This window comes from Paracoccus salsus (genome assembly GCF_021556615.1).
GTDB classification, from domain to species: Bacteria; Pseudomonadota; Alphaproteobacteria; order Rhodobacterales; family Rhodobacteraceae; genus Paracoccus; species Paracoccus salsus.
Genome location: NZ_JAKGGD010000002.1, coordinates 227683 through 284364 on the forward strand (window position 1 = coordinate 227683; position 56682 = coordinate 284364).

Annotated in this window: 53 protein-coding genes (2 of these 53 cut by a window edge); 34 read left to right on the plus strand and 19 right to left on the minus strand. The window is 64.9% G+C overall.

The window, feature by feature from the left end; all coding sequences use genetic code 11:
- The 11 genes from L1965_RS04410 to L1965_RS04460 form a co-directional block, all read left to right on the plus strand.
- On the plus strand, positions 1 to 307 hold the final stretch of the coding sequence (locus tag L1965_RS04410; RefSeq protein WP_235755197.1) for a 3-deoxy-D-manno-octulosonic acid transferase. The gene continues 929 nt to the left of window position 1, outside the view; 307 of the gene's 1236 nt are visible here — the last part of the coding sequence; its start codon lies off the left edge, out of view; the stop codon is at positions 305 to 307.
- Positions 304 to 738: a DUF1178 family protein gene (locus L1965_RS04415; protein ID WP_235755198.1), complete on the plus strand. Its 435-nt coding sequence runs from the start codon at positions 304 to 306 to the stop codon at positions 736 to 738. Before L1965_RS04410 ends, L1965_RS04415 begins: the two co-directional genes overlap by 4 nt.
- Before the next feature lie 148 nt (positions 739 to 886).
- A complete protein-coding gene (locus L1965_RS04420) occupies positions 887 to 2143 on the plus strand; it encodes an aspartate kinase (RefSeq protein WP_235755199.1) in 1257 nt (418 codons plus the stop codon).
- Positions 2144 to 2209: 66 nt separating this feature from the next.
- A complete protein-coding gene (gene ptsP, locus L1965_RS04425) occupies positions 2210 to 4456 on the plus strand; it encodes a phosphoenolpyruvate--protein phosphotransferase (protein WP_235755200.1) in 2247 nt (748 codons plus the stop codon).
- A gap of 143 nt (positions 4457 to 4599) precedes the next feature.
- Entirely contained in the window at positions 4600 to 6168 is a 1569-nt protein-coding gene (locus tag L1965_RS04430) for an OpgD/OpgG family glucan biosynthesis protein (protein ID WP_235755201.1), read from the plus strand.
- Entirely contained in the window at positions 6165 to 8264 is a 2100-nt protein-coding gene (mdoH, locus tag L1965_RS04435; RefSeq protein WP_277882938.1) for a glucans biosynthesis glucosyltransferase MdoH, read from the plus strand. Before L1965_RS04430 ends, mdoH begins: the two co-directional genes overlap by 4 nt.
- A 30-nt stretch (positions 8265 to 8294) precedes the next feature.
- Positions 8295 to 9428 (plus strand): OpgC domain-containing protein, encoded by a 1134-nt coding sequence (gene opgC, locus L1965_RS04440; RefSeq protein ID WP_235755203.1) that lies wholly within the window; start codon positions 8295 to 8297, stop codon positions 9426 to 9428.
- 173 nt (positions 9429 to 9601) lie between these two features.
- A complete protein-coding gene (gene nadA / locus L1965_RS04445; RefSeq protein ID WP_235755204.1) occupies positions 9602 to 10654 on the plus strand; it encodes a quinolinate synthase NadA in 1053 nt (350 codons plus the stop codon).
- 13 nt (positions 10655 to 10667) lie between these two features.
- Positions 10668 to 12230, plus strand: a complete 1563-nt coding sequence (locus tag L1965_RS04450; protein WP_235755205.1) for an L-aspartate oxidase — start codon at positions 10668 to 10670, stop codon at positions 12228 to 12230.
- Positions 12227 to 13078 carry a carboxylating nicotinate-nucleotide diphosphorylase gene (nadC, locus tag L1965_RS04455; protein WP_235755206.1) on the plus strand — a complete coding sequence of 284 codons (852 nt, stop codon included), beginning with the start codon at positions 12227 to 12229 and terminating at the stop codon, positions 13076 to 13078. The genes L1965_RS04450 and nadC overlap by 4 nt, the downstream gene beginning before the upstream one ends.
- Positions 13079 to 13199: 121 nt before the next feature.
- Positions 13200 to 13760 carry a GNAT family N-acetyltransferase gene (locus tag L1965_RS04460; RefSeq protein WP_235755207.1) on the plus strand — a complete coding sequence of 187 codons (561 nt, stop codon included), beginning with the start codon at positions 13200 to 13202 and terminating at the stop codon, positions 13758 to 13760.
- A gap of 15 nt (positions 13761 to 13775) precedes the next feature.
- Here L1965_RS04460 and L1965_RS04465 read toward each other — a convergent pair whose 3' ends face one another.
- From L1965_RS04465 to L1965_RS04475, 3 genes are read right to left on the minus strand one after another with little or no spacing between them, the layout of a single operon-like run.
- A complete protein-coding gene (locus tag L1965_RS04465) occupies positions 13776 to 15098 on the minus strand; it encodes an MATE family efflux transporter (protein ID WP_235755208.1) in 1323 nt (440 codons plus the stop codon).
- A gap of 3 nt (positions 15099 to 15101) precedes the next feature.
- Complete coding sequence (locus tag L1965_RS04470) at positions 15102 to 15602, minus strand: PaaI family thioesterase (protein ID WP_235755209.1); 501 nt, start codon at positions 15600 to 15602, stop codon at positions 15102 to 15104.
- 4 nt (positions 15603 to 15606) lie between these two features.
- Positions 15607 to 16050: a PaaI family thioesterase gene (locus tag L1965_RS04475; protein ID WP_235755210.1), complete on the minus strand. Its 444-nt coding sequence runs from the start codon at positions 16048 to 16050 to the stop codon at positions 15607 to 15609.
- Positions 16051 to 16208: 158 nt separating this feature from the next.
- Between L1965_RS04475 and L1965_RS04480 the strand changes: the two genes are divergently transcribed.
- The 8 genes from L1965_RS04480 to L1965_RS04515 all read left to right on the plus strand — a co-directional run bounded on the left by L1965_RS04480 (position 16209) and on the right by L1965_RS04515 (position 25481).
- Entirely contained in the window at positions 16209 to 16589 is a 381-nt protein-coding gene (locus tag L1965_RS04480) for a MerR family transcriptional regulator (protein WP_235755211.1), read from the plus strand.
- Between the two features lie 118 nt (positions 16590 to 16707).
- On the plus strand, positions 16708 to 17106 hold the full coding sequence (locus L1965_RS04485; RefSeq protein WP_235755212.1) for a MerR family transcriptional regulator: 399 nt from the start codon (positions 16708 to 16710) through the stop codon (positions 17104 to 17106).
- A 6-nt stretch (positions 17107 to 17112) separates the two neighbouring features.
- On the plus strand, positions 17113 to 18888 hold the full coding sequence (locus L1965_RS04490) for an acyl-CoA dehydrogenase C-terminal domain-containing protein (protein WP_235755213.1): 1776 nt from the start codon (positions 17113 to 17115) through the stop codon (positions 18886 to 18888).
- A gap of 175 nt (positions 18889 to 19063) precedes the next feature.
- Entirely contained in the window at positions 19064 to 19705 is a 642-nt protein-coding gene (locus tag L1965_RS04495) for a glutathione S-transferase family protein (RefSeq protein WP_235755214.1), read from the plus strand.
- Positions 19702 to 20913 carry an acetyl-CoA C-acetyltransferase gene (locus L1965_RS04500; RefSeq protein ID WP_235755215.1) on the plus strand — a complete coding sequence of 404 codons (1212 nt, stop codon included), beginning with the start codon at positions 19702 to 19704 and terminating at the stop codon, positions 20911 to 20913. Before L1965_RS04495 ends, L1965_RS04500 begins: the two co-directional genes overlap by 4 nt.
- A gap of 10 nt (positions 20914 to 20923) precedes the next feature.
- Positions 20924 to 23110 (plus strand): 3-hydroxyacyl-CoA dehydrogenase NAD-binding domain-containing protein, encoded by a 2187-nt coding sequence (locus tag L1965_RS04505; protein ID WP_235755216.1) that lies wholly within the window; start codon positions 20924 to 20926, stop codon positions 23108 to 23110.
- Between the two features lie 173 nt (positions 23111 to 23283).
- Positions 23284 to 24468, plus strand: coding sequence for a toxic anion resistance protein (locus tag L1965_RS04510; protein WP_235755217.1), 1185 nt, complete (start codon positions 23284 to 23286; stop codon positions 24466 to 24468).
- Positions 24465 to 25481, plus strand: coding sequence for a DUF2927 domain-containing protein (locus L1965_RS04515; protein ID WP_235755218.1), 1017 nt, complete (start codon positions 24465 to 24467; stop codon positions 25479 to 25481). Before L1965_RS04510 ends, L1965_RS04515 begins: the two co-directional genes overlap by 4 nt.
- A gap of 30 nt (positions 25482 to 25511) precedes the next feature.
- On the opposite strand, the gene L1965_RS04520 is transcribed toward L1965_RS04515, so the two are convergent.
- Positions 25512 to 26183: a CatB-related O-acetyltransferase gene (locus L1965_RS04520; RefSeq protein ID WP_235755219.1), complete on the minus strand. Its 672-nt coding sequence runs from the start codon at positions 26181 to 26183 to the stop codon at positions 25512 to 25514.
- Between the two features lie 140 nt (positions 26184 to 26323).
- Between L1965_RS04520 and L1965_RS04525 the strand changes: the two genes are divergently transcribed.
- A complete protein-coding gene (locus L1965_RS04525) occupies positions 26324 to 26752 on the plus strand; it encodes a VOC family protein (protein ID WP_235755220.1) in 429 nt (142 codons plus the stop codon).
- 153 nt (positions 26753 to 26905) lie between these two features.
- Here L1965_RS04525 and L1965_RS04530 read toward each other — a convergent pair whose 3' ends face one another.
- The 3 genes from L1965_RS04530 to L1965_RS04540 form a co-directional block, all read right to left on the minus strand.
- Positions 26906 to 27418, minus strand: coding sequence for a MarR family winged helix-turn-helix transcriptional regulator (locus L1965_RS04530; RefSeq protein WP_439332046.1), 513 nt, complete (start codon positions 27416 to 27418; stop codon positions 26906 to 26908).
- Positions 27419 to 27590: 172 nt separating this feature from the next.
- Positions 27591 to 27887, minus strand: a complete 297-nt coding sequence (locus L1965_RS04535; protein WP_235755600.1) for an FAD assembly factor SdhE — start codon at positions 27885 to 27887, stop codon at positions 27591 to 27593.
- A 1-nt stretch (position 27888) separates the two neighbouring features.
- Complete coding sequence (locus tag L1965_RS04540; RefSeq protein ID WP_235755221.1) at positions 27889 to 28284, minus strand: helix-turn-helix domain-containing protein; 396 nt, start codon at positions 28282 to 28284, stop codon at positions 27889 to 27891.
- A 32-nt stretch (positions 28285 to 28316) separates the two neighbouring features.
- Between L1965_RS04540 and L1965_RS04545 the strand changes: the two genes are divergently transcribed.
- Together L1965_RS04545 and L1965_RS04550 are read left to right on the plus strand one after the other, a co-directional pair.
- Positions 28317 to 29519, plus strand: a complete 1203-nt coding sequence (locus tag L1965_RS04545; protein ID WP_235755222.1) for a pyridoxal phosphate-dependent aminotransferase — start codon at positions 28317 to 28319, stop codon at positions 29517 to 29519.
- 49 nt (positions 29520 to 29568) lie between these two features.
- A complete protein-coding gene (locus L1965_RS04550) occupies positions 29569 to 29940 on the plus strand; it encodes a baeRF12 domain-containing protein (protein ID WP_235755223.1) in 372 nt (123 codons plus the stop codon).
- 71 nt (positions 29941 to 30011) lie between these two features.
- On the opposite strand, the gene L1965_RS04555 is transcribed toward L1965_RS04550, so the two are convergent.
- Entirely contained in the window at positions 30012 to 30794 is a 783-nt protein-coding gene (locus L1965_RS04555) for a 3-hydroxybutyrate dehydrogenase (RefSeq protein ID WP_235755224.1), read from the minus strand.
- Between the two features lie 351 nt (positions 30795 to 31145).
- Here L1965_RS04555 and L1965_RS04560 point away from each other — a divergent pair, with 351 nt between their 5' ends.
- The 4 genes from L1965_RS04560 (at position 31146) to L1965_RS04575 (ending at position 34530) form a co-directional block, all read left to right on the plus strand.
- A complete protein-coding gene (locus tag L1965_RS04560; RefSeq protein ID WP_235755225.1) occupies positions 31146 to 33005 on the plus strand; it encodes an extracellular solute-binding protein in 1860 nt (619 codons plus the stop codon).
- Positions 33002 to 33130 carry an entericidin gene (locus L1965_RS04565; RefSeq protein WP_235755226.1) on the plus strand — a complete coding sequence of 43 codons (129 nt, stop codon included), beginning with the start codon at positions 33002 to 33004 and terminating at the stop codon, positions 33128 to 33130. Before L1965_RS04560 ends, L1965_RS04565 begins: the two co-directional genes overlap by 4 nt.
- Complete coding sequence (locus L1965_RS04570) at positions 33131 to 33466, plus strand: hypothetical protein (RefSeq protein WP_235755227.1); 336 nt, start codon at positions 33131 to 33133, stop codon at positions 33464 to 33466.
- A gap of 176 nt (positions 33467 to 33642) precedes the next feature.
- Positions 33643 to 34530 (plus strand): cation diffusion facilitator family transporter, encoded by an 888-nt coding sequence (locus L1965_RS04575; protein WP_235755228.1) that lies wholly within the window; start codon positions 33643 to 33645, stop codon positions 34528 to 34530.
- Between the two features lie 198 nt (positions 34531 to 34728).
- On the opposite strand, the gene xth is transcribed toward L1965_RS04575, so the two are convergent.
- The 3 genes from xth to L1965_RS04590 form a co-directional block, all read right to left on the minus strand.
- Positions 34729 to 35514 (minus strand): exodeoxyribonuclease III, encoded by a 786-nt coding sequence (gene xth, locus L1965_RS04580; protein ID WP_235755229.1) that lies wholly within the window; start codon positions 35512 to 35514, stop codon positions 34729 to 34731.
- Entirely contained in the window at positions 35511 to 36644 is a 1134-nt protein-coding gene (locus L1965_RS04585; RefSeq protein WP_235755230.1) for an acyltransferase family protein, read from the minus strand. The genes xth and L1965_RS04585 overlap by 4 nt, the downstream gene beginning before the upstream one ends.
- Before the next feature lie 137 nt (positions 36645 to 36781).
- The gene (locus L1965_RS04590; RefSeq protein ID WP_235755231.1) at positions 36782 to 37105 is read right to left on the minus strand and encodes a HesB/IscA family protein; all 324 of its coding nucleotides are present in this window, start codon (positions 37103 to 37105) and stop codon (positions 36782 to 36784) included.
- A 75-nt stretch (positions 37106 to 37180) separates the two neighbouring features.
- Between L1965_RS04590 and L1965_RS04595 the strand changes: the two genes are divergently transcribed.
- The 3 genes from L1965_RS04595 (at position 37181) to L1965_RS04605 (ending at position 39710) form a co-directional block, all read left to right on the plus strand.
- Positions 37181 to 38350 (plus strand): deoxyguanosinetriphosphate triphosphohydrolase, encoded by a 1170-nt coding sequence (locus tag L1965_RS04595; RefSeq protein WP_235755232.1) that lies wholly within the window; start codon positions 37181 to 37183, stop codon positions 38348 to 38350.
- Positions 38351 to 38439: 89 nt separating this feature from the next.
- Complete coding sequence (locus L1965_RS04600; protein ID WP_235755233.1) at positions 38440 to 38868, plus strand: OsmC family protein; 429 nt, start codon at positions 38440 to 38442, stop codon at positions 38866 to 38868.
- Positions 38868 to 39710, plus strand: a complete 843-nt coding sequence (locus tag L1965_RS04605) for a transglutaminase-like domain-containing protein (RefSeq protein WP_235755234.1) — start codon at positions 38868 to 38870, stop codon at positions 39708 to 39710. The genes L1965_RS04600 and L1965_RS04605 overlap by 1 nt, the downstream gene beginning before the upstream one ends.
- Positions 39711 to 39722: 12 nt before the next feature.
- Here the strand turns inward: L1965_RS04605 and L1965_RS04610 are convergent, their stop codons facing one another.
- Positions 39723 to 41318, minus strand: coding sequence for a peptide chain release factor 3 (locus L1965_RS04610; protein WP_235755235.1), 1596 nt, complete (start codon positions 41316 to 41318; stop codon positions 39723 to 39725).
- 267 nt (positions 41319 to 41585) lie between these two features.
- Here L1965_RS04610 and L1965_RS04615 point away from each other — a divergent pair, with 267 nt between their 5' ends.
- Positions 41586 to 43052, plus strand: a complete 1467-nt coding sequence (locus L1965_RS04615) for a hypothetical protein (RefSeq protein ID WP_235755236.1) — start codon at positions 41586 to 41588, stop codon at positions 43050 to 43052.
- Between the two features lie 12 nt (positions 43053 to 43064).
- Here L1965_RS04615 and L1965_RS04620 read toward each other — a convergent pair whose 3' ends face one another.
- The 6 genes from L1965_RS04620 to L1965_RS04645 all read right to left on the minus strand — a co-directional run bounded on the left by L1965_RS04620 (position 43065) and on the right by L1965_RS04645 (position 51427).
- A complete protein-coding gene (locus L1965_RS04620) occupies positions 43065 to 44735 on the minus strand; it encodes a formate--tetrahydrofolate ligase (protein ID WP_235755237.1) in 1671 nt (556 codons plus the stop codon).
- A gap of 58 nt (positions 44736 to 44793) precedes the next feature.
- Positions 44794 to 45219 (minus strand): universal stress protein, encoded by a 426-nt coding sequence (locus L1965_RS04625; RefSeq protein WP_235755238.1) that lies wholly within the window; start codon positions 45217 to 45219, stop codon positions 44794 to 44796.
- Positions 45212 to 48040, minus strand: a complete 2829-nt coding sequence (locus L1965_RS04630; RefSeq protein WP_235755239.1) for a TRAP transporter permease — start codon at positions 48038 to 48040, stop codon at positions 45212 to 45214. Before L1965_RS04630 ends, L1965_RS04625 begins: the two co-directional genes overlap by 8 nt.
- A gap of 89 nt (positions 48041 to 48129) precedes the next feature.
- On the minus strand, positions 48130 to 49101 hold the full coding sequence (locus L1965_RS04635) for a TAXI family TRAP transporter solute-binding subunit (RefSeq protein ID WP_235755240.1): 972 nt from the start codon (positions 49099 to 49101) through the stop codon (positions 48130 to 48132).
- A 202-nt stretch (positions 49102 to 49303) separates the two neighbouring features.
- Positions 49304 to 50635, minus strand: coding sequence for an aspartate aminotransferase family protein (locus tag L1965_RS04640; protein WP_235755241.1), 1332 nt, complete (start codon positions 50633 to 50635; stop codon positions 49304 to 49306).
- Between the two features lie 186 nt (positions 50636 to 50821).
- Complete coding sequence (locus L1965_RS04645; protein ID WP_235755242.1) at positions 50822 to 51427, minus strand: uracil-DNA glycosylase family protein; 606 nt, start codon at positions 51425 to 51427, stop codon at positions 50822 to 50824.
- Positions 51428 to 51598: 171 nt separating this feature from the next.
- Here L1965_RS04645 and L1965_RS04650 point away from each other — a divergent pair, with 171 nt between their 5' ends.
- From L1965_RS04650 to L1965_RS04665, 4 genes are read left to right on the plus strand one after another with little or no spacing between them, the layout of a single operon-like run.
- Positions 51599 to 52252 (plus strand): ABC transporter ATP-binding protein, encoded by a 654-nt coding sequence (locus L1965_RS04650; protein WP_235755243.1) that lies wholly within the window; start codon positions 51599 to 51601, stop codon positions 52250 to 52252.
- Complete coding sequence (locus tag L1965_RS04655; RefSeq protein ID WP_235755244.1) at positions 52236 to 53999, plus strand: capsule biosynthesis protein; 1764 nt, start codon at positions 52236 to 52238, stop codon at positions 53997 to 53999. Before L1965_RS04650 ends, L1965_RS04655 begins: the two co-directional genes overlap by 17 nt.
- Positions 53996 to 54838 carry a 3-deoxy-8-phosphooctulonate synthase gene (gene kdsA / locus L1965_RS04660; RefSeq protein ID WP_235755245.1) on the plus strand — a complete coding sequence of 281 codons (843 nt, stop codon included), beginning with the start codon at positions 53996 to 53998 and terminating at the stop codon, positions 54836 to 54838. Before L1965_RS04655 ends, kdsA begins: the two co-directional genes overlap by 4 nt.
- Positions 54835 to 56172: a mechanosensitive ion channel family protein gene (locus tag L1965_RS04665; protein WP_235755246.1), complete on the plus strand. Its 1338-nt coding sequence runs from the start codon at positions 54835 to 54837 to the stop codon at positions 56170 to 56172. Before kdsA ends, L1965_RS04665 begins: the two co-directional genes overlap by 4 nt.
- A gap of 160 nt (positions 56173 to 56332) precedes the next feature.
- Here L1965_RS04665 and L1965_RS04670 read toward each other — a convergent pair whose 3' ends face one another.
- Positions 56333 to 56682 carry the end of a GNAT family N-acetyltransferase gene (locus tag L1965_RS04670; protein WP_235755247.1) on the minus strand. Its footprint extends 799 nt past the window's final position, so the window shows 350 of its 1149 coding nt (coding positions 800-1149); its start codon lies off the right edge, out of view — the gene reads right to left on this strand; it ends in the stop codon at positions 56333 to 56335.

Consider the following 56682-nt stretch of genomic DNA (forward strand, 5'->3'; position numbering starts at 1 on the left):
CCCGTGGGAGCCGGCCGCGTATCGCTGCGCGATCCTGCACGGCCCGCATGTCGAGAACTTTACCGACGCCTACGCGGCGCTGGCGGCCACCGGCGGCGCGCGCCCGATCACCGACAGGACGCTTGCCGCGGCGCTGTCGGAACTGGTCAGCGCACCCGACGCGGCACGGCGCATGGGGTCGGCGGCGCGCGCCGTCCTGCAGGATCGCGCCGGCGACCCTGGCCCGCTGATCGCCCGGCTTCGCGATCTTGCGATCCCGCGCGACGGCACCGATATGAAACGGGTCATGACAGGGGATTGCACATGATCCGCTATGCGCTGCGCTGCAAGGAAGGCCATGATTTCGATGGCTGGTTCCGTTCGTCCGATGCGTTCGAGACGATGCGCGCGGCCGGCCAGGTCGCATGCGCGCAGTGCGGATCGAACGAGGTCGTGAAATCCCTGATGGCCCCGTCGGTCCCCAAGGATGCGCCGAGCCGTTCGGATGGCAAGGCGCGCGACCTGACAGAGCCCCGCAATCCGGCCGAGGCGGCGCTGGAAAAGCTCCGCCACCATGTCGAGAAGAATTCCGATTATGTCGGCGTACGCTTCGCCGACGAGGCGCGCGCCATGCATGAGGGTCGCAGCCAGCACCGCGCGATCCACGGAGAAGCGCGCCCCGAGGAAGCCAGAAAGCTGATCGAGGACGGCGTCCCGGTCGCGCCCCTGCCCTTCATCCCCCGCCAGAAAGCCAACTGACGCCGGGCATCGGTCCGGGCGATCCGGCCCCTGCGCGCGCGCTGACGCGCAGGGCGCAGGCCGGCCGGAACGGCTTTGCCTCTTGCCCTTTTGCCACCCCAGCCATAAAAGCCGCGCCGATGGACAACCCTGTGGCTGGAGGCCCGCAATGCCGCTTCTGGTGATGAAATTCGGCGGCACTTCGGTGGCCGATCTCGACCGGATCAGGAACGCCGCTGCCAAGGTCCAGCGCGAGGTCGAGCGCGGCTATGACGTCATCGTCATCGTCAGCGCCATGTCGGGCAAGACCAACGAACTGGTGGGCTGGGTCGAAAAGACGTCGCCGCTGTTCGATGCGCGCGAATACGACGCGGTGGTCAGCTCGGGCGAGAACGTGACCGCCGGGCTGATGGCATTGACATTGCAGGAAATGGGCGTGCCGGCACGCAGCTGGCAGGGCTGGCAGGTGCCGATCAACACCACGGCCGCACATTCGGCCGCACGGTTCGTCGAGATCCCGCGCGCCAATCTGGATCAGAAATTCGGCGAGGGCTTCAAGGTCGCCGTTGTCGCGGGCTTTCAGGGGATCGGGCCGGACGGTCGGATCACCACCCTGGGACGAGGCGGCTCGGACACCACCGCGGTCGCCTTCGCCGCGGCCTTCGATGCCGAACGCTGCGACATCTATACCGATGTGGACGGGATCTATACCACCGACCCGCGCATCACCTCGAAAGCGCGCAAGCTGGGAAAGATCGCGTTCGAGGAAATGCTGGAACTGGCCAGCCTCGGTGCGAAGGTGCTGCAGACCCGGTCGGTCGAGTTGGCGATGCGCTACAAGGTGCGTCTGCGCGTGCTATCCTCGTTCGATGAGACCGACGAGAGTTCGGGCACGCTGGTATGCGATGAGGATGAAATCATGGAATCGAAAGTCGTCAACGGGGTCGCCTATTCGCGTGAAGAGGCCAAGATCACCCTGGTTACCGTAGAAGACCGCCCCGGCATCTCGGCCTCGATCTTCGAGCCGCTGGCCGATGCCGGCGTGAATGTGGACATGATCGTCCAGAACATCTCGGAAAAGAACTTCGAGGATCACCAGGGCTCTGTTACCGACATGACGTTTTCGGTCCCCATCAACCAGGTCGAGCGCGCCAAGCGCGCGATGGAGGACGCCCGTGCCGCGGGTCGGATCGACTATGACGAACTGATCGTGGACACCGAAGTCGCGAAGGTCAGCGTCGTGGGCATCGGGATGCGCAGCCATGCCGGCGTCGCCGCGCGGATGTTCAAGGCGCTTGCCGACGAAAACATCAATATCAAGGTCATCTCAACCAGCGAGATAAAGATTTCCGTCCTGATCGACCGCAAGTATATGGAACTTGCGGTTCAGGCGCTGCATGATGCCTTCGGCCTCGAAGCGGCCTGACACCAGCCCCATGGCAGATCCGCAAACGGCCCGCGGGGCCATCGCGACAGCAAAGGCAGGCACGCGATGCAAGACCGCAAGGACAGTGATTCACGCAAGCTGCTGAGGCGGCTGAAAGAGATCCTGGCCGCGCCCGGCGGAGGCCAGGATCGTCTTGACCAGATCACCCATCACATTGCCGATTCGATGGGATCGCAGGTCTGCTCGATCTATCTTTTCCGCGATGCCCAGACGCTTGAACTCTGCGCGACCGAGGGGCTGCGCGCCGAGGCCGTCCACCAGACACGCCTGCGGCTGGGCGAGGGGCTGGTTGGCCGCGTCGCGCGAACCGGTCGCCATGTGAACACCGCCGACGCTCCCTCCGAGCCTGGGTTCCGCTTCATGCCGGAAACCGGCGAAGAGACCTTTCCCAGCTTTCTCGGCGTCCCCATCCAGCGCGTCGGCGAGAAGCTGGGCGTGCTGGTGGTGCAATGCACGGATGCGCGGCTGTTCAGCGAGGACGAGGTCTACGGCCTTGAAGTCGTGGCGATGGTGCTGGCGGAAATGGCCGAGTTGGGCGCGTTCCAGGGCAGCCAGTCCGACAGCCTGCCGCTGGCGCATCGCTTCCCGCTGATGATCCGCGGCGGGACAGGTCAGGAAGGCGCCGCCGAGGGCCGCGTCTGGCTGCACGAGCCGCGCGTGGTCGTCACGAACCCGGTCGGCGACGACCCCGAAAGCGAATTGGCCCGCCTGCACGAAGGGGTCGCCCGGCTGCGCGAACGGGTCGACTCGATGGTCGCCGCCGCCGATATGGGGGGCGACGGTGACCATGCCGCGGTTCTGGAAACCTATCGCATGTTCGCCCATTCGCGCGGCTGGTTGAGCCGCATGGAAGAGAATATCCGGCTGGGGCTTTCCGCCGAGGCCGCGGTCGAAAAGGAACAATCCGCGGCCCGCGCACGGCTGGAAATGGCCGCCGACCCCTATCTGCGCGACCGGCTGCACGATCTGGACGACCTTTCCAACCGTCTGCTGCGCATCCTGACCGGCCAGGGCAGCGACACCGGCGCCCAGATGCCGGACAACCCGATCCTTGTCGCGCGCAATATCGGCCCGGCCGATTTGCTGGACTATGGCCGCAGGCTGAAGGGCGTGGTTCTTGAGGAGGGCTCGGTCGGCAGCCACGCGGCCATCGTGGCACGCGCCCTGGCCATCCCGCTGGTGATCCACGCCGAGCGGATCACGACCGAATCGCTGAACGGCGATCTGATCCTTGTCGATGGCGATCAGGGCATCGTGCATCTTCGGCCCGAGGAAAGCGTGGCGACGGCGTTTCGCGACAAGATCGCGATGCAAGCCGAGGCGCAGCACCGTTATGCCGATCTGCGCAGCCTACCCGCGACCGGAACCTGCGGCACGACGGTGCAGCTTTACATGAATGCCGGGCTGATGGCCGACCTGCCGTCGCTTGAGGGATCGGGTGCCGAGGGCGTCGGGCTGTTCCGCACCGAATTGCAGTTCCTGGTCCGCAACCACGTGCCTCGCCGGGGCGAACTGGCGGGGCTTTATCGGCACGTCATGGACCGCGCGATGGGCAAGCCGGTCATGTTCCGGACCCTGGATATCGGTTCGGACAAGGTGCTGCCCTACATGAAACCGCAGGACGAGCCGAACCCGGCAATGGGCTGGCGCGCGATCCGCGTCGGGCTGGACAAACGTGGCGTGCTGCGCATGCAGTTGCAGGCGTTGATCCGGGCTGCGGTCGGAAGGCCGCTCTACGTCATGTTTCCCTTCATAGCCGACATGAGCGAATATCAGGACGCCCACCGCATCCTCATGCAGGAATTGTCGCGCGAACAGCGACTGGGCCACCAGATGCCGAGCGACATCCGGGTAGGCGCGATGCTCGAGACGCCTTCGCTGGCCTTTGCGCCGAAGAAGTTCTTCGAAATGTGTGACTTCATCTCGATCGGAGGCAATGACCTCAAGCAGTTCTTCTTCGCCGCCGACCGCGAGAATGAGCGCGTGCGCCGGCGCTATGACACGATGAGCACCTCGTTCCTGTCACTGCTGCAGCAGATCATCGCGCGCTGCGAAGACGCCCGGGTGCCGCTGTCCTTCTGCGGCGAGGACGCGGGCCGCCCGGTCGAGGCGATGACATTCGCGGCGCTGGGGATCAGGCGGCTGTCGATGCGCCCGGCTTCGATCGGCCCGGTCAAGCATCTGATCCGGCGTGTTTCGATCGCCGAGCTGCGCGACGTGATCGCCGAGGCGCAGGCGCAGGGCCTGACCAACCTGCGCCGCCCGGTGACCGAATGGCTCGCCCGGCACTAGGCCGATCGGCGTAAAAGCGCCCAAGCACGCCGCCTGACCTTCCGTAAATCAACTCTCGGGTGGTCTGGGGCACGCGCGATGCAGCTTGCTGCGTTGCGGCACACCGCTTATAGTGGTCTGGTTTTAGGTATAAATCTTCTGACATGAAGCGTCGTCAATTCCTCAATTCCGCCACTGCCCTGGTTGCCGGCGGTTCGTTTGCCGCGATCCCCGCGCAGGCAAAGACCGCATCGGACGATGCCAGCGCCGTTCCCGATGAGGGCGTGGCGCCGGCGCCAACGGATTTCGGCTTCGAAGAGGTCGCCGCGCTCGCCTCGGAGCGCGCGACCCGCGTTTACAGGCAGCCGGTGGCCGAACAGGTCGGCAGCTTCGCCGATCTGAACTATGATACCTATCGTGCGATCCGTTTCCGCCGCGACATGGACCCGTTGGGCGGCAAGGGCCGCTTCGGAATGGACCTGCTTCCCCCGGGCGCGATCTACTACGAGCCGGTGAATATCAGCATCGTTCGCGGCGGCAGGCCGCACCGGCTGGACTTCGACCCCGGGCTTTTCGAATTCGATCCCTCGCATTTTCCAGACGGCGCCGATGTCGAGACACGGGGCGAGATGGGCTGGTCCGGGTTTCGGCTGCGGGCGGCGCTGAACCGCCCCGGCACGATGGACGAGTTCCTGGTGTTTCAGGGTGCCAGCTATTTCCGCGCCGTGGCGCGCGGGACGCTGTATGGCCTGTCGGCGCGTGGGCTGGCGATCAAGACCGGCGGCCCGGATGGCGAGGAGTTCCCGCTGTTCACGGATTTCTGGATCCATGAGCCCGCCGAGACGTCCGAATGGGTCCGTATCCATGCTATCCTCGACAGCAAATCGACCACCGCGGCGTTTCAGTTCGACGTGAACCCGGGCGCAGTGACCATGATGCGCACCCGGGCCGCGATCTTTCCGCGTGTCGACTTGCAGAATACCGGCATCGCGCCTCTGACCTCGATGTTCTGGTTCGGTCCTGCCAGCCGACGCAACGTGGACGATTACCGTCCCGCGGTTCATGACAGCGATGGCTTGCAGATGCATACGGGTGCCGGGCAGACGCTCTGGCGGACCCTGGCATCGCACAAGACCTTGCAGATATCGTCCTTTATGGACAAGAACCCGCGGGGTTTCGGGCTCGTTCAGCGCACCCGCGACTTCGCGGATTTCCAGGATGCCGAGGCGATGTATCACGCGCGCCCCTCGGCCTGGATCCAGCCGGAAGGCGATTGGGGCGAAGGCGAGGTCAGGCTGATCGAGATCCCGGTCGAGAACGAGTTCAACGACAACATCGTCAGCTACTGGCAGCCCAGGGAACCGCTTGCGAAGGGTCGGCGGCACGAGTTCCGCTATCGCCTCAGCTTCGCGCAGTTGCCACCAAACGACGTGCCGCTGGCCAAGGTCCGGCAGGTCAGGTCGGGCCTCTCGATCAATGTCGAAACCACGCGCAGCTTCATCATCGACTTCGACCTGTCGCTGTTTGTCGACGAGCTGCCCGATTACAGCGTCACCGCATCGGCCGGCAAGATTGTCCATGCCTATCTGAAGCCGCTTCCAGATCAGCGCGTCCTGCGGCTTGCCTTCGAGTTCGAGCCCGGAGATGCCACGCTGGCCGACTTGCAGGCCCTTCTGACCGACAAGGGCGGCCTTGCATTAAGCGAAAGCTGGCTTGGCCGCTGGACCCTATGACAGGCAGGCCTTCCCTGACGCAGGCATCGGCGGCGGTCCCGCCAGATGCGCCGCTGGAGATGCCTGTCCAGGATTTCCGCCATCCCCCGATCGGGCGCCGCGGCCGGCGCGCCGAAGGGTGGCGCGTGTGGCTGGCGCGCCTGATCACCTTCGGCGGCACTGCGGCGCTGGCTGCGGTGGGCTTTACCCAGATGCTGCAGACCTTCGGCGACAGACCGACCCCGATGCAGTGGGCCCTGCTTGCCCTTTTCGTGCCGACATTTGCCTGGGTCGGGTTTTCCTTCTGCGGGCTTATCGCCGGGCTGTTCGCGCCGCGCCTGCAAACGCCACAAGGTCCCAACGACTCGCGCGTCGCCGTGATCATGCCGATCTATCACGAGGACGCGGCGAAAAGCATCGGGCTGCTGACGGCGCTTGCCCGCGACATGGACGCCGAAGGAATGGCCAGCCGGGCCGAGATCTTCGTTCTGTCCGATAGCCGCGACCCCGGCGTGGTGGTGAACGAGACACTGGCCGTCGCCGCCGCGCGCGAGGCATCGCCCCTGCCCATCTGGTATCGTCGCCGGCGCACGAACGAAGACCGGAAATCCGGCAACGTGGCCGATTTCGTCCGGCGCTGGGGCGGGCGCTACGATCAGATGGTGGTTCTGGACGCGGACAGCGTGATGACCGGCGCGACGATCCGCGCCTTGTCCGCGCGCATGAACGCCGACCCGGACCTGGCGCTGATCCAGACCATGCCGGTGCTGGTCGGGGGCGAGACGATCTTCGCCCGGCTGACCCAGTTCGCGGGTCGCGTCTATGGCCCGATGATCGCCCGCGGCGTGGCCGCATGGTCAGGCAATAGCGGCAATTACTGGGGGCACAACGCCATCATACGCGTTCGCGCCTTCGCCGATTCCTGCGGCCTGCCGCGACTGCCCGGCAAGCCGCCTTTCGGCGGCACCATCCTCAGCCATGATTTCGTCGAGGCGGCGGCGCTGTGCCGGGCCGGCTGGAAAGTGCGACTGGACCACGATCTGCGCGGCAGCTTCGAGGGATGTCCGCCCACGCTGCTGGACATGGCCGCGCGCGAACGCCGTTGGGCGCAGGGGAATCTGCAACATTCCCGGCTGATCGGCATGAGGGGCGCCTGCGCCATCAGCCGGGTGCATTTTGCCATCGGCATACTGGGTTTCCTGATGAGCCCGATCTGGCTGACCCTGATCCTGGTCGGGCTGATCCTGTCGGCCACCGTGTTGCTGTCGACGCCGGAATACTTCCCCAACGCCTATCAACTGTTTCCCGACTGGCCGGTCTTCGACGCGCGCCGGATGCTGTGGCTGTTCGTCGCGGCGATGGCCCTGCTGCTGCTGCCAAAGCTGATCGCGACCTTCCGCGCCTGGACGCGGCCATTGGCCAGGGCTTCGGGCGGGCCGGTGCGCATCGTTGCCAGCGCGCTGTTCGAGATCCTGCTGTCCGCCCTGATCGCACCGGTGCAGATGCTGATCCAGACCCGCCAGATCTTCGATATCCTGCGCGGCCGCGACAGTGGCTGGAACGCGCAGGTCCGCGCGGGCTCGATGCCTGGCTGGGGCGTGGTCCTGGCACGCCATTGGGGGCATGTGCTCCTGGGCGTCGGCACGCTGCTTGTGCTGGCGCAGTTCTCGCCGCCGCAGCTGATCTGGCTGTCGCCGATCCTCGCCGGGCTGATTCTGTCACCGATGACCTCGCGCTTCTCGGCCAGCCCGGTCTTTGGCCGGTGGGCGCGCATGCGCGGTCTGCTGGTCACCCCCGAAGAACGCAGTTTTCCCACCATCTTGTCAGAGGCCTCGGCGGCGACCCGCGCCCTGCCGCGATCGATGGAAAATGCCGCGGCGATCCGGCATCTGGGGGTCGACAGCGACGCCCTGGCCCGCCACATCGCCCTGCTGAACCCGCCCGCCGAGGCCGAGAAACTGTCCAGGTCCGACCATCTGACCCGCGTCACCGCCGCGGCCAAGATCGCCCATGCCTCCACTCAGGCCGAAGCTCTGCAGTTCCTGGACAGGAACGAAACCGATGCGCTGATCTCAGACCCGCTGCTTCTGCAACGCTGGAGCAGCCTGCCCGCTTGAAACGCCAGGTCGCAAAAGATAACGGACCCCATGAAACGCCTGATCGCCCTCGACATGCTGCGCGGCTATGCACTGGTCTGCATCATGCTGGACCATATGCCTGCCTCGCCCCTGCGCAAATACACGCTGGCGAATTTCTCGGTATTCGATGCGGCCGAATTGTTCGTCCTGCTGTCAGGCTTTCTGGTCGGGCTTGTCTGGTTGGGGGTCGAACAGAAGCAAGGGCGGCGCGCGGCTCAGTGGCGTTTTGCCCGCCGGGCGTTCGAGGTCTGGCGCGCCCTGGTCGTGGGCGGCATCATCATGGCGCTGCTGTCCGCAGGGCTGCTGGAAATGGGACTGAAGCACACGGCGATCTGGAACCAGTATGCAGCCTGGGTGATCGAGAACCCGCTTGGCTATCTGGGCGTGCTGGCCACGATGTGGTTGCAGCCTAACCTGCTGGACGTGCTGGCGGTCTATGTGGTCCTGATCGCCTCGGCTCCGCTTCTTGTGCCGATCCTGTTGCGGTTTCCGTTCAGCTTCGGGGTCGCTTCGTTGGTGCTGTGGTGGTTTGCGCCCATCCTGAACCCGCTGATTCCCAACCACAACAGGGGCGGGCTGCTGTTCAATCCCTTCGGCTGGCAGATGCTGTTCTTTTCAGGTGTCGCGATGGGGCTGTTCCGGCAGCAGTTCATGCCGGTCCTGATGCGCCACGCGCGGCTGATCACCATCACCGCCGCGGGAATGTTCCTGTTCGGCGCGACGATCATCATCGCCTCGAAGATCGGCGAACCGGCCTTGCCGCTGCGCAACGCGCTGAAGCTGGTCTACGGCAAGATCGAGAAATGGCCACTGGACGGGACCCGCTATCTGGCCATCATCGCGGCAAGCTGGCTGGTTGCGGTGCCGCTGGCCCGCCTCATGGAGAGACTGGCGGCCAGCCGGATCGGGGTCGGGCTTCAGCAGATCGGGCGCGGCGGGCTATGGTCGTTCGTCGCCTGCGTGCTCTTGTCGGTGCTGGCGGATGCTTTCCAGGTCAACCCGCCCGATCAGGACGTGCCGCGCAAGCTTGCGGTGGATCTGTGGGCCATGCTGACCTTGTGGTGGCTGGCGGCCGTCTGGCTGGCGTGGGGAGCGCCGCGACAGAAGTCGCGCACGCCCCCCCACCCCGCGAGGCGAGCCTAGTGCGCACCGTTCGAGAGGATGCACCCGACACGGGTCGGCGGCGACAAATCCGCCGCCCGAGCCGCATGGACATTGCCCCTGCGTCAAGTTTTCGTTAACAGGCCGGCCCATGGCATTGATGCCATCGCCGCAGGCCCCACCTGAAAGATGCGGCGCCAAGGGAGGACGCGACATTGCTTGACCTGACGGCCATCCGTGCCGAGTTGCATGCGCATTACGATCTGGAACCCTCGCTCGAGCTCGCCGAAAGCATGTCGGAGATTCACGCCCGCATGGACCGGGTCGTGCCGCTGCCCGACTGGGCGATCGCCGCGCCCTATGTCAAGGCCATCAACCGTCTCAAGGCGGAACGCGACGCCGTGGTTCTTGCCCATAATTACATGACGCCGCAGATCTATCACGGGATCGCGGACGTGGTCGGCGACAGCCTGGCGCTTGCAATCGAGGCCACCAGGGTCAAGGCCGACGTCATCGTGCAATGCGGCGTGCATTTCATGGCAGAGACCTCGAAAATCCTGAACCCGGCAAAGACCGTGCTGATGCCCGACATGGAGGCCGGCTGCTCGCTGGCCGAAAGCATCGACGCCCCCGGCATCGCCGAGATGCGCGCCCGCCATCCCGGCGCGGCCGTGGTCAGCTATGTCAACACAACCGCCGAGGTGAAGGCAGCATCCGACATCTGCTGCACCTCTGCCAATGCCGCCCAGATCGTCGCCGCGATGGAGGGCGACACCGTCATCATGACGCCCGACAAGTATCTGGCCCAGAATGTCGCCCGGCAGGTTCCCCAGAAGCGCATCGTGTGGTGGGACGGCCGATGCATCGTGCATGAGAGGTTCACCCCGCAGGATCTGCGCGATTTCCGCGGCTGGCACCCTGACCTGAAGATCATCGCCCATCCCGAATGCACGCCGGATGTCGTGGCCGAGGCCGATTTCGCCGGCTCGACCGCAGGCATCCTGGATTGGGTGGCGCGCGAAAAGCCGGCCAAGGCGATGTTGGTCACCGAATGCTCGATGGCCTCGAACATTTCGGACGCCCATCCCGAAGTCGAGTTTTTGGGGCCATGCAACATGTGCCCCTACATGAAGAAGATCACACTGGAAAAGATTCTGTGGTCGCTGCACACGATGACCGGCGCGGTCGAGGTCGATCCCGAGATCGCTGCCCGCGCACGGGTGGCGGTGCAGCGGATGATCGACCTGTCGCGCCGCCTGGCGGCCTGAGGCCGGGACGCCCATGCCACATATCGTCACCGACCGCGTCGTGGTTGTCGGCGCGGGTCTGGCGGGTCTTTATGCCGCGCTGAAGCTGGCGCCACGCCCGGTGCTGATGCTGTCGCCTGACCCGCTGGGGCAGGGTGGCAGTTCGGTCTGGGCGCAGGGCGGCGTGGCGGCGGCGATGGACCCCGCCGACAGCGCGGGATCCCACGCCAGCGACACGGTCCGGGCCGGGGCCGGCACCGTGGATCAGGCCGTTGCGCGGATGGTCACCGACGAGGCGCGGGCGCATATCCTCGACCTGACGAGGCTTGGTACACCCTTCGACCGCACGACCGGCGGCGGCTACGTGCTGTCGCGAGAGGCGGCTCACAGCTTTGCCCGGGTGGTGCGCGTCAACGGCGATCAGGCCGGGGCCGAGATCATGCGCGCCCTGGTCGCCGCGATCCGCGCAGCGTCATCGGTGCAGGTTCTGGAAGGCGTGGTCGCCACCGGGCTTCAGACCATGGGCAACCGCGTCACAGGCGTCAGGATTGCCCGGGCCGACGGCTCGGTCCCTCTGACCCTCAGCGCGCCTGCGGTTATGCTGGCGGGCGGCGGTTCGGGCGGGCTGTTCGCGCTGACCACCAACCCGCCACGCATTCGCGGACAGGTGATCGGCATGGCGGCGCGGGCCGGCGCAGTCGTGGCGGACGCGGAATTCGTGCAGTTCCATCCCACCGCGATCGACTGTGGCGAGGACCCGGCGCCGCTTGCGACCGAGGCCTTGCGCGGCGAGGGCGCGCGACTGGTCAACCGCCTGGGCGAACGCTTCATGCTGCCGCTTCATCCCGACGCGGAACTGGCGCCGCGCGACATCGTGGCGCGGGCGATCTACGCTCAGACGCAGGCCGGGCTGCGGCCGGTGCTGGACACGCGCGCTTGCCTGGGCGCGCGCATCCTGACCGAATTTCCGGCTGTCGCGGCGGCCTGCGCGCGGGCCGGGATCGATCCGGCCCGCCAGCCCATTCCGGTCGCGGCAGCCGCGCATTACCACATGGGGGGCGTCGCCACCGACGCGTCTGGCCGCGCCAGCCTGGAATGTCTGTGGGTCTGCGGCGAGGCGGCATCGACCGGGCTTCACGGTGCCAACCGGCTGGCTTCCAACGGCCTGCTCGAGGCGCTGGTCTTCGCCCGGATCTGCGCGGCCGGGATTGATGCCGCGCTTGGACCTGCGCCGACCGACGCGCATCGGATCACACTGCCACGGCTTGCCGCTGCGGCCGAGGCTGACCCCGCGCTGGTCGCGCAACTGCGCCGGGCGATGACCGACGGGGCCGGCGTGGTGCGTGATGCCGCGGGTCTTCGTCACACCCTGACCCGCATTGCCGCGATCGAGGCCGCCCGACCCGATTGCGAAAACCTGCTGAACATGACCGCGACCGCGACGCTGATCTGCGCATCGGCGCTGTTGCGCGAGGAAAGCCGCGGCGCGCATTACCGCATCGATCATCCCCATCCGGCACAGATTGCCCGCCGCAGCCGCATCACGCTGGAGGACGCGATGGCCATTCGCGACTCGTTGCAACCGGAGACGACATGACAGCCCTGCCCCCGCTTCCCGAGATGATCCTTGATCCGCTGGTCCGCGCCGCGCTGATCGAGGATCTGGGCACCAATGGCGACATCACCACCCGCACGGTGATCCCTGCGGGCACGCGCTACGGCGCGCGCATCCGCGCCCGCGAGGCAGGGGTGGCGTCGGGGATGCAGCTTGCCCGCATCGCGTTCCGGATGATCGACCCCACGCTGGACCTGCGCTTCCTGCGCGAGGACGGCGAAGCCTTCGGGCGCGGCGACACGCTGGCCGAGATCGAGGGCTGTGCGGGTGCGATCCTGTCGGCCGAACGCGTGGCGTTGAACTTTGCCGGTCGGCTATGCGGCATCGCGACGATGACGGCGGCGTTCGTGGCCGAGACGGCGGGCACGAAGGCGCGCATCACCTGCACGCGCAAGACCACGCCGGGCCTGCGGCTGGTCGAGAAACAGGCGGTCCTGCATGGCGGCGGCTTCAGCCACCGTTTTTCGCTTTCGGACGCGATCCTGGTCAAGGACAATCACATCGCGGCCGCTGGCGGAATCGTCCCGGTCCTGCGCGCGATCAAGGCCCGCGCCTCGCACATGATGCGGGTCGAGATCGAGGTGGACCGCCTGGAACAGCTGGCCGAGGTCCTGCACGAGGGTGGCGCCGATGTCGTGCTTCTGGACAACATGAGCACGCCGATGCTGCACGAGGCGGTCGTGCTGGCGCGCGGCAGGGTGGTCCTGGAAGCGTCGGGCAACATGCAGTTGGGACGCATCGCCGAGGTTGCGGCAACCGGGGTCGACTACATCTCGTCCGGCGCGCTGACCCATTCGGCGCGCACCCTCGACCTGGGTCTGGACTTCTGACGGCGCGGGCGCTTGGCTTGACGCAGCGCCGCGCGACCCCCATCTTTGCTGCAACGCAGCATCATGCTGCCATCGCCCTGCCGGCTGCGCCGCGGGGGCCGGGGAAGGATGGGCTGCCAGGATGTCGCCGACCTCTCGAGACGGACCAGGAAAGCCGGGCGGCAGGCTGCTGTGCCGCGAACCGGGCGGGCGGATCCGCCTGCGCGGCCTGATGGCGCGGGATTGCGCCCTTCACACCGCCCATCTTCTGCGGCTTTCGCCCGAGGACCGGCGAGCGCGCTTTCACAGTGCCCTTGGCGACAGAAGTGTCATCGCCTATTCGCGCGGGATCGACCGGGATCACGCCTGGATCTTCGGCGCGTTCCTGTCGGGGACGCTGCGCGGTGTCGGAGAGCTGACGCCGGTCACGGGCACGGACGAGGCTGAACTGGCGATCTCGGTCGAACAGCCCTACCAGCATGTCGGCATCGGAAAGATGCTGAGCCTGGCGCTGATCCTTGTCGCAAGGCGCGTGGGTATCGGCAAGATCAGGATGTCGTTCGTCCGGGACAACCACCGGATGCGGGCGCTGGCCCGTGACCTGGGCGCCCGGACCGTGGCGACGTCAGGGGTTCTCGAGGGCATCGTGACTGTCCCGCCGATGGCGGATCGCCGGCCTCGGTCGCCCTGTGCCGCCCGCTAGTTTCATCTGCGCGGATCATGCCGCGACAGCCTCGGCGCGCGGATAATAGCGAGCCATCGTCACGCCCCGGGTCGCATTCAGGATCATCAGCGCGGCCCACAGCCCGTGATTGCCGATCAAGGGCGGCAGGATCACGAGGGCCGCGACATAGGCCGCGACCGATTGCAGCATCGCAAGCCGCATCTCGCGAGTCAGGGTCGCGCCGATGAAGATCCCGTCGAACATCCAGCTTGCAATGCCGATCATTGGCGCAAAGCCCAGCCAGACCAGGTAGATGCGGGCCTCGGCGCGGATTTCGGGCGCGGTCGTCAGCAGGTCGATGATCGCACCGCCCCCGAGCCAGAACAGCAGCCCCAGCGCCGCCGCCCCACCGACACCCCATTTCGACGTCAGCATGGCCGCCCGCCGGACCCTGTCGGGTCGGCGCGCACCGACCGCCTGACCCACAAGGCTTTCTGCCGCGAAGGCAAATCCGTCCAGCGCGAATGCGGTCAGCGACAGGAACTGCACCAGCACCTGGTTGGACGCCAGCGTCAGATCTCCTTCCGCAGCGCCCAGGAACAGGAAGCTGGTAAAACTTGCCTGCAGCAGCACGGACCGGATCATGATGTCGCCGTTCACACGCAGCAGTCGGCTCAGCTGATCCCGCGCGAACAATGTGGCAAGGTTGCGCGCGGCGGACACCGCGGCGCGCAACGCATGCCGGGCAAGGAACAGCCCGAACGCCAGCCCGCCCCATTCGGCGATCAGAGTGGCCCATGCCACCCCGGACACACCCATGCCGATGCCCAGCACGAACCAGAGATCCAGAGCCACATTCAGCCCGTTCTGCAAAAGCTGCAGGGCCAGCACCGCTGGGGTCCTTTCGATCGCGATCAACCATCCGGTGATGGCGTAAAGCCCGATCGTGGCCGGGGCCCCCCAGATCCGGATCGCCAGATAGTCGCGGGCCAGCGTCTCGACCTCGGCCGAGGCGGGCGCGAGCCTGAACGCAGCCCCGAACAGCGGGAACTGCATCAGGATCATCGTCAGACCCGCAAGGCCCGCGATGGTCAGGGCACGCAGCAGATGCGCCCCGGCCTGCGCACCGTCGCCCGCCCCGTGGCTTTGCGCCACGAGGCCGGACGTTCCCATCCGCAGGAAGCCGAAGATCCAGTAGATCGAGGTCAGGATGACCGCGCCGATGGCCACAGCACCAATCGGCTCGGGCCGGCCAAGCTGGCCGACGACGCCGGTATCCACCAGCCCCAGCAGCGGGACCGTCGCGTTGGACAGCACGATCGGCAGCGCGATGGCCAGCACCCGCCGGTTCGTCAGCGGGGCCAGGGCGATCCGCATTGTTCAGCCCTGGGGCATGAGGAAATGTCCGGTTGCCTGTGCAAACAGCCGCGCGCGGTTGTCCTGCCATGTCTCGACATGAACCGAGGCATAGCGTCGGCCCGACCGCACCACCCGCGCGCGGGCATAGGCGTCGCGCGGCAGGCCGCTGCGCAGGTAGTCCACCGTGAAGTCGATGGTCTTGGGAAGGCGCGGCAGGCTGTCGGGCACCGCAGCGTCGGGGGCGATCCGGCCGGATTCCAGATCCTCCCACATCGCTGCCCAGGACAACTCGACGATCGCCGACATTTCCAGGAACGCCGCCGTCACCCCGCCATGCAGGGCCGGCAATGTGGGGTTGCCGATCAGCTTTTCGTCGAAGGGCAGCACGGCGGTCAGTTCGTCCCCCCGCCGGTCAAAGCGGATCCCCAGCCAGTTCATGTAGGGCACGCCCGAGACCAGCGCGTTCAGCGCCGAATCGCGGCGCGACTTGATCCGGTCCAGCGGTTCGTTGCGATCGGCCATGACCCTACCTCTCTGCCGTGAACGCGCCGTTCGCGGCGGCCACCGGATTGTCGCCATCCTCGTCCAGCGCGACCGCGCGAAGAAAGGCCACCGTCCGCGTGACGTGATAGCACTCGGCCCGCGCGGTGATTCGCTGTCCCGGTGCGGCGGCGCGCATGTAATCGATCCGCAGATCGATGGTCGCGGTCGAACGGGGCCGGCTTGGGTGGACCATCACCGCCGCCCCGCAGCAGGTGTCCATCAGCGCCGACACGACCCCGCCATGGACGACCCCGGTGCGCGGATCGCCGACCAGATGCGGCGCCCAGGGCATCGAGATTGTCGCCGTCCCGGCGCCCAGCTCATCGACCCGCATCCCCAGCGCGCGCGCATGGGGAATGGCCTCGATGAACTGCCGGGCGATGCGTGCGCGATCCTCGGCGCTTGCGCCCTCTTCTTCGTCTGACATCCCCCATCTCCTCTGGCTTGCCCGGCCTTGGCTTGTCACGTCTGTATCCCGGCCGACAGGGCCGCGAAAACCCCTGATGCTGCGGCCGCTCGTTCCGGTTGAGAAGCATGATGTGACAGGCTAGCCTCTGGTGCAATGCGACTGCGTGGAGAGTCCGGATGCCGGAGGAGCAGCAAATCAGCTTCAAGGAAATGTGCGCGCGATTCGAGGTCACGCCACGCACCCTGAGATATTACGAATATATCGAACTTCTCAGTCCGCGCCGGGATGGTCGCGCCCGTTTCTATGGCCCGCGCGAGACGGCCCGGATGACGCTGATCCTGCGCGGTCGCCGCTTCGGGTTTTCGCTGGAAGAGATCCGTCAGTGGCTGCTGATCTACGAACAGAAGGACAGTGTTCAGCAACATGTCGCCTGGCTGGCGCTGGCCGATCGCCAGCTGGATGTGCTGGACGGACAGATCGCTGAACTCAAGGCCGCCCGCGACGACCTGCAGGCGCTGCGCGATCGCACCGTCGCGGACATGGGCGATCGATCCTGACCTTCCGCCTGCGGCCGGTCGAGATTTCGTGACGCAGCGTCTGCCTTACGTTCGCGTCAACCTTGCCTTATATGACGGGATGAGGAAGGCGCAGGCTGCACAGGAGGTCCCCCGTTTCATGCCAGACGAGCTGATGACCATTCGCGAGATGTGCGATGCATTCAGCGTCACGCCGCGGACGCTGCGCTTCTATGAGGCGCGCGAGCTGATATTTCCGGAACGCCGCGGCCAACATCGTCTGTATGACCGCCGCGATCGCGCGCGCCTGACACTGATCCTGCGCGGCAAGCGGTTCGGGTTCAGCCTGGAACAGATGCGCCAGCTTCTGGAAATCTATGAGCCGGGCGGCAGCAACCGCACCCAGATCGCCGCGACACTTGCAGTCGGCCGTGAAAGACTGGCCGACATGGAACGCCAGCACGCCGAACTGAGCGAGGCGGTCGCCGAGCTCAAAACCCAGATTGCCGATGCCGAAGCACGGCTTGCAGACATGACCCGCGACAAGTTCACAGGATAAAATCACATGCCGATCTATTCCCCCCCCGTTCGTGACATGCAGTTCATCATGCACGATATGCTGAACGTCTCGCAATCCGGCCTGCCGGGATACGCTGATCTGGACCCGGACTTCACCGAGGCGGTCCTGGACGCGGCAGGAAAGCTGGCAGCCGAGAAGATGGCGCCGCTGAATGTCAGTGGCGACCGGCAGGGTTGCCGGCTTGAGAATGGCGTGGTTCGCACACCGGATGGATTTTCCGATGCGTTCGAGGCCATGAAGGAGGGCGGCTGGACCGCGCTGGATTGCGATCCCGAATTTGGTGGACAGGGCCTGCCCTACGTGATGGGGCTGGCGACCGGCGAGATGTTCTCGTCGGCCAACATGGCGTTCGCCATGTATCAGGGGCTCACCCACGGCGCCTATTCGGCCATCCACGCCCACGGCACGGACGAGCAGAAGGCAACGTATCTGTCGCGCATGGTCAGTTGCGACTGGACTGGCACGATGAACCTGACCGAGCCGCATTGCGGGACCGATCTGGGCATGCTTCGCACCAAGGCCGAACCGCAGGACGATGGCAGCTACCTGATCACCGGCCAGAAGATCTTCATCTCGGCTGGCGACCACGACTTGGCCGAAAACGTGATCCACCTGGTGCTGGCGAAGGCACCGGGTGGTGGCGAGGGCACCAAGGGCATCTCGCTGTTCATCGTCCCCAAGGTCCTGGTGAACGAGGATGGCAGCCTGGGCGAGCGCAACGGCGTCAGCGTCGGCAGTCTTGAAGAAAAGATGGGCATCCACGGCAACGCGACCTGCGTGATGAACTACGACAGCGCCAAGGGCTGGCTGCTGGGCGACCTTCACAAGGGCATGCGGGCAATGTTCACGATGATGAACGAAGCCCGGCTGGGCGTCGCGATGCAGGGCTATGCCTGCGCCGAGGCCGCCTACCAGAACGCCGTCGCCTATGCGCGCGAGCGCCTGCAGGGCCGGGCGGCGACCGGGGCCGAGAACCCCTCCGCCCCGGCCGACCCGCTGATCGTCCATCCCGATATCCGCCGCAGCCTGATGGACCAGAAATCCTTCGTGGAAGGCGCGCGTGCCTTTTCGTTCTGGGGCGCGCATCTGATCGACCGCGGCCATAACGGCGATACCGAGGCCGAAGGGCTGGTTTCCCTGCTGACCCCGGTCCTGAAGGGATTCCTGACCGACAGGGGCTTCGACGTCACGGTGCAGGCGCAGCAGGTCTATGGTGGCCACGGCTATATCGAGGAACACGGCATGAGCCAGTTCGTCCGTGACGCCCGTATCGCCATGATCTACGAGGGCGCGAACGGCGTGCAGGCGCTGGATCTGGTCGCACGCAAGCTGCCGCAGGACGGAGGCAAGCACATCATGGCCTTCTTCCAGCGCGTGAAGGCATTCTGCGAGGAACACGGCGAGGACGAGGCGCTGGCCAGCGATTTCGTTGCACCCCTGAAGGCCGCGTCGAAGGATCTGCAGGCAGCCGCGACGTTCTTCGCCGAACGCGGCATGAAGAACCCCAATGACGCCCTGTCCGGGTCCCATGACTTCATGCATCTGTTCGGCCATGTCGCGCTGGGTTTCATGTGGGCCAGGATGGCGGCGGCGGCGCAGGCGGCGCTGCGCGCCTCTGCCGGCGACCGCGCTTTCATGGAAACCAAGCTGGCCACCGGCCGCTACTACATGCAGCGGCAACTGCCGATGACGACGGTGCATCTGGCACGCATCAGGACCGGGGCCGACCCGGTGATGGCACTGGATGCGGCCGCCTTCTGAGGTTGCGCACAGGAAGTCGACGGATCGGTATCCGGCCCGCGGAAAAGCGCGTAGCATGTGCCCCGAAGGCCTTGAAGGCGACGGTTGAAGAAGGGCTGCTTCGTCCCCTTCTGCGTTGTGGCGATGCCCTGAGATGGTGCGGCGGGCGCGCAGCCGCGCCGGTCGAGGAGGACGAATGACGGCGCAACTCTGGTGCTTTGGCGAATCCGGCAATGCCTACAAGGCGGCATTGACCTTGGAACTGGCGGGCTATGACTGGGCGCCCGTCTATGTCGATTTCTTCAACGGCGAGGCGCGCGGCCCGGAATTTCGGGCCATCAATCCGATGGGCGAGGTTCCGGTGTTCCGCGAAGGCGCGTTGACACTGACCCAGTCCGCCGTGATCCAGTTGCATGTCGCGGAGCGGACCGGCCAGTTTCTCGGTTCCGACCGCAACGAGACCCTGCGCTGGCTGATGTTCGACAACCACCGGCTTTCGGGACAGGCCGGGCCGGTTCGCTTCCTGATGAACTTCCTGCCTGCCGCCAGGCGGCCACAGGGCGGCATCGACTATCTGCAAGGGCGACTGAAGCCGACCTACCAGCTGCTGGACGATCACCTCGAAGGCCGTGACTGGGTCGCGGACACAGCACCGACCATCGCGGATTTCGCCTGTTGCGGATACCTGTTCTACCCCGAGCCGTTCGGCTTCGACCGCAAGCAGTGGCCCAATATCGACCGCTGGCTGGACGGCATCGCCGCCCTGCCCGGCTGGAAACATCCCTATGACCTGATGCCCGGCAATCCTTCCGACCGGGCAGCGAAGGAGGACCCATGACTGATGCCTTTATCTATGACGCTGCGCGCACGCCGCGCGGCAAAGGCAGGCCCGACGGCAGCCTGCACGAGGTGACCTCGCTGGCGCTGTCCGCGCGCCTGCTGAACGCCGTCAAGGAACGAAATGGCCTCGAGGGCCACGCGGTCGAGGATGTGATCTGGGGCAATGTCACGCAGGTCAAGGAGCAGGGCGGATGCCTTGCTCGCTCGGTCGTTCTGGCATCCGATCTGGACGAGCGCATCCCGGGCCTGTCGATCAACCGCTTCTGCGCCAGCGGTATGGAAGCGGTGAACCTTGCCGCCAACCAGATCAGGGGCGGTGCCGGCCAGGCCTATATCGCCGGCGGGGTCGAGATGATGGGACGTGTCGCGATGGGCAGCGACGGCGCGGCGATCGCGGTCGATCCCAGCCTGGCGATGAAGTCATACTTCGTGCCTCAGGGGATCAGCGCCGACATCATCGCGACCGAATACGGATTCACCCGCGAGGACGCCGACAAGCTGGCGCTGGAAAGCCAGCGCCGCGCCGCGCAGGCCTGGCAGGAGGGACGTTTTGACAAGTCGATCGTGCCGGTGCTGGACCAGAACGGGCTGACCATCCTGGACCGCGACGAATACATGCGCCCTGGAACGACCCGCGAGGACCTGGCCAAGCTGAAACCCGCCTTCAAGGAGATGGGCGAGACGATGCCCGGCTTCGACAAGGTGGCCATGTTGAAATACCCGCATCTTGCGCATATCGAGCATATCCACCATGCAGGGAACTCGTCCGGGATCGTGGACGGCGCGGCGGCGGTGCTGGTCGGGAACGAGGCGTTCGGCAAGGCGCATGGCCTGAAGCCGCGCGCTCGCATCCGGGCCACCGCAAAGATCGGCACCGACCCGACGATCATGCTGACCGGCCCGGTTCCGGTGACCGAAAAGATCCTGAAGGACAGCGGCATGTCGATAGGCGACATCGACCTGTTCGAGGTGAACGAGGCCTTCGCCAGCGTCGTGCTGCGCTTCATGCAGGCGTTCCAGGTCAGCCCCGACAAGGTGAACGTGAACGGCGGCGCCATCGCCATGGGTCATCCGCTTGGCGCGACCGGTGCGATCATCATCGGCACGCTGCTGGACGAGCTTGAGCGGCAGGACAAGAACGTGGGTCTGGCGACCCTGTGCATCGCGTCCGGCATGGGCGCGGCAACCATCATCGAGCGCGTGTGAGGTAGACCAGATGACCGATTTCACGATGGAAAAAGGCGGCGACGGCGTCGCGATCATCACCTGGGACGTGCCGGGAAAATCCATGAACGTGCTGTCGATGGACGGCGCCGGCACACTGGACGCGTTGATCGACGACGCGCTGGCCGATGATGCCGTGAAAGGCATCGTCATCACCAGCGGCAAGCCCGACTTCGCGGCCGGAATGGATCTGAACGTCATCGCCGGGATGAAGGAACGAGGCGGCGCGCAGGGCGTGTTCGACGGCGTCATGACCCTGCACCACGCGCTGCGCAAGATCGAGCGTGCGGGCATGGATCCCAAGACGCTGAAGGGCGGCAAGCCCATCGCTTCGGCCTTGCCCGGCACGGCACTGGGGATCGGGCTGGAACTGCCGCTGGCCACGCATCGCATCTTTGCCGCCGACAATCCGAAGGCCAAGATCGGCCTGCCGGAAATCATGGTGGGCATCTTCCCGGGCGCGGGCGGCACCACGCGGTTGTCGCGCAAGCTGGGCGCGATGATGGCGGCGCCCTTCCTGCTGGAAGGCAAGCTGAGCGATCCGAAAAAGGCCAAGGCCGCCGGCCTGATCGACGAGGTGGTCGATGACCCCGTCGCCGCCGCGAGGGACTGGGTGCTGAACGCTTCGGACGGCGATCTGGTCAAGCCATGGGACCAGAAGGGCTACAAGATGCCGGGCGGCGAACCGTTCCACCCGGCGGGCTTCATGACCTTCGTGGGTGCATCCGCGATGGTGCACGGCAAGACGATGGGCGTCTATCCGGCAGCCAGGGCCCTGCTGTCGGCCGTCTACGAAGGCGCGCTGGTGCCCTTCGACCAGGCGCTGAGGATCGAGGCGCGCTGGTTCACCAATGTCCTGATGAACCCCTCGTCTGCGGCGATGATCCGCAGCCTGTTCATCAACAAGGAGGCACTGGAAAAAGGCGCGAACCGCCCCGACGAAGCGGATCAGAAGGTCCGCAAGCTCGGGGTCCTTGGCGCCGGCATGATGGGTGCGGGAATCGCCCATGTCAGCGCCATGGCCGGTATCGAAGTCGTGCTGATCGACGCCAAGCAGGAGGCCGCCGAAAAAGGCAAGTCCTATTCCGAAGGGCTGCTGGACAAGGCGATCAGCCGCAAGAAATCGACCGAGGACAAGAAGGCCGAGATTCTGGGCCGCATCCTGCCCACCACCGACTACGCCGCCCTCGAAGGCTGCGATCTGGTGGTCGAGGCGGTATTCGAGGATCCGCAGATCAAGGCCGACGTGACCAAGAGGGCCGAGGCGGTGATCGCAAAGGATGCCATCTTCGCCACCAACACCTCGACCCTGCCGATCAGCGATCTGGCACGCGCCAGCGCCCGCCCCGAGCAGTTCATCGGCATCCACTTCTTCAGCCCCGTGGACAAGATGCTGCTGGTCGAGATCATCAAGGGGCGCGAGACCGGTCCGCGCGCCGTCGCAAAGGCGCTGGATTTCGTCCGGCAGATCCGCAAGACGCCGATCGTCGTGAACGACGCGCGCTTCTTCTATGCCAACCGCTGCATCATTCCCTACATCAACGAGGGCGTGCGGATGGTGGCCGAAGGCGTGAATCCGGTGCTGGTCGAGAACGCCGCCAAGATGATGGGCATGCCGCTGGGTCCGCTGCAACTGGTCGACGAGACCTCGATCGATCTGGGTGTGAAGATCGCCAAGGCCACGCGCGCCGCGATGGGTGACGCCTATCCCGACGAGGCCGTGGACGAGGTGCTGTTCTGGATGGCCGACGAGGGCCGCCTGGGACGCAAGTCCAGCGCCGGCTTCTATGTCTATGATGACAAGGGCAAGCGGCAGGATCTCTGGGACGGTCTTGCGGCCAGATATCCGCAGGCGGAGGAACAGCCCGATCTGACCGAGGTTCAGCACCGCCTGATGTTCGCCCAGACGCTGGAGGCCGTTCGGGCGCTGGAGGACGGCGTTCTCGAGGATATCCGCGAAGGCGATGTCGGCGCGATCCTGGGTTGGGGCTTCGCACCGTGGAGTGGTGGGCCCTTTGGCTGGCTGGACATGTTGGGCGCCGCCCGTGCCGCGCAGATCTGCGACGGCCTTGCGGAACGCCACGGCAAGCGCTTCCAGACCCCGGAACTGCTGAGCGAGATGGCCGAAAAGGGCCAGAGCTTCTATGGTCGTTTCGGGCCAACGCAAAAGGCGGCCTGACCGATCAGGGCGTTGCGGCAAAAGCGCCACACAGACGATGGCGAGACTGGCAGGGGGCGAAACTTTCGCCCCCTGTCGCCGTTGAAAGCCGCACGAATCAGCCTATGCTGCGGTGCAACACGAAAGGCCGAGGCGAGCGCAGTTCGCCCGGCCGCGCGAAGGGAACAGGGTCCATGACCGAAGACACACGGCGCCGCGCCGAGGCTGCTCAGAAGGCCATCGAGGACGTGACCTCGGTGGTGCTGCCCGAACCCGGACGAGAGCCCGTCGCGCTGGATTCCGGCGATCCCGCCGCCCGCGCGGAAATCCGCAAGCGCATGGACGAGATCGATCTCGGCGACAGCGGCTCGATCGTGCGCTTCGGCACGCGCGCACAGGCGGAATTGCAGGAAATCAGCCAGAAGATGCTGGCCGATGTCAAGAACAAGGATGTCGGACCCGCCGGCGAGAGCCTGCGCGAGATCGTGACAACGATCCGCGGTTTTTCCACGTCGGAACTGGACATGCGTCGCAGCCGCAGCTGGTGGGAAAAACTCCTCGGCCGCTCGGCACCGTTCGCGAAGTTCGTCTCCAACTACGAACGGGTGCAGACGCAGATTGATCGCGTGACATCGGATCTGGAAGCACACGAGCAGCGCCTGTTGAAGGATATCAAGGCGCTGGACCTGTTGTATGATCGAACGCTTGGCTTTTATGACCAGCTTGCCCTGTATATCGCGGCGGGTGACGCCAAGTTGCGCGAACTGGACGACGAGGTCATCCCCGCCAAGGAGGCCCGGATCGCCGCCACCGGCGAGGCCGATCAGGTGATGGAGGCGCAGGAACTGCGCGACCTGCGCGCCGTCCGTGACGATCTGGAACGCCGGGTCCATGACCTGAAGCTGACCCGGCAGGTGACAATGCAATCGCTGCCCTCGATCCGGCTGGTTCAGGAAAACGACAAGTCGCTGGTGACAAAGATCAATTCGACGCTGGTGAACACCGTTCCGCTGTGGGAAACCCAACTCGCGCAGGCCGTCACCATCCAGCGCAGCGCCGAGGCCGCGCGGGCGGTCAAGGAAGCCAGCGACCTGACCAACGACCTGCTGACCCGCAACGCCGAGAATCTGCGCCAGGCAAACAGTCAGATCCGCACCCAGACCGAACGCGGCGTTTTCGACATCGAGGCCGTGCGGACAGCCAATGCCGAATTGATCGCCACGATCGAGGACAGTCTGCGGATCGCGGACGAGGGTCGCGCACGTCGCGCAGCGGCCGAGGAAGACATGAGCCGGATGGAGGCCGAACTTCGCGCGGCGCTGGCTTCGGCCAGCGCCAGGCGCCAAGGAACGGCCGTGGACCGGACAGGACCGCGATGATCCCGGCGCGGTTGCATCGGCCGGCATGGCTTGGACTGGCTTTGTTTCTGGCTGGCTGCGCGGGCAACACGACCATCGCTCCGGTGCCGCCGCTACCGCGACCGGCGATGCCCGCAGCCCAGCCCGATGGCCCAAGCCAGGCCGAACTTCGCAAGGCACGCGCTGAACGGAACCAGGCCGTCAACGCGACCGCCGCCGTCGTTCAAGCCAGTGCCAGCGCGACAAGCGAGACCCGCCGGGCGCAATATGCGAGTGCCGAACGGGACCTTCTGGCGCAGGGCAGGCTGCGTCGGGACCGCGTGCCGATGGACGCGCCGATCGATGCCGCTCTGCTGGTGCGCAACTTCATCGAAATCGCGCTGCGCGACGAATACAGCCGACAGGGCGATCGGCTTGTGGCCGATGCCCGCGACGCCCCGCTGCGACGCTGGACGGATGCGGTCAGCATCCAGCTGGAATTCGGGCCGTCCGCCGATACCGCGCTGCGGCGGGCCTATCGCGCAGAGGTCGCCTCCTTCGCGGGACGCCTCACGCGGGCGACCGGTCACCCGGTGGGGCTGACCGGATCGGACGGAAATTTCCTCGTGCTGGTCCTGAACGAGGATGAGCGCCGCAACATCCTGCCGCTGCTGGAACGCCTGGTGCCCGAGTTGCCGCAGCAGGACAGGATTGCGCTGCGCGACCTCGACCCCCAAAACTACTGTGCGGTATTCGCCTATTCCCGCGGGCATTCCAGCGCCTATGTCCGTGCGGTCGCGTTGATGAGGGCAGAACTGCCCAGCCTGTTGCGCAGCTCCTGCATCCACGAAGAGCTTGCGCAGGGCATGGGGCTGGCGAATGACAGCCCCGCGGCCCGGCCCTCGATCTTCAACGACGACGAAGAGTTCGCACTGCTGACCAGGCATGACGAGTTGCTGCTGAAGATCCTGTACGATCCGCGCCTGCGTCCCGGCATGACGCAGGGCGAAGCACGGCCCATCGTTCGCAAGATCGTGGCGGAATTGCTGGGCTGAGCCTGGGCCGTCGATCGTCCGGGGGCGCGTTCAGTCGACCACGACCGACAGCAGGTCATATTCCTGGTCGTGTTGCAGAGCGGTCTCGAAGAAGGCCCTGTTTCTCTTGATCCGCTCGTCGTCCCAGTGCCACCACTTGATCTGAAGCATCTGGGTTATGACATCGTCGCTGAACCGCTTGCGGATGATCCTGGCTGGCGAGCCGCCCACGATCGCGAAGTCAGGGACGGTCCGGGTCACCGTAGCGCCGGCGGCTATGACGGCGCCATGGCCGACCTGGACACCGGAAAGAACATTGACCTTGTCACCGATCCAGACATTGTGGCCGATTTCGATCGGCCCCTTGGTTTCAACGGCTGGGGCGAACCCAAACCGCTTGTTGAAGCTGACCTGCTGGTTCGGCATGTCCGTCCGATGGTTCCCGGAAAGCAGCGAAAGATATCTGCCAAACGCGCAGTATCTTCCGATCCGCACCACGCCGCGGGCGTCAAGGGTTCCGTTGATATTGGAGTGACTTCCGCAGAGAACGCGACCTCTAATAGTCCAGACTTCCGGATTTCCGCGAATGCCTCCCGCCTTGATCTCGGCCGCGTCTGCGAGGGAATGAAAACTGCGGAGCTCGTCATTGGTGAAAATGCTTGGCACGGTTCGGTCCACTGGTTCGCAGGCCAATCGTCTAGCCTCACCGCCCTCGGACAGCAAGAGCAAGACCGGCCGTGCGACCTGGCACGGCGCGCGCCGTCCCTCTGCTCGACGGTTTGTCACCGCCGCCGCAATATGCGAATGTCGGGCGATTTCGGCGGGCGTGCCCCGTCCCGCGACCACTTTGAAAGGAAGCCAGAATGGACATCCGCTATCTGCACACGATGGTCCGGGTCAAGGATCTGGACAAGACGATCGCGTTCTTCCGACTGCTGGGCCTGGAGGAAATTCGTCGCATCGACAACGAAAAGGGACGATTTTCGTTGGTCTTTCTGGCACCGCCGGGCCAGCCCGAGTGCCCGGTCGAGCTGACCTACAACTGGGACGGCGACGAAGGGCTGCCCTCGGACAGCAGGCATTTCGGCCATCTGGCCTATCGCGTCGGCAATATCTACGAAATGTGCCAGAAGCTCCGCGACGCCGGCGTGACCATCAACCGCCCGCCGCGCGATGGGCACATGGCCTTCGTGCGCAGCCCTGACAACATCTCGATCGAGCTTCTGCAGGAGGGTGACAGCCTGCCGCCGCAAGAACCCTGGGCCAGCATGGAAAATACCGGGCACTGGTAATCAGCTGGCACGCACGGCTGGCTGGTTTCCCGCCAACCGGCCCGGGCCATCCGCCGAACGCCCAGATCAGGATCACGCCCGAATTGCCGGAACCGGGCGGGCGGGGAGCATTGGTGCCCCCGCCCCGTTCCGGTCGCAGCAGAAACCCGGAATTCAGTAGATATAGCGGATCTGTTCGGACCAGAAGCGTTCGATCCGCCGGCATTGCAGGTTCACCTGCTCCAGGGGTGGATCGTCCAGAACGCCGGACATCGCCAGACCTTCGGCGTGGCGCAGGAAAAGCCGTTGGACCAGCAGGCGCACCTCCTGGCCGGCATCGGTCAGGCGCACACGGACCGAACGGCGATCCATGTCGCAACGCTCGTGATGGACATAGCCCATCGTCACCAGCTTCTTCAGGTTGTAGCTGACATTCGAGCCCTGGTACATTCCACGCGATCGCAATTCGCCGGCCGTCACCTCGGACTCGCCCATGTTGTACAGGATCAGCGCCTGGACCGGCGTAAGGTCATTGCGGCAAAGTCGCTCGAACTCGTCCTTGACCAGATCAAGCATCAGCCGGTGCATCCGTTCCAGCAACTGCAGGGATTCCAGATAGGCTTCGGCCGTATCGGCGGCCTCGTCGTTTCGGGAGCGGTCATATACTTGTCGCTCGAATTGGGGCATGTTGCTCAACATCGGGAAATCTGTCCTGTCAGGTTCTGCTCGATCACGATCATGCGACAAAAAAGCGAATCTTCGGTTAATCAGACAATTGAACAGTTTCCTGGCACAGGAAGCCCCGCGGTTGCGGTCCTTTCGGGCCGCTGACGAATCGCAGCCGCCCGTTGACGGCGCTTCAGCCTTGCTCCGCCCAACGCCCCGAGGCATGCGCAGCGATCCGTTCCAGCAGAGGCGACAGCCCGGCGGGTCCCCGATCGGGATGTGCGTCGCCCGTCACGCGGCGCGTGATCCACAGGTAAAGATCCTGATCGTTCTCGGACAGCAGCGCTTCGTAGGCTGCAAATTCGTCTTCGCTCAGATTCGTGAGCGGACCGTCGGCGAAGGGCCCGAGAATCAGGTCCATCTCCTTCATCCCGCGGCGCCAGCTGCGCATCTTCAGCCGTCGCAGGCGAAGCTCGGCCGTCTCAGGAATTTCAGCCATTCGCGAGCAACTCCTCGAGGCGGTCCACACGGCTTGCCGCCTCTGCCAGCAGGCGTCGCAGTTCGCGCAGCTCGTTGCGGGTAGCGTGGGCCGACCCGTCCTCGGCCTGCGGACCCTGCCCCTGCCCGGTCAGCAGCCAGACAAGCGGTACACCCAGCATGCCCGACAGGCGTCCCAGCAACACGGCGCGCGGCTCGGCCTGATCGGCCTCCCAGCCTTGCATCGTCTCAAGCCGCACGCCCAGCCCGGCAGCCAGGTCCTCGACGCTCAGCCCTGCACTTTCGCGCGCGGCGGTCAGCCGGTCGCCGAGTGTCGCCTTGTCTTCTCCAAAACCCTGTTCGCCCATGATCCCCTCGCTTGTGGCCCGTTGCGCCGCAGCGTAATCCATAAGCGCATGCAGCACAAACCCACGAGGTTCACATGGGCTTTCTCGCGGACCGGCTGACCCGGATCAAGCCGTCGCCCACCATCGCCATGACGACACGCGCAGGCCAGTTGCGTGCCGAGGGCCGCGACATCATCGGACTGTCGGCGGGCGAGCCGGACTTCGATACACCGGAACATATCCGCGAGGCCGGAAAGGCCGCCATTGACGCGGGCCATACACGGTACACGCCGGTGGACGGAACCGCATCGTTGAAACGCGCCATCTGCGCCAAGTTCTCCCGCGAGAACGGCCTCGACTATTCACCCTCGCAGATCACCGTCGGCACCGGTGGCAAGCAGATCCTGTTCAACGCCCTGATGGCCACGCTGAACGAGGCCGACGAAGTCATCATTCCGGCGCCCTACTGGGTCAGCTATCCCGACATGGTCCTGCTGTGCGGCGGGACACCGGTCATCGTTGAGTGCGGCATCGACACAGGGTTCCGCATGACGCCGCAGGCACTGGAGGCGGCCATCACGCCCCGCACCCGATGGCTTATCCTGAATTCCCCCTCGAACCCGTCAGGCGCGGGCTATTCGCGCGCCGACATCCAGGCGCTGACCACGGTTCTGCTGCGCCATCCCGACATCTGGATTCTCTCGGACGATATCTACGAGCATCTGGTCTTCGACGCGTTCCAGTTCGCCACCCCCGCCCAGGTCGAGCCGCGCCTGAAGGATCGCGTCCTCACCATGAACGGGGTCAGCAAGGCCTATGCGATGACCGGCTGGCGGATCGGATATGGCGGTGGGCCCGAGCCGCTGATCCGCGCGATGGCCAAGCTGCAGTCGCAATCGACATCGAATCCCTGCTCGATCAGCCAATATGCCGCCGAGGCTGCGCTGAACGGACCGCAGGATTACATCACCGAAAGCCGCGCGGTTTTCCAGCGGCGTCGCGATCTGGTGGTGGCAGGGCTGAACGACTGTCCCGGGCTCGATTGCCCCACACCCCAGGGCGCCTTCTATGTCTATCCCTCGATCGCCGGACTGATCGGAAAGACCAGCGCGGCCGGAACGACGATCCGGAACGACGAGGATTTCGCCAACGCACTGCTGGATGAGACCGGCGTGGCCGTGGTATGGGGCGCGGCATTTGGCCTCAGCCCACATTTCCGTATCTCGTATGCGACCAGCGACGAACAGCTTGCCGAGGCAGTGTCGCGGATCCACCGCTTCTGCGTGGGCTGCAACTGAGATAGGCTCGACGCGTTGACACCTGCAACCCCGGCAGAAGGAGAACGTCATGCTGTCTCGTAACGCGCTGGTCGTCGTCGCCGATGGCCATTCCGCGACGCTGTTCCGCAACCGCGCGCGCCACGGTCTTGAGCTGGAACAGACTCGGCACCTGACCCAACAGGATTTCACCGACGGAGAACTGGTCGCGGAATCGACACGCGATATCGACGAGGCCGCCTTCGCGACGGGACTGGCGGAGTACCTGAACAATCTTGTCCTGCGACAGAAGGCCGACGAACTGGCCATCGTGGCTGATCCGGCAACCCTGGGTCAGATGCGCAAGAAATATCACAAGCAGCTTGAACAGCGCCTCGCCAAGGAGGTCGCCAAGACATTGAACGGGGCCGACGTGGCGGCGATCGAGAGGGTGCTTGCCTGAAGGACCGGAGGGGTCGCATGATGGACCCCTCCTCCTCATCCCGCCGCCGTGGCTGCGACGCAGCCTCGTGGCTAAAGCGCCGTCCAGCCGCCATCGACGCTGATCGTCGTCCCGGTGATCTGGGCCGCCGCGTCGCTGCACAGGAAGACAGCCGTGTCGCCCAGTTCCTCGACAGTCGCGAATTCCTTGGAAGGTTGGCGCTGCAGCATGACGTTCTTGATGACGTCCTCGCGGCTCATGTCGTATTCCTTCATCGTATCCGGGATCTGCGCCTCGACCAGCGGCGTCAGCACATAGCCCGGGCAGATTGCGTTGCAGGTGATCTGCTCGCGCGCCGTTTCCAGGGCCGTCACCTTCGTGAACCCGACAACGCCATGCTTGGCCGCGACATAGGCCGATTTGAAGGGACTGGCCGTCAAGCCGTGGGCCGACGCGATATTGACGATCCGCCCCCAACCCGCCTCACGCATCATCGGCAGTGCGGCGGCCGTGGTGTGAAAACTCGATGACAGGTTGATCGCGATGATCGCGTCCCATTTCTCGACCGGGAAATCCGGGATCGGCGCGACGTGCTGGATGCCCGCGTTGTTGACAAGGATATCGCAGCGCCCGGCTTGCCGGATCAGCGCGCGGCAGTCTTCGGCTTTCGACATGTCAGCACGGACATAGCGGACTTTCACGCCATGCTGACCGGCCAGTTCCTCGGCCAGCGCATGATCCTCGTCGCGATCCGTAAAGCTGTTCAGCACCAGATCCGCACCCGCCTTCGCCAGTCGGTGCGCCACGCCCAGCCCGATCCCGGAATTCGACCCGGTCACCACGGCGGTCCTGCCTGTCAGGAATTTCTCGAACATCGGTTCCCCCAAATCATCCTTTGCTTCCCGCGCAGCCTAAACAGCGGCGCAGGCGGGCGCAGCAATAAAACCGCGTCTGTCGCCGCATCGCGGCATTGTTGATTGGACACGGGCGCGCTGTTCCCGCATGTCTGCCCGACGGAATGGGCGGCGAGCAAAAAAAAGGCGCCCGCACAAGGCGGGCGCAAGTCATGAGGCAGGTTTCATACAGGCAAGAAACCTATCGAGCAGTGTCTTATTTATACGCGACTCCCCGCCCGAGTCCAACACCGAAGTTCGGGGCGGCATTGACGCGTCCCGACCGAGCCTGTTGAAATCGCGGGCAAACAAGGAACGACGAGGCAGGCGGCGATGCGAATCTTCAAAAACCTTAACAAATGCGCGATCAAACGCGGCTTGCCGGTGGCGCTGCTTGCCCTGCTCGGTGTTGCAGCAATGCCGCTGGCAAGCCCCGCAGAACCCGCCCATGGCATTGCAATGTATGGAGAACCTGCGCTTGCGGACGGGTTTGCCAGCCTGCCCTACGCGAATCCCGACGCCCCGAAGGGGGGCGTGATTCGCCTGGCCGAGCCGGGTGGGTTCGACTCGCTCAAGCCCTGGGTTCTGAAAGGCAATGCCGCGTGGGGCGTCGGCGTTCACATCGCCGAGACCCTGATGTTCCGGTCGATTGACGAGCCTTTTACGCTTTATGGCCTGCTGGCCGAAACCGTCGAGGCCGCGCCGGGGCGCGAATGGGTCGAATTTACCCTGCGCCCCGAGGCCAGGTTCTCGGACGGTTCACCCGTCACCGTCGAGGATGTGATGTGGTCCTACAAGACCCTGGGGACGATCGGACATCCGCGCTACCTGGGCGCATGGTCCAAGGTCGCAACGATGGAACAGACCGGCGAACGCAGCGTCCGGTTCACGTTCACCGAGCCCGACCGGGAACTTGCCATGCTCATGGGGATGCGCCCGATCCTGAAGAAGGCCCAGTGGAGCGGCCAGGATTTCAGCGAATCCGGGCTTGAGCCGCCGATCGGATCGGGAGCGTACGTGATCGACACGGTCGATCCGGGTCGGTCGGTCAGCTTCCGGCGCAACCCCGATTATTGGGGCAAGGATCTTCCCTTGAACCGCGGACTGAACAATTTTGACGAGATCCGGTATGACTATTTCGGCGACGCCAATGCCATGTTCGAGGCGTTCAAGGCCGGCGAGGTCAGCGTCTGGCGCGAGCTTTCCGCCCAGAAATGGGACAGCGAATACGGGTTTCCCCTGATGACCGAAGGCAAGGTCGTCAAGTCCGAGATCCCGAACGAACGCCCCTCGGGCATCATGGGGCTGGTGATGAACACCCGCAATCCGATCTTCGCGGACTGGCGCGTCCGGCAGGCATTGATCGAGGCGTTCAATTTCCAGTTCATCAACAACACCCTGAACGGCGGCAAGGACCCGCGCATCACCTCGTATTTCTCGAACTCGGTGCTGGCGATGCGGCCGGGTCCGGCCGAAGGTCGCGTCCGCGAATTGCTGGAGCCTTTCGCGGCCGACCTGCCGCCAGGCGCGCTTGAGGGCTATACCCTGCCCGAAGGCAGCGACCGGCCGCTGGACCGCGCCGCCCTGCGCAAGGCGCTGAAGCTGCTGGAAGAGGCGGGCTGGACCGTTCAGGACGGCGCGCTGAAGAACGAAAAAGGCAAGCCCTTCAGCTTCGAGATCCTGCTGAACCAGTCCGGCAGCGCCATGCGCACGGCCTCGGAAACCCAGCAGATCGTCGATATCTATCTGGAGGCGCTGCGCAATCTGGGCATCACCCCGGGTCTGACCTTGCTGGATTCGGCGCAGTTCGTTCAGCGCACCAACAATTACGATTTCGACATGACCTGGTATGAACGCGCGCTGTCGCTGTCGCCTGGCAATGAACAGATGCTGTACTGGGGCGCCGATGGCATCACGTTGCCCGGCAGCCGCAACTGGATGGGCATGAACAACCCCGCCGCCGAGGCGATGGTCTTGGCCATCCTGGAGGCGCGCTCCAATGAAGAGTTCACCTCGGCCGTGCGCGCGCTGGACCGGGTCTTGACGGCGGGACGCTATGTGATCCCGGTCAGCTTCTCTCCCATCTCACGTCTGGCCCATTCTGCGCGGCTGCACTATCCTGAGGAAACACCTCTTTACGGGGACTGGCCAGGCTTCATGCCCGAGGTCTGGTGGCAGGAGGCAAAAGAATGAGAGCAGTTGCAACGATCCTTCTGGCCTGTGCGTTTCTGGCCGGCTGCAATACCGTCGCCGGTGTCGGCGAAGACATCACCGGAACCGCGCAGTGGTTTCAGCAGAGTCTGCCAAGGAGCTACTAGATGAAATGGCATCACGTTCAGGAAAACTGGTCCGCCTTCTACGAGGCGATACAGGACAAATGGCCCCAGGCTGACGAGGCCGACCTGGACGAGATCGACGGAGACCAGCGCGCCTTCGTCACCTATCTGGCCGAGTTGACCGGACAGGAGCCCTCGGAGGTGCGTGAAGAGTTGCGCGAATGGCTGACCGGCGAAATCCCCTCGGACGTCGTCATGGACCCGATCCACGACAATCATTCCATCTCGCTCAGCGCGAAATACGTCAACGAGGGCGAGGACGAGTATGACGATGATGCGCGCTTCGGGGATGACAACGACGGCCGGGACGACGACTGACAACTCGGCCGCATCACCCCGTCGGGCGTCGTGAGCCCTCAGGATTCCTTCCCTTGGGCGGCATCCGCCGTGCCGCGAGCAGGGCTTCCCCGCCTCTTCGAGGTTGAGTTTCGGGTCGCGATCGGCGAAACGCGGCCGCAACTCCGCGAATGGTCGCGGCGGCAGGGCGATCCCGGATGACCGAAACCGTCAAAATCGCGCTTGGCAGCATCGCCGTCGGTATCGCGGTGCTGCTGCTGAAGATTCTGGCCTGGCTGATGACCGGTTCGGTGGCGCTGCTGTCGGATGCGCTGGAAAGCATGGTGAACGTCGCGACGGCGGCGGCGGCGCTGATCGCCATACGGGTCGCGGCCCGGCCCGCCGATCAGGGCCATCCCTACGGCCATCACAAGGCGGAATTCTTCAGCGCCGTGCTGGAAGGCGTGATGATCATCGTCGCCGCGCTGCTGATCATGCGCGAGGCATGGCTGGGTTTTCGCGATCCGCCGGTTCTGGATGCGCCCTTCGACGGGCTTGCCGTCAACGCCGCTGCCGGAGTCCTGAACGCCATCTGGTGCTGGGTTCTGATCTCGCGGGGGCGCCGGCTCAAATCGCCTGCCCTGGTCGCGGATGGCAGGCATCTTCTGTCGGATGTGGTGTCCTCGGCAGCGGTCCTGATCGGCGTGACGCTGGCGGTCCTGACCGGCTGGACGGTGCTGGACCCGCTGCTGGCCGGCCTTGTCGGGCTGAACATCCTGTGGTCGGGCTGGAAGGTGATGGCCGCGTCGCTGAGCGGACTGATGGACGAAGCCGTGCCCGAGGCGACCCTGGAGGACATCCGGGCGATCATCTCGGACCGGGCGACCGGCGCGATCGAAGCGCATGATCTGCGCACCCGGCACGCCGGCCGGGTCACGTTCATCGACTTCCATCTGGTCGTCGATGGTCAGACCACCGTGGACGAGGCCCACGCCATCTGCGACCGGATCGAACAGTCGTTGCGCGCCATGCTGGACGAGGCGCATATCACCATTCATGTCGAACCCGATCACAAGGCCAAGCATTCCGGCGTGCTTGTGCTCTAGGACCGGACCCTGCCTGCCGGTCAGACGATGCCACGAGGCCCGTCTTTCCAGACCGATTGCAGCACGACGACCCTGCCCCTCTCGACCCGCTCGTCAAGGTCGATCGCGGCGCGCGCGCAGGAGTTTCACCATTTCATCCGTCGCCGAAGCCGTGCGCGCCGTCGACACAGAGGGGATGAAAATCCTGTTGCCTCTGCGTCAGGCGGCCAGTCGCACCCAGACCGGCACGTGATCGCTTGGCTTCTCGGCCGCCCGGACGTCGCGATCAACCCCGGAATCGACCATCAGATCGGCAGCCTGCGGCGATAGCAGCAAATGGTCGATGCGGATTCCGTCATCCTTGCCCCACGCACCGGCCTGATAGTCCCAGAACGTGAAGGGGCCGCGGACCGACCAGGGATCGCGGATGCGAATCGCATCGGTCCAGCCCTGCCACTGGATCGCCCGCAATGCCGCCCGGCTTTGCGGCAGGAACAGCGCATCATCCGCCCATTTTTCCGGACGTGCGGCGTCGCGCGGCTCGGGGATGACATTGAAGTCGCCCAGAAGCACGACCGGCATCTCGCTGGCCAGCAACGCGGCGGCACGCGTCCTGAGGCGATCCATCCATGCCAGCTTGTAGTCATATTTCGGACCTGGCGCCGGATTCCCGTTGGGCAGGTAAAGCCCCGCGATCCGCACCGCGTGGTCGCCAACGACGGTTGCCTCGATATAGCGGGCCTGTTCGTCCCCGTCGTCACCGGGAAGACCGCGGGTGACATCCTCAAGCGGCAGCCGGGACAGGATGGCAACACCATTGAAGCCCTTCTGACCGTGAGTTTCGACATTCCAGCCAAGATCCGCGAAATGGTCACGCGGAAACCCTTCGTCCAGAGACTTGATCTCCTGCAGCACGACCAGATCGGCGTCGGCCCCCGCCAGCCAGTCGGTCAGCGCCTGGATGCGCGCCTTGATGCCGTTGATGTTGAAGCTGGCGATCTTCATCTTGCGGCCTCCCCGGCGGACCCCGCGGCAAAGCGCCGGGTCCACTGGCGATTCAGCCAGCGGCGCGCAGGTTGCTCGATCACGTGATAGCTGAACGCCGATGCCGCGATGATGATCGCGAAGACGACCGATGCATGGATCGTCTTCGGGATCGAGTCCCAGAAGCCGAACAGGCGCTGGCCGATATTGGCGTAAAGCAGAAGGATGAGTGCGTGGACCATATAGGTCGAATACGAAATCTCGCCCAGATAGACCAGCACCCCGACGCCCGGCGCGCGCGCCAGCAGCGGCGACAGCCGCGCAGCGGCGAGGATCAGCGCCGCGAACAGCGGAAGCAGCACATAGTCGGCATTCGGGTCCTGCACGGCAAAGAACAGCCCGGCAAGCGCCGCCAGCCCGATCCACGCGGCAGGCCGGGTGCCGACATGGTCGGCCGCCAGGCGCGTCAGCACCCCCAATGCGAAACTGGGCAGGATCCGCAGCCCGCCAAACTGCCACGTCGGATGCATGAAGCCCGCATAGCCCTGGCTTCGCGCGACCGCATGCGCGACGGCGGACGATACGACCAGCGCGACCAGCCAGAAACGCCAGCCGGGCGGCTCGCGACAGAAGACCATCAGAACACCGAAGGCGAGATAGGCCGTCATCTCGGCCGAGACCGACCAGGCGACGCCGTTCAGGATCAGCCCGTCGGTGACGTGCCAGGACTGGATCAGCAGCGCGGTGGCGATCACGTCCCACAGATTGACCTGGCGTCCCAACGCGAACCCGAACGCGGCAAGACCCAGAAGCATCACCAGCCAGACCAGCATCATGGCCATGTGCAACGGATAGACGCGCGCGATGCGTCGCCACATGAACTGCCCGAAACCGAACGCGCGGCCGGTCGCTCTCTGGCCATAGACATGGAAGATCACGAACCCGGACAGCACGAAGAACAGATCCACATCGCGTGCGCCCGACCCTGCGGCCCGCCAGATCCCGACCGACGGCACGCCAAACCAGCTCCAGAAGTGGAAGGCAAAAACCCAGAAGGCCGCGAAGAAACGGATTGCGGTCAGCAACTCCAGCTCGGAGGCCAGGGGCGCGGGGCGTGACGACGGGGCTGAGACTACGCTGACGTCGGACAAGACATCACCACGATCGGCTGCAACGAGAACCTCGGATGGTCACTATCCTAGCAGATCTGCCGTCGCGCGGAACCTGTCGTTATGTAGGGCTTTTTGATGAAGCGCAAAGCGCAGCAGGATATGGCCCGTCACCGGACCTACATCGAGAAGGACGTGCCGCACCCGCAGCTGGAGGAGGCGTTCGGGTTCTCGATCACGAAGCGCGCCCCGATCAGCTCGTCCGTGAAGTCGATTGTCGCGCCGGCCAGATAAGGCAGCGACACCGGGTCGACGACGACGCGCTGTCCACCCTGCTCCAGCACCAGGTCGTCATCGGCGGCCTGATCCAGCCGGATATCGTATTGAAAACCCGAGCAGCCGCCCCCGGCGACCGCGACCCGCAGCGGACGTATCTCGGTCCCGTCATTGATCTCGGCCAGACGGGCAAAGGCGCGTTCGGTGACTTTTGGCGGCAGGTTCATGGGGCGTTCCCGTTTTCGTCCTAGGGTGCAGAATATAGGGTTTCCGGGCCGTTCTCGCAAGGAAAGCCGCCTCACGTGTCCGCAACCGCGCCCTATGCCTGCCACCCCGAAGACAGCCATGGCCGACTGTGGCCCGAACGCATGTCCACTTTCCGGTCGCCCTGGCAGCGCGACCGCGACCGGATCATCCATTCCAGCGCGTTCCGCAGGCTGAAGCACAAGACCCAGGTCTTCGTCGAACATGACGGCAAGAGATATCGCGGCGACTATTTCCGCACCCGGCTGACCCACACGATCGAGGTCGCGCAGGTCGCCCGCACGATCGCCGGCGCGCTGGGACTGAATACCGACCTGGCCGAGACCGTCGCACTGGCCCACGACCTTGGACACCCGCCCTTCGGCCACACCGGCGAAGACGCATTGGCCGCGCTGATGGCGCCTTACGGGGGCTTCGATCACAACGCGCAGGCGCTGAGGATCGTGACACGGCTGGAACGCCACTATGCCGATTTCGATGGGCTGAACCTGACATGGGAGGCCCTGGAGGGCATCGCCAAGCACAACGGCCCGGTCCCGCCCCCGCTGCCCTATGCGCTGGAGGAGGTGAACGAGGCCTGGGACCTGGAACTGCACAGCAACGCCAGTGCCGAGGCGCAGGTGGCCGCGGTCGCCGACGATGTCGCCTATAATCACCACGACCTGCATGACGGGCTGCGGGCAGAGCTTTTCACCGAGGCAGAGCTGGCCGAACTTCCGGTAATCGGCCCCGCCTTCGCCGAGGTGGACAGCATCCACCCAGGGCTGGACCGGATGCGACGGCGGCACGAGGCGCTGCGGCGGGTGTTCGGCGTCATGGTCGAGGATGTGATCGCGGTCGCCCAGAACCGGCTTGCCGGGTTGCAGCCTCAATCCGCCCAGGACATCCGCGACATGGACGGGCCGATCATCCGGTTCTCCAAACCGCTTTACCAGAACATCAAGGCGATCAAGTCATTCCTGTTCACGCGCATGTATCGCGCGCCATCGGTGGTCGATGAGCGCAGCCGCGTCACCGCGATGCTGAACGATCTGTTCCCGCTTTTCCTGACTGATCCCGCACAGATGCCCGCCAGCTGGCGCGACATCGCCCAGAACGCCCCGGACGACACGCATCGCGCACGCGTGGTGCTGGATTACGTCGCGGGAATGACCGACCGATACGCAATATCGGAACATCAGCGCCTGTTTTCGGGCAATCGCGCCTGAGACCCGCCAATATTCGCGGGCTTCCTGAAACCTTGCTGGCCACCCGGCGTTGGGGTGGCAGTTTGGGAAACGCAACAGGAGGCATCAACATGGCCCATTTCACGCGCGACGGCTCGGCCAGGTGGCAGGGCGGATTGAAGGACGGCAAGGGCACGGTCTCGACGCAGTCAGGCGCCTTGTCCGAGCAGCCCTACGGCTTCGACAACCGGTTCGATGACAAGCCCGGCACCAATCCCGAGGAACTGGTCGGCGCGGCTCACGCGGCGTGTTTCTCGATGGCCCTGTCGAAGATGCTCGAAGAGGCCGGCATCACCGGCATCAGCATCCAGACCACCTCGAAGATCACGCTTGAGCAGGATGGCGAGGGCTTCTCGGTGACAAAAGCGCATCTTGAGACGCGGATTTCGGGTGACGGCGACAAGGCCAGGATCGAGGAGCTGGCGCAGCAAGCCAAGGCAGGCTGCCCGATCTCCAAGTTGCTGAACGCGGAAATCAGTCTGGACGCCACGGTCGCCTGATGCTGATCCGGGTCGGACACGAGATCACCATCGCCGCGGCCCAGGATACGCCGCTTATCTGCATGGTGACGCCGCATGTGTCGCGGCATGGCGATTTTGTCCGGCCCGAATCGGTGACCACCATCCCGCAGGTCCCGGTGCACAGCTATTTCGACGGTTATGGCAATATCTGCCTGCGCATGATCGCTCCGGCCGGGCGGTTTTCGCTGCGCGGTGACGTGACCCTGCATGACGATGGCGCGCTTGATCCGGTCGATGAAGATGCCGATGAGTGGGCGGTCGAGGCCCTGCCGGACGAAGCGCTGCAATTCCTCACCGGCTCTCGCTACATCGAGACCGACCTGCTCAGCCAGCAGGCCTGGGACCTGTTCGGGCAGACCGAGCGCGGCTGGCACCGGGTGCAGGCCGTGGTCGATCACGTTCATCGCCACATTCGTTTCGACTATCTGCAGGCACGGTCCACGCGCACTGCGGCCGACGCGCAGCGCGAAGGGGTGGGCGTCTGCCGCGACTTCGCGCATCTGGCGCTGGGGTATCTGCGGGCGCTGAACATTCCCGCCCGCTATGTGAACGGCTATGTCGGCGATATCGGCGTTCCCGAGGAGCCCGACCCCATGGATTTCGCGGCGTGGATCGAGGTTTTCCTGGGCGGAAAATGGTGGACCTTCGACCCGCGCAACAACCAGCGCCGCATCGGCCGCGTGGTGGTCGCCCGTGGCCAGGACGCGGCCGACGTGCCGCTGATGAACAGCTTCGGCCAGCATACGCTGGAAGGCTTTCGCGTCTGGTGCCACCCGGTCGGCGAACAGGGGAACCCGCTGGACGGGATGCAGTTCGCCTGAGGCGCAGCAGCCTCAGACCATCATTTCCTTGGTCGCGGTCAGCTTCAGCTCGGGGTGATCGCGCTCGATCCGGTCGATATCCCACTGCAGGCGCGTCATGAAGACCAGATCGCCGTCGTGGTCCTGCGCCATGTGGCCCTTGTTGGCGTTCGCAAATGCCTCGACCTTGTCCCTGGGGCCGCTGACCCACCGCGCACTGGTGAACTGCGAGGCTTCAAACCGCACCGGGATGCCGTATTCCAGCTCGATCCGGCTGGCCAGGACCTCGAACTGCAGCGCCCCGACCACGCCGACAATGAAGCCAGAGCCGATCATCGGCTTGAAGACCTTTGCCGCGCCTTCTTCCGCGAACTGCATCAGCGCCTTTTCCAGATGCTTGGCCTTCATCGGATCGGTCGCGCGCACCGATTGCAGCAACTCTGGCGCAAAGGACGGAATTCCGGTGAACCGCAGCGGCTCTCCCTCGGTCAGCGCGTCGCCGATTCGCAGCTGGCCATGATTGGGGATGCCGATGATGTCCCCGGCCCACGCCTCTTCGGCCAGCTCGCGATCCGCCGCCAGAAACAGCACCGGGTTGCTGACCGCAATCGACTTCTTCGACCTGACATGGGTCAGCTTCATGCCGCGCTCGAAATGCCCGCTCGCCATACGGACGAAGGCGACTCGGTCCCTGTGCTTGGGGTCCATGTTGGCCTGCACCTTGAAGACAAAGCCGGTGACCGGAACTTCCTCGGGTGCGATCTGGCGCTCGGCTGTGGACTGGGGTTGCGGCGGCGGGCCATAGCTGCGGATGCCATTCATCAGTTCGCGTACACCGAAGCTGTTGATCGCGCTGCCGAACCAGATCGGCGTCATGTGGCCTTCCAGAAACGCGTTGCGATCGAAGGCGGGCAACAGCTCGCGCGCCATCTCGACCTCTTCACGCAGCTTTTCCAGCAGTTCCGCGGGGACGTGATCCGACAGCCCGGGGTCATCAAGGCCATTGATCTCGATCGATTCGGCGACCTTGTTCCGATCCGCACGGTCCATCAGCTCCAGCCGGTCGTTCAGCATGTCGTAACAGCCGATGAAGTCGCGCCCGACCCCGATCGGCCAGCTGGCCGGCGCAACGTCGATCGCCAGATTTTCCTGAATTTCGTCTATGATTTCAAATGTGTCCCGGCTTTCCCGGTCCATCTTGTTGCAGAAGGTCAGGATCGGCAGATCGCGCAGGCGGCACACCTCGAACAGCTTGCGGGTCTGGCTTTCCACGCCCTTGGCGCCGTCGATCACCATGATCGCCGCATCCACCGCCGTCAGAGTGCGGTAGGTATCCTCGGAGAAATCGCTGTGGCCGGGCGTGTCGACCAGGTTGAACCGGTATCCGTCGAAATCGAACGACATCGCCGAGGCCGATACGGAAATTCCGCGATCCTGTTCCATCTTCATGAAGTCGGACCGCGTGCGACGCGCTTCGCCCTTGGCGCGCACCTGCCCGGCCATCTGGATGGCGCCGCCATAGAGCAGGAATTTTTCGGTCAGCGTGGTCTTGCCGGCGTCGGGATGCGAGATGATCGCAAAGGTCCGGCGGCGAGCGATTTCGGGCGGAAGTTCGGGGCGGTTGTTCATGGATGCGCATTTACCGTGCCGGGGCGCCTTGCGCAATTGGACAAGCGGCCGGGACATCGCAACAGACCTTGCGGCCTCCATCCGCTCGAAAGAATGAACATGTCGATAAATTTCCACAGCTTTAAAAATCTAATAGAATAGCGGCGGGACGGCAGTTGCTTTCCCGACAGAAGCGCGGAAACTGTCATGAAACCGGATCATATCGTTTTGCTTCCATGACTGGGCCGATCCGCCCGGCCCTACCGGCTCGAACTGGGTTGAATCACGATGCCACTTGATGCCCCCTATCAGCAGTTGATGCGGCTCCTGTCCGTCCGCGCGCTGGAATGGGTCCGCCAGCGAGTGATGGATCTGCCGGATCCGATCGCGCCGGATCACCCGGCGATCGGTGCGCTTGCCGGGGCGGGCCTTGTCGCACCGGCCCTGTCCGGGTTCCGAGGATGCACGTCTCCGCTGGAGGAAATTGCTTCGCGTCGCATGACGCTGCCGCTGGTCCAGGCAGCATCCGAGGCCGTCCTCGCAGGTCGCGGGGGGTCGGCGCATCGGGAACTGGTGGTCGCCGGCCGGCTGGTGGCAGGCGATGACCCGCTTTGGCAGATGGCCCGCCGCGCGCTGACGGATGATACGACAGCCAATGTGCATGACCGCCTCGCAACACGGTCTCGTGACGATGCCGGCCTCATGGAGCAAGCCGAAGCGGTGGTTCGCAGGCCGATCCCCGACGAGGTTGTGTGTGCCGCAGCGATCGACAGTTTCGCGCGCGTCCTGATGCAGCTTTATCGTTTCGGTGAACAGCGCCCGCGTCTGAGCCATCCCCGCATCTACGGCGAGGCCTTTGCGAAGGCGCTGCGCTTCGCCGACTGGGCGCGGCACAGGGGCGATGTCACGGCAATGTCGCAGATGGTCTTCTGCCTGCGGCTGATCGATCCCGGTCACGACGTCACCGAACTGATGGCCGAGGTGATTGCCAGCCAGCGCCCAGACGGGTCTTTCCCGTGCAAGACGGGCTATTCGACGGCGGATCAGGATTTCCGGACAGGCGCCGTGCCGACACTGGCCGCGCTGGCCGCGCTGCATATCGCACAGACAGGCGGATGGCAGCCCGTGCGCAGGGGCGCCCGACAGGACCGCCCCCTGAGCGCCGCATTGTCGCGCTTCGTGACGGCGATCCTACCCTCTGCCGACGCGTGGTGCGCCGGTCTGGACCCCGATGACTGCCTTGATCTGGCAGCCGGCCTGACCCGCGTGACGGGCGAAAACTGGTTCCTTCGCGGCGGACTTCGGCGGCACCCCGTCCGCCGCGACCGGTTGGCTCGGCTTGCGCTGGCCGTGTTCCCGGACTTGAACGCCACCCGACTGGCGCGCGACATGCTGGACATCAACGGCGGATGGCCCGCTGGATGGCGCGCCGATCCGGCATTGCGGGCGCTGCGCGGACTGCCCGTGACCCTTGGCGACGCCGCGGACGTGGCCCTGCTGGCGCGCTGGTCCCAGGCCGCCGCGAGAAACGATCCAGCAGAGTTCGATCTGTGCTGCCAGCAGGCATTGCTGTTCAGAAACGGCCGCGATTGCGATTCGCTGCATGCCGCCGCCCTGAAATACGCCCATCAGGCCGTGCTGTCGGCGGAAACGCCGCAGGGCATCGCGCCGCGCGACGCGGCTGCGCATCTGTGCCGCTTGTCGCGGGCGGCACAGCTTTTCGAAGCCGACCCGATGCTGGTTGCCGCCGCCTGAGCGGACAAGCGCTCAGAACAGCCCCTCTATCTGTCCGTCGGCGTCCAGCCCGATCGATTCCGCGGCCGGATGGGGCGGCAGGCCGGGCATGGTCATGATCTCGCCGCAGACCGCGACGACGAACCCCGCCCCGGCGCTCAGCCTGACCTCGCGCACCGGGATGACATGGCCATCGGGCGCGCCACGCAACGCGGGATCGGTGGAAAAGGAATATTGCGTCTTGGCGATGCACACCGGCATGCCGCCGTGCCCGGCCTCTTCCCATGCCTCAAGCTGATCCCGCACGCCGGCTGCGGCCTCGGCATGCGCGGCGCGATAGATCCGGGTGCAGATCGTCTCGATCTTCTGCCACAGGGACATCTGATCGGGGTAGAGCGTATGGAAATCGGCCTGGCCGCTTTCGGCCAGCGCCACGACCTCTTGTGCAAGCTCCTCGGCGCCGGCACCGCCCTCGGCCCAGTGCCGCGCCACGATCGCCTTGACGCCGTGCCGCGTGCAGTAGTTCTTCAGTGCCGCGACCTCGTCCGCGCTGTCCCCGTCGAAGTGATTCAGCGCCACCACGACCGGCAGCCCGAAACCGTGCAAATTCTCGATATGGCGGCCCAGATTGGCGCAACCGGCCGTGACGGCCCGGACATTCGCGGCGGCCAGGTCGGGCCTGGCGACGCCGCCATTCATCTTCAGCGCGCGAATTGTGGCCACCAGCACGACGGCCGCCGGCGCCAGCCCGGCGAGGCGGCACTTGATGTCCAGGAATTTCTCTGCCCCCAGATCGGCGCCGAAGCCGGCCTCTGTCACCACATATTCCGACATGGCCAGCGCCGCGCGGGTCGCGATGACGCTGTTGCAGCCATGCGCAATATTGGCGAACGGTCCCCCGTGGACCAGCGCCGGATTGTTCTCCAGTGTCTGGACCAGGTTCGGTTGCAAGGCATCGCGCAAGAGGACGGTCATTGCGCCATCGGCCTTGAGGTCGCGGGCCGTGACCGGCCGATGGTCGCGTGTATAGCCGATGACAATCCGGCCAAGCCGGAGCTGCAGATCGGCCAGGTCGCGCGCCAGGCACAGGATCGCCATCACCTCGGACGCGACGGTGATGTCGAAGCCGGTCTGGCGCGGAAACCCGTTCGAGACGCCACCCAACCCCAGCGCCATGTCGCGCAGCGCCCGGTCATTCATGTCCATGACCCGCCGCCACGTCACACGGCGGGTATCGATATCCAGGTCGTTGCCCCAGTAGATATGGTTGTCGATCATGGCGGCCAGCAGATTGTGCGCCGAGGTGATCGCGTGGAAATCGCCCGTGAAGTGAAGGTTCATGTCCTCCATCGGGACGATCTGCGCGTAGCCCCCGCCCGCCGCGCCGCCCTTCATGCCGAAATTCGGCCCCAGGCTCGCCTCGCGGATGCAGATCGTGGCGCGCTTGCCGATGCGGTTCAGGGCGTCACCCAGTCCGACGGTGGTGGTCGTCTTCCCCTCACCCGCCGGTGTCGGGTTGATGGCAGTCACCAGAACCAGCTTGCCGGGATCGCGGCCACGCAGCCCGACAAGCGCGTCATGGGTGATCTTTGCCTTGTCATGGCCATAAGGCAGGATGTCGGTCAGTCGCAGTCCCAGACGGCCCGCGATATCGGCGATGGGCAGCTTGGACGCCTGCCGGGCGATGTGGATGTCAGAGGTCATGTTCGCGAACCTGCCTGCTCGTGGCCAGCCGGGCAAGGCCGGTCTTGCACAGGCAAGCCTATCGGACGATCAGCACCGACACCGGAGAGTGTCGCACGACCGAATTCGCCTGGCTGCTGATCAGGAAGCTGCGCAGCTCATCCGGCTTGTGGCTGGCCATCACGATCAGGTCGGCGCCCACCTCCGCGGCCGATTTCAGGATGGTCTCCGAGATGTGACCATGCCCGACATGCGTGACGACCCTGATCTTCTCTCCGACCTGGGCGGCGGCAAAGCTGTCCAGAGCGACCTTCATGTTGTCGAGCGCCTTGATCTCGAACCCTCTGGGAAGGAAGGTCGCCACCATGGAGCTGCCTATGTCGGGAACGATCCCCAGCAAATGGAGGGTCCCTCCCTCGGCGACCAGGCCCTGCGCTTCGCCAAGCGCCTTCGACCAACTGGCCTCGTGCTCCAGGTCAATGGGCAGAAGGACGTTCTCATGCATGGCTCAGCCCTTTCTCTTTACCGCGCGGCTGTCCCTCGTTCGGGTCAGCGCGGCGACGTTGCAGCCAGACCAGACCCGCGAGCAGCAGCGCCACCGGAATATAGATCCAGTATTTCGACGGCGCAGGTGCCGGCGCGCGGACCAGCAGGATCTTTTGGTCCCAATCCAGGCCGGCGGCCTGTCCCGGGCTGTCGAAGGCCACGTTGTCGATCACGACATCGTCTCCGGTCTGAACGGTCTCAACCCCCAGCGCCGCCAGGCGCTCGGCGCCGTCGGCACCTTGCGGCACCGAGATGAGGGCGGTGAATTCGATCGGGTCACCAACATCGTTCAACCCCGCGACACGCAACCGCAACGGCGATCCGGGAGGGGAATCGGCAAGGGCCTGCTCGAACTGTGTCGCCGGAAGGTCCTCATAGGGCGGGTAGATATAGTTCATGAAGAACCCGGGCCGGAAGATCGCAAAGGCGATCAGCAGCAGCAGCGCCGATTCCCAGATCCGGTTTCGCACGATGAACCAGCCCTGCGTCCCGGCCGCGAACAGAAGCATTGCGATCGTGGCCGTCACGAACACGAAGATCCCGTGTATCCAGTCGACATTGATCAGCAGCAGGTCGGTGTTGAAGATGAACAGGAACGGCAAGGCCGCCGTGCGAAGGCTGTAGAAGAACGCGATGACCCCCGTGCGGATCGGGTCGCCACCCGAAACGGCGGCTGCCGCGAAACTGGCAAGGCCGACCGGCGGCGTCACATCCGCCATGATCCCGAAATAGAAGACGAACAGGTGCACGGCGATCAGCGGCACGATCAGGCCGTTCTGCTGACCCAGGGTCACGATGACCGGCGCCAGCAGCGCCGACACGACGATATAGTTCGCAGTGGTCGGCAGCCCCATGCCCAGGATCAGCGACAGCACCGCCGTCAGCAGCAGGATCAGCATCAGGTTGCCGCCCGACAACACCTCGACCACGTCCGCCAGCGCCGAGCCGACACCCGTCTGGCTGACCGCGCCGACGATGATCCCGGCAGTGGCCGTGGCGATGCCGATGCCGATCATGTTGCGCGCGCCCGAGATCAGGCCGTCGACCAGGTCGTCGAGACCCGAACGGAGGGCGGATATCGTGGTGCTGTTACCCGTCCGGTCCACACCGCGCAGCATCACCATCAGCGGGCGCTGGGTCAGCAGAATGAAGATCATGAACGCGGTCGCCCAGAAGGCCGAAAGGCCCGGCGAGAGGCGATCCACCATCAGCGCCCAGACCAGGACGACGATCGGCAGCAGGAAGTGCAGCCCCGATCGCACGGTCGGGCCGGGCATGGGCAGTTCTGTCACCGGCTCGTTCGGATCGTCCAGCTCAAGCGGCTCTTCGCGCGACGCCACGAACAGCAGCGCGACATAGGCGACGGTCAGCAGAGCGAAGACCACAAAGATCGCGCTTGCGCCGAAGGTCGGACGAATCCAGCCCATCGTGAATTTCAGCAGGAACGCCAGGATGCCGATCGCGACGATCCCGAAAAGGAAGCCGATCAGGCGGCGGATCAGAGGTCCAGGAACATAGGCGCGCGGAAGGCCCTGCATATTGGCCTTCATCGCCTCGAGATGGACGATGTAGACAAGCGCGATGTAGCTGATCGTCGCCGGAACGAAAGCGTGCTTCACCACGTCGAAATAGGGGATGCCGACATATTCGACCATCAGGAAGGCGGCGGCGCCCATGACAGGTGGCATGATCTGACCGTTGACCGAGGAGGCGACCTCGACCGCGCCGGCCTTTTCGGAACTGAACCCGACCTTCTTCATCAGCGGGATGGTGAAGGTGCCGGTGGTGACCACGTTCGCGATTGACGAACCCGAAATCAGGCCGGTCATGGCGGAACTGACCACGGCGGCCTTGGCAGGCCCGCCGCGCATGTGCCCCATCAGCGAGAAGGCCACCTGGATGAAGTAGTTTCCGGCCCCGGCCTTGTCCAGCAGCGCGCCGAACAGAACGAACAGGAAGACGAAGCTGGTCGACACGCCAAGCGCGATCCCGAAGACGCCCTCAGTGGTGATCCACTGGTGGTTCACCACCTCGGCCAGCGAGTTGCCCTTGTGCGCGATGATACCCGGCATGTAGGGGCCCAGGAAGGTGTAGGCCAGAAAGACCGTCGCCACGATCATCAGCGCGGGACCAAGGCTGCGGCGCGTGGCCTCTAGCAGCACCAATATCCCCACGACCGCGACGACATAGTCCTGCATGATCGGCGCGCCGATGCGCGTGCTGATCGAGTCGTAGAAGAAATAGATGTAGAGGGCGGCCGCGGCGGAAACCAGCGCCAGCGCCCATTCCCAGGGCGGCACCCGTATTTTCGGGCTGCCCAGCAGGATTGCCGCGACCACGGCCAGGCCGGCGATCGGCATCCACCAGACCGGGACACCGGTTTTCGATCCGATCATGAACAGGATCGTCATCAGGATCGGGATCGAAACGCCCAGAACCAACTGGAACGGCGTCCGCTCGGCCGGATAGGCCATAAAGGCCAGGAAAATCGCGAAGGCGAGGTGGATCGAGCGCGTCTCGGTGTCGTTGAGAACGCCGAACCCGACCATGAACGGAATGGGTGATGCAATCCACAGCTGGAACAGGGACCAGCACAGCGCGGTGATCAGGATAAGCTTGCCAACCGCGCCAGGAGGCGTTCGCGCGCCGGTGTCGGAAGAGGCGACAAGGGCGTCGATCTCTTCCTGAGACAGCCCGCCATGTCCCGCAGCCTCCATCTCGACCGCGCTGGCCTCGAACTGGTCGGATTCCCTGCGCTGGTTCTTGTCTTTCTCGCTCATCGCGTCACCCCCTGTTGCTGGGCATTCTTATTCTATCGCAGATGAAAAAAGGGCGGCCCTCGGCCGGGCCGCCCTGGTCTTGTGCCGGATTATTCGATCCAGCCTTTTTCCTTGTAATACTTCTCGGCGCCCGGATGCAGCGGAGCGCTGTTCCCCTCGGTCACCATCGCCTCGGGCTCGAGATTGCCGAAGGCGGGATGCAGGCCCTTGAAGCGGTCGAAATTGTCGAAGACGGCCTTGACCACCTCATAAACCATGTCGTCCGGCACGTCGGCCGAGGTCACGAAGGTCGCCTTGACGCCAAAGGTTTCGGTGTCCTCATCCGTGCCGGCATACATGCCGCCCGGAATGGTCGCCTTGGCGTAGTAGGGGTTTTCCTCGATCAGCTTGTCGATTTCCTCACCCGTCACCGGCACCAGATTGGCCTCCACCGTCGAGGTGGCCTCCTGGATCGAGCCGTTCGGATGGCCGACGGTGTAGACGATTGCATCGACCTTGTTGTCGCCCAGAGCCGCGGACTGTTCGGCAGGCTTCAGCTGCGAGGCCAGCGAGAAATCGCCCATCGACCAGCCCTTGGCATTCAGCACGACCTCCATCGTGGCCAGCTGGCCCGACCCCGGATTGCCGACATTGACCCGCTTGCCCTTGAGATCGTCAAAGCTGGCGATGTTGGCGTCCTTGCGCGCCACCACCGTGAACGGTTCGGGATGGACCGAGAAGACGGCGCGCAGATTGTCGAATTTCTTGTCGCCCTCGAACTCTTCAGAGCTGCCGTTATAGGCGTGATACTGGATGTCGGACTGCGCCACGCCCATGGTCATGTCGCCGGACTTGATGGCGTTGACGTTGGCGACCGACCCGCCGGTCGACGGCGCCGTGCACTTGATGCCCGTGGTCTCGGTGTCGCGGTTCACCAGACGACAGATCGACTGGCCGACCACGTAATAGACGCCGGTCTGACCGCCGGTACCGATGGTGATGAAACGATCTTCCTGCGCGGCGGCGGCGGTCGCACCGGCGGCGAAGGCGGTCGTGAGAAGAATCGATTTGAGCTTGTTCATGCGGCTAGCTCCCTTTGACTGTTGCTTTTGCATTTTCTTCATCCTGCACCGGGGCGCAGGTTGGCGGATACGGTAGCGTAGTGGCCCGTTTTGGCAATCCCAAATCCGATTGCCCGCAATTCATATTTTTTTTCAGCAACTTGCGGCGACTTCACCGCCATGCGACGCGGCGAATCCGGCATCGACCCGTTTGCGCGCCGCCTCAGCTGCCCGCTGGAAGAACCTCGTCCATCGCGCCGGCCAGACGATCCACGAGTGCGGTCATCTCGTCCTCGGATATGATGAAGGGCGGCGCCAGCAGGATGTGGTCGCCGTGCTTTCCATCGATCGTGCCCGACATCGGATAGCAGATCAGCCCGCGCGCGAAACTGGCCTTCTTCAACGCTGCCGCGATCTTTCGCGAAGGATCGAAGGGGGCCTTGCTGTCCCGGTCCGCGACGATCTCGATGCCCCGGAAAAGCCCCCGTCCGCGGATATCGCCGACATGGGGATGCTGGCCGAACCGGGTCTGCAGCGCCTCTTGCAGGGCGGCCCCCTTCTTCTGTACCTGCGGCAGCAGCCCGCGATCAAGGATGGCGCGGACCACGGCCAGCCCCGCCGCAGTGGCGACGGGATGGCCGATATAGGTGTGGCCATGCTGGAAAAAGCCACTGCCCTGCGCGATGGCGTCATAGATCGCCGTGCTGACCAACATGGCGCCGATCGGCTGATACCCGGCCCCCAGACCCTTGGCGATGCACAGGATGTCGGGCGCGATGCCGTCCTGCTCGCAGGCGAAAAGCGTGCCGGTCCGGCCCATGCCGCACATCACCTCGTCCAGAATCAGCAGGATGTCGAACTCATCACAGATCTCGCGGATGCGCTTGAAGTATCCCGGCACCGGCGGGACCGCGCCCGACGTCGCGCCGACCACCGGCTCGGCCATGAAGGCCATCACGGTTTCGGGCCCGACACGCAGGATTTCCTCGCGCAACGTCTCGGCCGCCCGGATGCCGTATTCCTCGGCCGTCTCGGTTTCGGCACGTTCCCGATATTCATAGCAGGGGGCGATATGGCTGACATCCAGCAGCAAGGGCCCGAATTGCTGTCGGCGCCATTCATTCCCGCCTGCAGACAGCGCACCGATGGTGTTGCCGTGATAGCTTTGCCGACGGGCGATCAGCCTGGAGCGATCGGGCTGGCCTTTCTCGACCCAGTATTGACGCGCCAGCTTGATGGCGGCCTCGGTCGCCTCGGAGCCGCCACTGACGAAATAGACTCGGTCCAGATCCCCCGGTGCGTGAGCGACCAGCAGGTCGGCCAGCGCCTCGGCGGGCTCGCTGGTCAGAAAGCCGGTATGCGCGAAGGCAAGCTTGTCGAGCTGCGCCTTGATCGCCTCGGTGACCTGCGGATCGCCGTGACCAAGGCAACTGACCGCCGCGCCTCCGGAACCGTCCAGATAGCGATTGCCGTCCGAATCGATCAGCCAGACCCCCGCGCCTCCGACAGCGGTCGGGAGTTGGGCGTGGCAATTGCGCGGGAACACATGTGACATGGCAGGGATCCTGAGTTTCGGGTAAGGCAAGAATGTCCCGCGGACCGGCAAGATTAAACCCCCCATCAACAAGACGCGGCGTTTGCACCACCGGACGGACGCCGAAACGCCGATCGCTTCCGTCGGAAATGCAGGTTCCCGCGCGGCCATTCCGTCACACGCGCGTCCCGCTCTGCCGGCGGCAGATCAGACGGCTTGGACGGCTTGCCCGGGCCGGCCCAGCTCGTCCGCGACCGCCCCGCGCAAGGCTGGCACAAGCTCGGCCTCGAACCAGGGATTGCGGCGCAGCCAGGCTGTGTTGCGCCAGGACGGGTGTGGAAGTGGAAAGGTCAGGGGGGCATGCTCGCGCCAGTTCCTCACCGTCGACGTGACATCGCGCGAACCCAGATGCCAGCGCATGGCATGGCCGCCGACCAGCAGCAACAAGCGCGGTTTCAGCATGGCCATCACCCGGTCTCGCCATGTTTCGGCGCACACCGCAGGTGGGGCCAGGTCCGCGCCGCCTGCGTCATATCCGGGAAAGCAGAAGGCCATCGGGACGATCGCCACCCGCTCGCGATCATAGAACGTCGTTTCGTCCACCCCCATCCAGTCGCGCAGGCGGTCGCCGGACCGGTCGGTGAAGGGCCGCCCGCTTTCATGGACGCGCATTCCCGGCGCCTGCCCGACGATCAGGATCCGGGCGCTGGCATGGAACCAGACAACCGGCCTTGGCTGATGCGAGGTGGCCGTCGCAGCAAAGCGCGCAGCGCAGATGCGGCAGGACGCGATCTGATCGGCAAGTCCGGACATCCAGAACATCTAGTGAAAATGCCGCGCGAAAGAAGGGTGCAGACTCACGATTTATCAGGCATTGCGGAACCAAACTGGACAGTGATGGGGCGTCAGCCTATGGTCCGGCAGGTTCTGTCGGAGGCCCGGCATGGCGGCCGGACAACGCGTGACGGATGGTAACGAACAGCCATGCTGGAATTCGACAATGTCTCGAAATCCTTCTGGACCGGGACGCAGCGCAAGGTGATCCTCGACCGGGCCTCGTTCCGCGTCGAACTGGGCAGTTCACTTGGCATCCTGGCCCCGAACGGCACCGGCAAGACGACCCTGATCAACATGATGTGCGGTCTGGAAAAACCCGATGAGGGCACGATCCGGCGCGATTGCCGCATTTCCTTTCCGCTGGGGTTCATGGGTGGCGTCGTCTCGAAGCACTCCGCGAACGAGAATTCGCGCTACATCGCGCGGATCTACGGGCTTGACCCGGACTATGTTTCGGCCTTCACGCGCTGGCTGACCGACATCAAGGAATATTTCGACATGCCCGTGGGGACCTATTCCTCGGGGATGCGGCAGCGGTTTACCTTTTCGCTGCTGCTGGCGCTGGAATTCGACATCTACCTGATCGACGAGGGAATGCCTCAGACCACCGATGTGGAATTCAACCGCAAGGCCGGCGAGGTTCTGTTCGAAAGGCTGCGGAACTCGACGGTCGTGATCGTCTCGCATCAGCCCAAGACGATCGAAAAGTTCTGCCGGCACGCGGCGATCATGCGGGACGGAAAATTGTACATGTTCGAGTCACTCGACGAGGCGAAACAGTATTATGACTACACCGCCTAAGGCCCGCAGATTTCATCTGTCTCCGTCGGAATCGGTCCGCCCCGCGACCGATCACGGCGCGGCGGAGAAGCCATCCTCCAGCCCCGCGCCCAATGTCCGGATCGAAATCCGAAAGAAGGCCGACCTTCCGCCGCATTTCGGTCAGGGTCCGGCCGATCCGGCCCGAACCGGGGCCGCGACGCCAGCGCCGCGGGCCGACGATCTGCGCGAACGGCTGAAGCTGACAGACCCGATCGACGACGGTTTTCCCGACCTCGGGAAACCGGCCGCCGAACCGGAAAACCCCGATCTGAACGCCCGGTTGCAGGCGATCCGCGCCGAGCAACTGACCGAGCGGCAGTTGCGGATCGCGCGCCGGATCGCCGCGCTGCACCAGATCGAGGTGTCCTCGGACGAAGAGGCCGTGCTGCGCCTGCGCGAGCGCGGCATCGACCCCTCGCACCGGGCCGCGCTGAGCCAGATCCTGGCAACCGAGGGCAGCCGTGCGCAGGCCGAACCGGCCCGCAACACGCCCGCGGTCATCGCTCCGCAATCGAAAGGCACCGATGTCGGCCCGGTCCGTCCGCCGCTGCCCTCGCGCGAGGCGCTGGCCGAGGATCAGCGTGCCGCTGAAATCTATCTGATCCAGCGCGACATCGCCCGCCGTCGCCGCCGGCGGATGACAATGCTGGCGCTGCGATTGCTGTTCTTCGTTGCACTGCCGACCGCCATCGCCGGGTGGTATTACTTTCGCGTCGCCACGCCGCTTTACGCGACCTTCTCGCAATTTCAGATCCAGATGGCCGAGAGTGCCGGCTCAGGCGGGATGGGCGGACTGCTGGCCGGGTCGCAGATGGCGACGAACCCGGATTCCGTTGCGGTGCAAAGCTATCTGACCTCGCGCGACGCGATGCTGCGGCTGGATGCGGACAAGGGCTTCAAGCGGGCCTTCCAGGATCCCTCGGTGGACCCGGTCAAGCGGCTTGCCCCCGACGCCACGAACGAGGCCGCCTACAAGGTCTATCTGGATTCAGTGAAGATCGGCTATGATCCGACCGAGGGGATGCTGGACATGGAGGTGATCGCCCCCGATCCCCGGCTCAGCCAGGAATTCTCGCTGGCGCTGATCGACTACGCCGAGGAACAGGTCGACCGCATGACCTCGCGGCTGCGCGACGACCAGATGGACGGCGCGGTCCGGAACTACCAGGATGCCGAGGACAAGGTTGTTGCCGCCCAGCGGCGCGTGCAGCAGCTGCAGCAGGAGCTGGGCGTTCTGGACCCGGTCGCGGAAGGCACCGTCATCATGAACCAGATCGCCACGCTCGAAGGCCAACTCAGCCAGAAACAGCTTGAACTGGGGCAGCTTATGGCGAATTCACGCCCCCAGCAAAGCCGCGTCGAGACCGTGCGCGGCGACATCGCCCGGCTGCAAGAGATGATCGCCACCACCCGACTTCAGCTGACCCAGGGCAACGACACGCGCAGCTCTCTGGCCGCGGTCACGGGCGAATTGCGGATCGCCGAAAGCGACCTTGCGACGCGGCAGGAACTGCTGGCGGCGGCGGCCGCGCAGATGGAAACGGCGCGGATCGAAGCCAACAAGCAGGTCCGCTATCTGTCGCTGTCGGTCGCCCCCGTTCCGCCGGACGAGGCGACCTATCCAAGGGCCGTCCAGAACACACTGGTCGCCTTTTTGATTTTTTCGGGGATCTACCTCATGTTGTCCCTGACCGCTTCCATCTTGCGAGAACAGGTATCCACATGACCACACCCCGCCACGTCCGCATCGGCGATCTGACCTGCGGCAACGACCTTCCGCTGACGGTGATCGCGGGCCCCTGCCAGCTTGAGACCCTGGACCACGCGCTGATGATCGCCGAAAGGATGGCCGAAGCCTGCGCGAAGGCCGGCGCAAGCTTCGTCTTCAAGGCCAGCTACGACAAGGCGAACCGCACTTCGATGAAAGGCCGTCGGGGCGTCGGCATCGACGAAGGGCTCGAGATGCTCGCAACCGTGCGCCAACGTCTTGGCTGCCCCGTGCTGACCGATGTCCACGACGCCGAACAGGCCATCCTTGCCTCCGAGTCGGTCGATGTCATCCAGATTCCGGCCTTTCTTTGCCGCCAGACCGACCTGCTGCTGGCAGCGGGCAGGACCGGTGCGGTCATCAACGTCAAGAAGGGCCAGTTCCTGGCGCCCTGGGACATGCCCAACGTGGCCGAAAAGGTCGCCTCGACGGGCAACCAGAAAATCCTTCTGACCGAACGCGGCGTCAGCTTCGGCTACAATACGCTGGTGGCGGACATGCGATCGATCCCGATCATGGCGCGCACGGGCTACCCGATCGTGATGGATGCGACCCATTCCGTCCAGCAGCCCGGTGGTCAGGGCGGGTCCTCGGGCGGGCAGCGTGAATTCGCGCCGGTGATGGCGCGCGCCGCCGTGTCGCTTGGCGTGGCCGCCGTCTTCATCGAAACCCACGAGGATCCAGACAAAGCACCCTCGGACGGCCCGAACATGATCCCGCTGGACCAGATGACGGCGCTGGTCGCCACCCTGATGCGCTTTGACGCATTGGCCAAGGCAGAACCGATCATGGCATGATGCGGGGCCTGCTGCTCGTCCTGCTGCTCGTCGTCGGCGCGGGCCTGGCGGGCCCGGTTCAGGGGCAGGTCGGCGGCGATGGCGCGACGGCACCCAGCGGCACCATCTCTGTCCAGAACAATGCCTCGACCGACCTGGCGATCCGAAACCGCATCGACAGCATGCTGAAGCAGGTCGCAGCCTTCGATTCCGTGCGCGTGCGCGTGGATGCGGGCATCGTCACTCTGACCGGCGAGGTCACCGAGCAGGACACGATCGACCGACTGAACACGCTGGTCGCGCGCGTGGACGGGGTGGTCGCCATCGAGGATCAGGTGGCTTTGTCGACCGATATCAGCTTGCGACTGGAATCGGTGCGCGAAAGGTTTCTGCAGCGGCTTAACCAGGTCGTCGCCGGTCTTCCCTTCGTCTTCCTTGGGCTGCTCGTGGGCACCGCCATCGTCCTCATCGGCGGCTGGCTGTCACGTCGCAGAAAGACGCTGGCGCGAATTGCGCCCAACCCTTTCATCGCCGACTTCATGGCGCAGTCGATCAGATTGAGTTCCTGGGTGGTCGCGCTGGTCGTCGCGCTGGACCTGATGGAGGCGACGGCATTGCTGGGCACCCTGCTCGGCGCCGCCGGCATCTTCGGCCTGTCACTGAGCTTTGCCGCGCGTGACACGATCGAGAATTTCGTAGCGACGATCATCCTGTCGCTCCGCCAGCCGTTCAGTCCCGACGATCTGATCGAACTTGCCGGTCAACGCGGCCGCGTGATCCGGCTGACCAGTCGCGGAACAACGCTTCTCACGCTTGACGGCAACCATATTCGGCTTCCAAACCAGATCGTCTACAAGGCGGTCCTGACGAACTATACGCGCAACCCCGAGCGCCGCCTTCTGGTCGATCTCACCGTGGATCCGGTCGCCGATCTGGACAGGGCGCGCGATCTGGTCCTGCGCACGCTGGCCGCGATGGATTTCGTCCTTCCTCGTCCCGAGCCCGTCGCATGGATCGAGGCCTCGGGAAACGAATTTCTCGTGATCCGTGCCGGCGCGTGGGTGTCGCAGGACGGGACCGATTTCGATCTGGCGCGGGGCGAGGTTTTCCGGCGCTTGCGCCAAGCTCTCGACGCGGCCGGATACGGCATCCCCGAACCGATCCACCGCATCCGGATCGAGGGCACCGAAACGGGTATCGAAGCGCCCGTGCCCAGGCCTGTACCCGCCGAGCCCGCGCCGGAGGCGACACCATATGACGTCAGTCCGGATTCTGCGTTCGAGCAGTTGGTGGATCGCGGGCGTGTCGATGACGGCCGGAACCTGTTGCGGCCCGACCACAAACCGACCAGCTGACCGGGCCTTGGATTGCCAAGGCCAGGCCGCCCCGTCAGGACCGCGCGACGCTGATCTTCGTCCATCCTGCACGACTGCGATAGACATGGCGCAGTTGCTGGTGACCGCCGGTTCGACCTCCACGAACCGCAGGCAAGGCAACCCGCCCTGGTCTGCCCGCTCACGAATCGGTGGGCGCGTTCGATTTGCGAAACGGACCCCAGTCGGTCAGTGTCGCGATCTCATCGCCCATCGCTGCTCGCTCCTGCTCCAGATAGCCCGACAGCGCGCGCATGAACCCCGGGTCCCGAACCCAGTGCAGCGAGTGGATCGGGGCCGGCAAATAGCCGCGTGCCAGCTTGTGTTCGCCCTGCGCCCCCGCCTCGACGCGCGACAGGCCATGTGCGATCGCATAGTCGACGGCCTGATGATAGCACAGCTCGAAATGCAGATAGGCATGATCCTCGACGCAGCCCCAGTAACGGCCATAGATCGCGTCGGGCCCTATGAAGTTCAGCGCGCCCGCGATCG

What these genes read in the sequence shown, in the direction of transcription:
- L1965_RS04415 (WP_235755198.1), top strand. Translation starts at nt 304, where the DNA reads ATGATCCGCTATGCGCTGCGCTGCAAGGAAGGCCATGATTTCGATGGC.
- L1965_RS04420 (WP_235755199.1), top strand. Translation starts at nt 887, where the DNA reads ATGCCGCTTCTGGTGATGAAATTCGGCGGCACTTCGGTGGCCGATCTC.
- ptsP (WP_235755200.1), top strand. Translation starts at nt 2,210, where the DNA reads ATGCAAGACCGCAAGGACAGTGATTCACGCAAGCTGCTGAGGCGGCTG.
- L1965_RS04430 (WP_235755201.1), top strand. Translation starts at nt 4,600, where the DNA reads ATGAAGCGTCGTCAATTCCTCAATTCCGCCACTGCCCTGGTTGCCGGC.
- mdoH (WP_277882938.1), top strand. Translation starts at nt 6,165, where the DNA reads ATGACAGGCAGGCCTTCCCTGACGCAGGCATCGGCGGCGGTCCCGCCA.
- opgC (WP_235755203.1), top strand. Translation starts at nt 8,295, where the DNA reads ATGAAACGCCTGATCGCCCTCGACATGCTGCGCGGCTATGCACTGGTC.
- L1965_RS04450 (WP_235755205.1), top strand. Translation starts at nt 10,668, where the DNA reads ATGCCACATATCGTCACCGACCGCGTCGTGGTTGTCGGCGCGGGTCTG.
- nadC (WP_235755206.1), top strand. Translation starts at nt 12,227, where the DNA reads ATGACAGCCCTGCCCCCGCTTCCCGAGATGATCCTTGATCCGCTGGTC.
- L1965_RS04460 (WP_235755207.1), top strand. Translation starts at nt 13,200, where the DNA reads ATGTCGCCGACCTCTCGAGACGGACCAGGAAAGCCGGGCGGCAGGCTG.
- L1965_RS04465 (WP_235755208.1), bottom strand. Translation starts at nt 15,098, where the DNA reads ATGCGGATCGCCCTGGCCCCGCTGACGAACCGGCGGGTGCTGGCCATC.
- L1965_RS04470 (WP_235755209.1), bottom strand. Translation starts at nt 15,602, where the DNA reads ATGGCCGATCGCAACGAACCGCTGGACCGGATCAAGTCGCGCCGCGAT.
- L1965_RS04475 (WP_235755210.1), bottom strand. Translation starts at nt 16,050, where the DNA reads ATGTCAGACGAAGAAGAGGGCGCAAGCGCCGAGGATCGCGCACGCATC.
- L1965_RS04480 (WP_235755211.1), top strand. Translation starts at nt 16,209, where the DNA reads ATGCCGGAGGAGCAGCAAATCAGCTTCAAGGAAATGTGCGCGCGATTC.
- L1965_RS04485 (WP_235755212.1), top strand. Translation starts at nt 16,708, where the DNA reads ATGCCAGACGAGCTGATGACCATTCGCGAGATGTGCGATGCATTCAGC.
- L1965_RS04490 (WP_235755213.1), top strand. Translation starts at nt 17,113, where the DNA reads ATGCCGATCTATTCCCCCCCCGTTCGTGACATGCAGTTCATCATGCAC.
- L1965_RS04495 (WP_235755214.1), top strand. Translation starts at nt 19,064, where the DNA reads ATGACGGCGCAACTCTGGTGCTTTGGCGAATCCGGCAATGCCTACAAG.
- L1965_RS04500 (WP_235755215.1), top strand. Translation starts at nt 19,702, where the DNA reads ATGACTGATGCCTTTATCTATGACGCTGCGCGCACGCCGCGCGGCAAA.
- L1965_RS04505 (WP_235755216.1), top strand. Translation starts at nt 20,924, where the DNA reads ATGACCGATTTCACGATGGAAAAAGGCGGCGACGGCGTCGCGATCATC.
- L1965_RS04510 (WP_235755217.1), top strand. Translation starts at nt 23,284, where the DNA reads ATGACCGAAGACACACGGCGCCGCGCCGAGGCTGCTCAGAAGGCCATC.
- L1965_RS04515 (WP_235755218.1), top strand. Translation starts at nt 24,465, where the DNA reads ATGATCCCGGCGCGGTTGCATCGGCCGGCATGGCTTGGACTGGCTTTG.
- L1965_RS04525 (WP_235755220.1), top strand. Translation starts at nt 26,324, where the DNA reads ATGGACATCCGCTATCTGCACACGATGGTCCGGGTCAAGGATCTGGAC.
- L1965_RS04530 (WP_439332046.1), bottom strand. Translation starts at nt 27,418, where the DNA reads ATGCCCCAATTCGAGCGACAAGTATATGACCGCTCCCGAAACGACGAG.
- L1965_RS04540 (WP_235755221.1), bottom strand. Translation starts at nt 28,284, where the DNA reads ATGGATTACGCTGCGGCGCAACGGGCCACAAGCGAGGGGATCATGGGC.
- L1965_RS04545 (WP_235755222.1), top strand. Translation starts at nt 28,317, where the DNA reads ATGGGCTTTCTCGCGGACCGGCTGACCCGGATCAAGCCGTCGCCCACC.
- L1965_RS04550 (WP_235755223.1), top strand. Translation starts at nt 29,569, where the DNA reads ATGCTGTCTCGTAACGCGCTGGTCGTCGTCGCCGATGGCCATTCCGCG.
- L1965_RS04555 (WP_235755224.1), bottom strand. Translation starts at nt 30,794, where the DNA reads ATGTTCGAGAAATTCCTGACAGGCAGGACCGCCGTGGTGACCGGGTCG.
- L1965_RS04560 (WP_235755225.1), top strand. Translation starts at nt 31,146, where the DNA reads ATGCGAATCTTCAAAAACCTTAACAAATGCGCGATCAAACGCGGCTTG.
- L1965_RS04565 (WP_235755226.1), top strand. Translation starts at nt 33,002, where the DNA reads ATGAGAGCAGTTGCAACGATCCTTCTGGCCTGTGCGTTTCTGGCCGGC.
- L1965_RS04570 (WP_235755227.1), top strand. Translation starts at nt 33,131, where the DNA reads ATGAAATGGCATCACGTTCAGGAAAACTGGTCCGCCTTCTACGAGGCG.
- L1965_RS04575 (WP_235755228.1), top strand. Translation starts at nt 33,643, where the DNA reads ATGACCGAAACCGTCAAAATCGCGCTTGGCAGCATCGCCGTCGGTATC.
- xth (WP_235755229.1), bottom strand. Translation starts at nt 35,514, where the DNA reads ATGAAGATCGCCAGCTTCAACATCAACGGCATCAAGGCGCGCATCCAG.
- L1965_RS04590 (WP_235755231.1), bottom strand. Translation starts at nt 37,105, where the DNA reads ATGAACCTGCCGCCAAAAGTCACCGAACGCGCCTTTGCCCGTCTGGCC.
- L1965_RS04600 (WP_235755233.1), top strand. Translation starts at nt 38,440, where the DNA reads ATGGCCCATTTCACGCGCGACGGCTCGGCCAGGTGGCAGGGCGGATTG.
- L1965_RS04605 (WP_235755234.1), top strand. Translation starts at nt 38,868, where the DNA reads ATGCTGATCCGGGTCGGACACGAGATCACCATCGCCGCGGCCCAGGAT.
- L1965_RS04610 (WP_235755235.1), bottom strand. Translation starts at nt 41,318, where the DNA reads ATGAACAACCGCCCCGAACTTCCGCCCGAAATCGCTCGCCGCCGGACC.
- L1965_RS04615 (WP_235755236.1), top strand. Translation starts at nt 41,586, where the DNA reads ATGCCACTTGATGCCCCCTATCAGCAGTTGATGCGGCTCCTGTCCGTC.
- L1965_RS04620 (WP_235755237.1), bottom strand. Translation starts at nt 44,735, where the DNA reads ATGACCTCTGACATCCACATCGCCCGGCAGGCGTCCAAGCTGCCCATC.
- L1965_RS04625 (WP_235755238.1), bottom strand. Translation starts at nt 45,219, where the DNA reads ATGCATGAGAACGTCCTTCTGCCCATTGACCTGGAGCACGAGGCCAGT.
- L1965_RS04630 (WP_235755239.1), bottom strand. Translation starts at nt 48,040, where the DNA reads ATGAGCGAGAAAGACAAGAACCAGCGCAGGGAATCCGACCAGTTCGAG.
- L1965_RS04635 (WP_235755240.1), bottom strand. Translation starts at nt 49,101, where the DNA reads ATGAACAAGCTCAAATCGATTCTTCTCACGACCGCCTTCGCCGCCGGT.
- L1965_RS04640 (WP_235755241.1), bottom strand. Translation starts at nt 50,635, where the DNA reads ATGTCACATGTGTTCCCGCGCAATTGCCACGCCCAACTCCCGACCGCT.
- L1965_RS04645 (WP_235755242.1), bottom strand. Translation starts at nt 51,427, where the DNA reads ATGTCCGGACTTGCCGATCAGATCGCGTCCTGCCGCATCTGCGCTGCG.
- L1965_RS04650 (WP_235755243.1), top strand. Translation starts at nt 51,599, where the DNA reads ATGCTGGAATTCGACAATGTCTCGAAATCCTTCTGGACCGGGACGCAG.
- L1965_RS04655 (WP_235755244.1), top strand. Translation starts at nt 52,236, where the DNA reads ATGACTACACCGCCTAAGGCCCGCAGATTTCATCTGTCTCCGTCGGAA.
- kdsA (WP_235755245.1), top strand. Translation starts at nt 53,996, where the DNA reads ATGACCACACCCCGCCACGTCCGCATCGGCGATCTGACCTGCGGCAAC.
- L1965_RS04665 (WP_235755246.1), top strand. Translation starts at nt 54,835, where the DNA reads ATGATGCGGGGCCTGCTGCTCGTCCTGCTGCTCGTCGTCGGCGCGGGC.